Source organism: Vibrio sp. 1401 (assembly GCF_033340295.1).
Window position 1 is genome coordinate 1 of sequence record NZ_JAWOWF010000008.1, and the last position, 57671, is coordinate 57671.

At 44.1% G+C, this 57671-nt stretch carries 53 protein-coding genes (1 of these 53 running past the window's edge); 17 read left to right on the plus strand and 36 right to left on the minus strand.

Annotated elements, in window-relative coordinates; translation table 11 throughout:
• The first annotated feature begins 219 nt into the window (after positions 1-219).
• The gene (locus tag R7Z77_RS06410; protein WP_318136620.1) at positions 220-969 is read left to right on the plus strand and encodes a Bro-N domain-containing protein; all 750 of its coding nucleotides are present in this window, start codon (positions 220-222) and stop codon (positions 967-969) included.
• 176 nt (positions 970-1145) lie between these two features.
• Here R7Z77_RS06410 and R7Z77_RS06415 read toward each other — a convergent pair whose 3' ends face one another.
• Complete coding sequence (locus R7Z77_RS06415; protein WP_213967795.1) at positions 1146-1556, minus strand: hypothetical protein; 411 nt, start codon at positions 1554-1556, stop codon at positions 1146-1148.
• A gap of 292 nt (positions 1557-1848) precedes the next feature.
• Here R7Z77_RS06415 and R7Z77_RS06420 point away from each other — a divergent pair, with 292 nt between their 5' ends.
• The gene (locus R7Z77_RS06420; protein ID WP_017636093.1) at positions 1849-2811 is read left to right on the plus strand and encodes an integron integrase; all 963 of its coding nucleotides are present in this window, start codon (positions 1849-1851) and stop codon (positions 2809-2811) included.
• A 43-nt stretch (positions 2812-2854) separates the two neighbouring features.
• On the opposite strand, the gene R7Z77_RS06425 is transcribed toward R7Z77_RS06420, so the two are convergent.
• The 8 genes from R7Z77_RS06425 to R7Z77_RS06460 form a co-directional block, all read right to left on the minus strand.
• On the minus strand, positions 2855-3328 hold the full coding sequence (locus R7Z77_RS06425) for a DUF2947 domain-containing protein (protein WP_017636094.1): 474 nt from the start codon (positions 3326-3328) through the stop codon (positions 2855-2857).
• A gap of 13 nt (positions 3329-3341) precedes the next feature.
• Positions 3342-3929, minus strand: coding sequence for an HD domain-containing protein (locus R7Z77_RS06430; protein WP_005376917.1), 588 nt, complete (start codon positions 3927-3929; stop codon positions 3342-3344).
• 1 nt (position 3930) lies between these two features.
• A complete protein-coding gene (rimJ, locus tag R7Z77_RS06435) occupies positions 3931-4515 on the minus strand; it encodes a ribosomal protein S5-alanine N-acetyltransferase (RefSeq protein WP_005388271.1) in 585 nt (194 codons plus the stop codon).
• A gap of 36 nt (positions 4516-4551) precedes the next feature.
• Entirely contained in the window at positions 4552-6096 is a 1545-nt protein-coding gene (gene tyrR, locus R7Z77_RS06440; protein ID WP_017820442.1) for a transcriptional regulator TyrR, read from the minus strand.
• Positions 6097-6196: 100 nt separating this feature from the next.
• Positions 6197-7237: a YcjF family protein gene (locus R7Z77_RS06445; protein ID WP_065274660.1), complete on the minus strand. Its 1041-nt coding sequence runs from the start codon at positions 7235-7237 to the stop codon at positions 6197-6199.
• Positions 7234-8610, minus strand: a complete 1377-nt coding sequence (locus tag R7Z77_RS06450; RefSeq protein WP_065274661.1) for a YcjX family protein — start codon at positions 8608-8610, stop codon at positions 7234-7236. Before R7Z77_RS06450 ends, R7Z77_RS06445 begins: the two co-directional genes overlap by 4 nt.
• A gap of 255 nt (positions 8611-8865) precedes the next feature.
• Positions 8866-9051: a hypothetical protein gene (locus R7Z77_RS06455; RefSeq protein ID WP_005376906.1), complete on the minus strand. Its 186-nt coding sequence runs from the start codon at positions 9049-9051 to the stop codon at positions 8866-8868.
• Between the two features lie 174 nt (positions 9052-9225).
• Complete coding sequence (locus R7Z77_RS06460; protein WP_005376905.1) at positions 9226-10743, minus strand: fumarate hydratase; 1518 nt, start codon at positions 10741-10743, stop codon at positions 9226-9228.
• Positions 10744-11013: 270 nt separating this feature from the next.
• On the opposite strand from R7Z77_RS06460, the gene pabB reads away from it, so the two are divergent.
• Positions 11014-12378: an aminodeoxychorismate synthase component I gene (gene pabB, locus R7Z77_RS06465; protein WP_042522775.1), complete on the plus strand. Its 1365-nt coding sequence runs from the start codon at positions 11014-11016 to the stop codon at positions 12376-12378.
• 365 nt (positions 12379-12743) lie between these two features.
• Here pabB and R7Z77_RS06470 read toward each other — a convergent pair whose 3' ends face one another.
• Both R7Z77_RS06470 and R7Z77_RS06475 read right to left on the minus strand, forming a co-directional pair.
• Entirely contained in the window at positions 12744-14444 is a 1701-nt protein-coding gene (locus tag R7Z77_RS06470; RefSeq protein WP_005388280.1) for an ATP-binding protein, read from the minus strand.
• Between the two features lie 7 nt (positions 14445-14451).
• The gene (locus R7Z77_RS06475; RefSeq protein WP_005388282.1) at positions 14452-14991 is read right to left on the minus strand and encodes a heme NO-binding domain-containing protein; all 540 of its coding nucleotides are present in this window, start codon (positions 14989-14991) and stop codon (positions 14452-14454) included.
• 231 nt (positions 14992-15222) lie between these two features.
• Here R7Z77_RS06475 and R7Z77_RS06480 point away from each other — a divergent pair, with 231 nt between their 5' ends.
• The 5 genes from R7Z77_RS06480 to R7Z77_RS06500 all read left to right on the plus strand — a co-directional run bounded on the left by R7Z77_RS06480 (position 15223) and on the right by R7Z77_RS06500 (position 21370).
• Positions 15223-15822, plus strand: coding sequence for a CoA pyrophosphatase (locus tag R7Z77_RS06480; protein ID WP_005376901.1), 600 nt, complete (start codon positions 15223-15225; stop codon positions 15820-15822).
• A 345-nt stretch (positions 15823-16167) separates the two neighbouring features.
• Positions 16168-17421: an aromatic amino acid transport family protein gene (locus R7Z77_RS06485; RefSeq protein WP_005388284.1), complete on the plus strand. Its 1254-nt coding sequence runs from the start codon at positions 16168-16170 to the stop codon at positions 17419-17421.
• Between the two features lie 97 nt (positions 17422-17518).
• Positions 17519-18880, plus strand: coding sequence for an L-serine ammonia-lyase (locus R7Z77_RS06490; protein WP_005376899.1), 1362 nt, complete (start codon positions 17519-17521; stop codon positions 18878-18880).
• A gap of 212 nt (positions 18881-19092) precedes the next feature.
• The gene (locus R7Z77_RS06495; protein WP_138940463.1) at positions 19093-20808 is read left to right on the plus strand and encodes an EAL domain-containing protein; all 1716 of its coding nucleotides are present in this window, start codon (positions 19093-19095) and stop codon (positions 20806-20808) included.
• A gap of 94 nt (positions 20809-20902) precedes the next feature.
• Positions 20903-21370: a GNAT family N-acetyltransferase gene (locus R7Z77_RS06500; protein WP_213967798.1), complete on the plus strand. Its 468-nt coding sequence runs from the start codon at positions 20903-20905 to the stop codon at positions 21368-21370.
• An 89-nt stretch (positions 21371-21459) separates the two neighbouring features.
• On the opposite strand, the gene queD is transcribed toward R7Z77_RS06500, so the two are convergent.
• Positions 21460-21822 carry a 6-carboxytetrahydropterin synthase QueD gene (gene queD / locus R7Z77_RS06505; protein ID WP_005376896.1) on the minus strand — a complete coding sequence of 121 codons (363 nt, stop codon included), beginning with the start codon at positions 21820-21822 and terminating at the stop codon, positions 21460-21462.
• Between the two features lie 293 nt (positions 21823-22115).
• On the opposite strand from queD, the gene R7Z77_RS06510 reads away from it, so the two are divergent.
• Positions 22116-23741, plus strand: a complete 1626-nt coding sequence (locus R7Z77_RS06510; RefSeq protein ID WP_213967799.1) for a methyl-accepting chemotaxis protein — start codon at positions 22116-22118, stop codon at positions 23739-23741.
• A gap of 189 nt (positions 23742-23930) precedes the next feature.
• Positions 23931-25331: an asparagine--tRNA ligase gene (gene asnS / locus R7Z77_RS06515; RefSeq protein WP_017636101.1), complete on the plus strand. Its 1401-nt coding sequence runs from the start codon at positions 23931-23933 to the stop codon at positions 25329-25331.
• Positions 25332-25422: 91 nt separating this feature from the next.
• Here the strand turns inward: asnS and R7Z77_RS06520 are convergent, their stop codons facing one another.
• Both R7Z77_RS06520 and R7Z77_RS06525 read right to left on the minus strand, forming a co-directional pair.
• A complete protein-coding gene (locus tag R7Z77_RS06520) occupies positions 25423-25647 on the minus strand; it encodes a hypothetical protein (RefSeq protein ID WP_017636102.1) in 225 nt (74 codons plus the stop codon).
• Between the two features lie 98 nt (positions 25648-25745).
• A complete protein-coding gene (locus tag R7Z77_RS06525) occupies positions 25746-27137 on the minus strand; it encodes a PLP-dependent aminotransferase family protein (RefSeq protein WP_193838082.1) in 1392 nt (463 codons plus the stop codon).
• Between the two features lie 258 nt (positions 27138-27395).
• On the opposite strand from R7Z77_RS06525, the gene R7Z77_RS06530 reads away from it, so the two are divergent.
• The 3 genes from R7Z77_RS06530 to R7Z77_RS06540 all read left to right on the plus strand — a co-directional run bounded on the left by R7Z77_RS06530 (position 27396) and on the right by R7Z77_RS06540 (position 29694).
• Positions 27396-27626 carry a hypothetical protein gene (locus R7Z77_RS06530; protein WP_017636104.1) on the plus strand — a complete coding sequence of 77 codons (231 nt, stop codon included), beginning with the start codon at positions 27396-27398 and terminating at the stop codon, positions 27624-27626.
• A 245-nt stretch (positions 27627-27871) separates the two neighbouring features.
• Complete coding sequence (locus R7Z77_RS06535; protein ID WP_005376885.1) at positions 27872-28171, plus strand: hypothetical protein; 300 nt, start codon at positions 27872-27874, stop codon at positions 28169-28171.
• 332 nt (positions 28172-28503) lie between these two features.
• Complete coding sequence (locus R7Z77_RS06540; RefSeq protein ID WP_017636105.1) at positions 28504-29694, plus strand: amino acid aminotransferase; 1191 nt, start codon at positions 28504-28506, stop codon at positions 29692-29694.
• Positions 29695-29783: 89 nt separating this feature from the next.
• Here R7Z77_RS06540 and R7Z77_RS06545 read toward each other — a convergent pair whose 3' ends face one another.
• Positions 29784-30425 carry an outer membrane beta-barrel protein gene (locus tag R7Z77_RS06545; RefSeq protein ID WP_054574733.1) on the minus strand — a complete coding sequence of 214 codons (642 nt, stop codon included), beginning with the start codon at positions 30423-30425 and terminating at the stop codon, positions 29784-29786.
• A gap of 314 nt (positions 30426-30739) precedes the next feature.
• Between R7Z77_RS06545 and R7Z77_RS06550 the strand changes: the two genes are divergently transcribed.
• The gene (locus R7Z77_RS06550; RefSeq protein WP_213967801.1) at positions 30740-32629 is read left to right on the plus strand and encodes a DUF294 nucleotidyltransferase-like domain-containing protein; all 1890 of its coding nucleotides are present in this window, start codon (positions 30740-30742) and stop codon (positions 32627-32629) included.
• Positions 32630-32637: 8 nt separating this feature from the next.
• The gene (locus R7Z77_RS06555) at positions 32638-33357 is read left to right on the plus strand and encodes a 3'-5' exonuclease (RefSeq protein ID WP_005376881.1); all 720 of its coding nucleotides are present in this window, start codon (positions 32638-32640) and stop codon (positions 33355-33357) included.
• Positions 33358-33426: 69 nt separating this feature from the next.
• Here R7Z77_RS06555 and R7Z77_RS06560 read toward each other — a convergent pair whose 3' ends face one another.
• Positions 33427-35310, minus strand: a complete 1884-nt coding sequence (locus tag R7Z77_RS06560) for a methyl-accepting chemotaxis protein (RefSeq protein ID WP_005376880.1) — start codon at positions 35308-35310, stop codon at positions 33427-33429.
• A 231-nt stretch (positions 35311-35541) separates the two neighbouring features.
• Positions 35542-37113: a BCCT family transporter gene (locus R7Z77_RS06565; RefSeq protein WP_005376879.1), complete on the minus strand. Its 1572-nt coding sequence runs from the start codon at positions 37111-37113 to the stop codon at positions 35542-35544.
• 387 nt (positions 37114-37500) lie between these two features.
• Here R7Z77_RS06565 and R7Z77_RS06570 point away from each other — a divergent pair, with 387 nt between their 5' ends.
• Positions 37501-37977 carry a MarR family winged helix-turn-helix transcriptional regulator gene (locus R7Z77_RS06570; protein ID WP_005376877.1) on the plus strand — a complete coding sequence of 159 codons (477 nt, stop codon included), beginning with the start codon at positions 37501-37503 and terminating at the stop codon, positions 37975-37977.
• Positions 37978-38017: 40 nt separating this feature from the next.
• Here R7Z77_RS06570 and R7Z77_RS06575 read toward each other — a convergent pair whose 3' ends face one another.
• The 6 genes from R7Z77_RS06575 to R7Z77_RS06600 form a co-directional block, all read right to left on the minus strand.
• Positions 38018-38656, minus strand: a complete 639-nt coding sequence (locus tag R7Z77_RS06575; RefSeq protein ID WP_005376875.1) for a response regulator — start codon at positions 38654-38656, stop codon at positions 38018-38020.
• Positions 38649-40004: a cache domain-containing protein gene (locus R7Z77_RS06580; protein WP_005386831.1), complete on the minus strand. Its 1356-nt coding sequence runs from the start codon at positions 40002-40004 to the stop codon at positions 38649-38651. The genes R7Z77_RS06575 and R7Z77_RS06580 overlap by 8 nt, the downstream gene beginning before the upstream one ends.
• 151 nt (positions 40005-40155) lie before the next feature.
• Positions 40156-41442: a TRAP transporter large permease subunit gene (locus tag R7Z77_RS06585; protein ID WP_005376871.1), complete on the minus strand. Its 1287-nt coding sequence runs from the start codon at positions 41440-41442 to the stop codon at positions 40156-40158.
• A gap of 12 nt (positions 41443-41454) precedes the next feature.
• Positions 41455-41994 carry a TRAP transporter small permease subunit gene (locus R7Z77_RS06590; RefSeq protein ID WP_005376869.1) on the minus strand — a complete coding sequence of 180 codons (540 nt, stop codon included), beginning with the start codon at positions 41992-41994 and terminating at the stop codon, positions 41455-41457.
• A gap of 115 nt (positions 41995-42109) precedes the next feature.
• Positions 42110-43201, minus strand: coding sequence for a TRAP transporter substrate-binding protein (locus tag R7Z77_RS06595; RefSeq protein WP_017636112.1), 1092 nt, complete (start codon positions 43199-43201; stop codon positions 42110-42112).
• A 414-nt stretch (positions 43202-43615) separates the two neighbouring features.
• Positions 43616-44020, minus strand: coding sequence for a hypothetical protein (locus R7Z77_RS06600; RefSeq protein ID WP_005376863.1), 405 nt, complete (start codon positions 44018-44020; stop codon positions 43616-43618).
• Between the two features lie 273 nt (positions 44021-44293).
• Here R7Z77_RS06600 and R7Z77_RS06605 point away from each other — a divergent pair, with 273 nt between their 5' ends.
• On the plus strand, positions 44294-44959 hold the full coding sequence (locus tag R7Z77_RS06605) for a DUF2982 domain-containing protein (RefSeq protein WP_005376857.1): 666 nt from the start codon (positions 44294-44296) through the stop codon (positions 44957-44959).
• Positions 44960-44977: 18 nt separating this feature from the next.
• Here R7Z77_RS06605 and R7Z77_RS06610 read toward each other — a convergent pair whose 3' ends face one another.
• The 13 genes from R7Z77_RS06610 to nrfD form a co-directional block, all read right to left on the minus strand.
• Positions 44978-45634 (minus strand): MBL fold metallo-hydrolase, encoded by a 657-nt coding sequence (locus R7Z77_RS06610; protein ID WP_318136621.1) that lies wholly within the window; start codon positions 45632-45634, stop codon positions 44978-44980.
• A 129-nt stretch (positions 45635-45763) separates the two neighbouring features.
• Entirely contained in the window at positions 45764-46312 is a 549-nt protein-coding gene (locus R7Z77_RS06615; RefSeq protein ID WP_031778936.1) for a DUF882 domain-containing protein, read from the minus strand.
• Positions 46313-46478: 166 nt separating this feature from the next.
• Positions 46479-48020, minus strand: a complete 1542-nt coding sequence (locus R7Z77_RS06620; RefSeq protein WP_053304298.1) for a murein L,D-transpeptidase — start codon at positions 48018-48020, stop codon at positions 46479-46481.
• 153 nt (positions 48021-48173) lie between these two features.
• The gene (locus tag R7Z77_RS06625) at positions 48174-49256 is read right to left on the minus strand and encodes a DUF1513 domain-containing protein (protein WP_191115985.1); all 1083 of its coding nucleotides are present in this window, start codon (positions 49254-49256) and stop codon (positions 48174-48176) included.
• Entirely contained in the window at positions 49237-50274 is a 1038-nt protein-coding gene (locus R7Z77_RS06630; protein WP_213967803.1) for an imelysin family protein, read from the minus strand. Before R7Z77_RS06630 ends, R7Z77_RS06625 begins: the two co-directional genes overlap by 20 nt.
• Positions 50275-50284: 10 nt before the next feature.
• Entirely contained in the window at positions 50285-51667 is a 1383-nt protein-coding gene (locus tag R7Z77_RS06635; protein ID WP_170893458.1) for a di-heme oxidoredictase family protein, read from the minus strand.
• A gap of 92 nt (positions 51668-51759) precedes the next feature.
• Positions 51760-53022, minus strand: a complete 1263-nt coding sequence (locus tag R7Z77_RS06640) for an imelysin family protein (RefSeq protein WP_199266795.1) — start codon at positions 53020-53022, stop codon at positions 51760-51762.
• Between the two features lie 174 nt (positions 53023-53196).
• On the minus strand, positions 53197-53793 hold the full coding sequence (locus tag R7Z77_RS06645) for a GTP cyclohydrolase II (RefSeq protein WP_213967818.1): 597 nt from the start codon (positions 53791-53793) through the stop codon (positions 53197-53199).
• 271 nt (positions 53794-54064) lie between these two features.
• Positions 54065-54241 (minus strand): hypothetical protein, encoded by a 177-nt coding sequence (locus R7Z77_RS06650; protein ID WP_020480909.1) that lies wholly within the window; start codon positions 54239-54241, stop codon positions 54065-54067.
• 146 nt (positions 54242-54387) lie between these two features.
• Positions 54388-54798 (minus strand): heme lyase NrfEFG subunit NrfF, encoded by a 411-nt coding sequence (nrfF, locus tag R7Z77_RS06655; protein WP_025767282.1) that lies wholly within the window; start codon positions 54796-54798, stop codon positions 54388-54390.
• Complete coding sequence (locus R7Z77_RS06660; RefSeq protein WP_318136622.1) at positions 54785-55318, minus strand: DsbE family thiol:disulfide interchange protein; 534 nt, start codon at positions 55316-55318, stop codon at positions 54785-54787. The genes nrfF and R7Z77_RS06660 overlap by 14 nt, the downstream gene beginning before the upstream one ends.
• Positions 55296-57203 carry a heme lyase NrfEFG subunit NrfE gene (locus R7Z77_RS06665; protein ID WP_318136623.1) on the minus strand — a complete coding sequence of 636 codons (1908 nt, stop codon included), beginning with the start codon at positions 57201-57203 and terminating at the stop codon, positions 55296-55298. Before R7Z77_RS06665 ends, R7Z77_RS06660 begins: the two co-directional genes overlap by 23 nt.
• A 9-nt stretch (positions 57204-57212) precedes the next feature.
• Positions 57213-57671, minus strand: the end of a protein-coding gene (gene nrfD / locus R7Z77_RS06670; RefSeq protein WP_213967806.1) for a cytochrome c nitrite reductase subunit NrfD. It continues 513 nt past the right edge of the window; the window shows 459 of its 972 coding nt (coding positions 514-972); the start codon falls outside the window, past its right edge; the stop codon is at positions 57213-57215.

A 57671-nucleotide genomic window follows, 5' to 3' on the forward strand; every position in this document is an offset into this window, starting at 1 on the left:
TTCAATGCTAAGAGATGGTGTTATGTGGGATACAGATAGCCTCAAAAATTAACTATTGACGCCATAGTCTCTTGTTATAAGCGTGGTAAAGTGGGTTACGAACTTACTTTGTACAATTTAAACCTAGTAACAGTTTTATGAAAGAAAATGTAGACACTGTTGCATATTGAAGTAGTATCATAACCACACAAACTTTAGGTTTAAACCTCTGGAATTAACATGCAACTTTCGATTATACCGAATACCCTCGACGACTTTAACTTACACGAGTTAACGACAATCCAACTCGGAGACGAGTTTTACTTTATTGCTGATGAAGTAACTGCTGCCCTTGATTACGCAGATCGAAAAGCGCCGATTGATAAACTCGACGCCGAAGATAAAATGCTTTCCCCGCACCCAATTCATGGGCATATGTATGTCCTTATTACTGAAGCAGCACTCTATGAGTTGGTTTTTGCCAGTAAGAAACCTAATGCTAAGAAATTCCAACGTTGGGTTACTAGAGAAGTTCTACCAGAGATCCGTAAGAAAGGTTACTACGGCAAGGTAAAACTACCCGGCTTTGTAAACCGATTTAACCTAAACTATGGCAGAGTTTCTAGAGGTTACTTTTCTGTGATTAGTGAGCTATTCATTCGTTTATACGGCTCATTAGAAATGTTAGGTTACGAAATTCCAGACCAAGCACAGGATGGTAAAGATATTAGACCTGACGTAAGCGTAGGTAGACTTTTCTCTAGCTATTTATCTGAACATCATCCTGAGCACGCAGAAAGCTACCAAATGTACAGTCATATGTTTGGGAATGGGCACACTCGTGATGCTCGTGAATACCCAAATGATCTACTACCTATTTTTATTAAGTTTGTAGATGAAGTCTGGATTCCTAGTAAAGCGAAAGACTACTTTAAAGGTCGAGATCCTGTTGCATTGGAATACCTACCAAAGCTAATCGAAGTACATTAAGTCTACGATAGCATTGAATGAGAGGTCTACACGACCTCTCATTTATTTAGTAGCTTATAACGCCGCATTAAGGTGTGAGCAACGCCACCACGAAACTGAACCTTACCACCTTAAACACAAAACCCAACGATGACATCAAAAATGCCAAGCGTTGGGAATCACTCTTAAATGCTTTGTTATGCTAATGGTTTCAAGGATTTACCTTGAGTAAGAAATACCCAAGCGAAGAACAACATAAATACCAAGTCATTTAACCCGTAGATGCTGTAAAAGATGCCTGCAAATAGGTCTTGATCATAGACACTACCAAGACTGTTCTCATTGAACCAAAGCAGCCAAGCAACCACATACACCAGTTTTTCGATAGCAAATGCGCCCGCTAACCATTTAACGCCAGATGTAACCGAAGCAGCACCTAGATAGGCCAAGCCCCAAACAACGATCATCAATAAGCCAAAGTTAGACATGACTACAGGGTCAAATTCATTGATCACTGAATTGGTAAATGCGCGAGAAAAAATCAGCACACCGCCAATATTCATCATCGCAGCAGCGATAAAACCTAATTTTACACTGTCATATTTCATACTTTATCCGCCACCCAAGTGCTTTAACTTAGCTTCCAGTTTAGCAGTTCTTGTCGATAAACTGGATAAGTAGCATAACGCTTTCTATACGGCGATTTGCCGTCTTTCTGGCAGGCTACCGCCTTCTTTCTTATCAAAAGCGCTATCAATCGTAGCACTTATCTGTATGAAACAAATAGAAAAACAGTATGAATATGTGTGGTGGCGCGCGCAATTAGGCGGCGCACAGCACGCTAATTTCAAAAGTGGTGATACATTAACGGAACTGTGTAAATAAACAGGTTAATTTATCATGAAAAGTCAGTTTTTACTTAGTGTAAAAGAGCACATGCTTACTCGTCATTATGCGAATAAAACTATCGAAAGTTATCTATTTTGGATAAAACGTTTTATCACTTTTCACCAGCTCGCCCACCCATCAACACTAGCAGAAGATGATGTCATTCAATTTCTGAGTTACTTAGCGGTAGAAGAAAAAGTTGCGGTAAAAACGCAAGCTTTGGCGCTGAACTCAATATCATTTTTATATCGTGATTATTTTAAAACCCCACTATCACTTGATATGAGATTTCAGAAATCCTTGACCGAAAAGAAACTTCCCGTTGTGTTAACCAGGGAGGAGATCCGAAGATTCGTTCAGCATATCGACCCGAGGTATAGACTCCATATTCAGCTACTTTACGGCTCCGGGCTTCGAGTTATGGAATGTTTACGCTTAAGAGTTCAAGACATCGATTATGATTATGGTGCAGTTCGCGTTTGGCAAGGAAAAGGAGGTAAAAATCGTACAGTCACATTAGCCAAAGAACTACATGAACCACTCAAAGCTCAAGTTAATTTAGCAAGAAACTACTACTTTAAAGATAGGCACATGCCTGGTTATGCGGGCGTATACATCTCTGAAGGTTTACGACGTAAATACCCAAAAGCGGAGCTAGATTTTAACTGGCACTTTTTGTTTCCATCAACAAAGTTAAGCGCAGATCGAGACACTGGTGAATTGAGAAGGCATCATATCAATGAAAGCGCAATACAAAGAGCAGTAAAGCGCGCGGCAAGCGACGCAAGCATTGAGAAAACTGTAACTTGCCACACACTAAGACACAGTTTTGCCACGCACTTATTGGAATCTGGCGCAGACATTAGAACTGTTCAGGAACAATTAGGGCATACTGATGTAAAAACCACGCAGATCTATACTCACGTTATCGAGCGCGGGGCTGGTGGTGTGTTGAGTCCATTATCCAGCCTTTAGAAAAACAAAGCCACCTCGAAAGGTGGCTTTGTTTTATAACTCTTTATTGACGAACACCGAGTTTCACATTGCCTTTTGAATCAAACCAAAGTGCTTGCGAACGGCGACGTCCTATTAGTATCGGACCATCGTCATAAAAGAGAAAGTTCTTCCAGTGCTTTTTAAAAATAGACCATTTCGTTTCGATGACATTGTACTTCTCGTAGCAAAAGTAAACGGTTACATCGTCTTGCCAATCGATATGTGCCTCAGCTTCCGCTGGCATGTCAGGATCATCCGACTCCCACGCAGCCATCCAATCCACAGTTTCAGACCAATTCGCCTCATTCATTGGCCAGTCTTGGGAACTAAGTCTATCCATATCAGGGCTTTGAGCACTGATATTTTCTTTCCAAAATTGTGCTGAGCGGGCTTGGCTCATCGGCTTAATAAAAGCCAAATCTTCTTCTGGCACAGGCATCGACTGATGCGTAAAAATCCATTTTCTTTGGTATTCGTCCAAAGGCAAATAAGACATTCAGTCTCCTTTATTACGATTTCAGCCAACCTTTCTCTGTGGCTTCTTCAATCAACTCTTTCGCTTTGTCCCATAAGGTAACAGAGCCAAATTCAATTCGTTTATTAATGGTAAGTGCTTGTTCGCGTGAGACACCATGTTCCTTCCAACTCTGACCATTATTATGGTAGTTCAAGAGCATTGGAATTAACCGATCGAGTGCTTTTGCATACTTAGCATCATCGGTCTGCGCGGCTTCAAATTCATGCCAAAGCGCCAATAGCTCTTGCTCCTGATCGCTGGGTAACATACCAAACAAGCGCTCTGCGGCTCTAATTTCTTTTTCTGCTTGCTCTTGAGACGCAGCAGTATCATAAACAAAGGTATCGCCCGCGTCGATCTCTACTACGTCATGTATCAATAACATTTTCATCACTCGGCAAATATCAACAGGTGCATTCGCATGCTCTTCCATCAATATTGCCATCAGTGCGACATGCCAACTATGCTCACCACTATTTTCGAGGCGCCCTTCAGCACTTTTAACTCGAGTTCGGCGCAAAATGCTTTTGAGTTTATCGAGCTCGATTACAAGTGCTAACTGCTTTTCCAATCGTTCCATACTATCGCCCTTCTGGCTGCCAATTCGGATTAATAAGCGACGTTAGGACGTGGTCTTGCCACTCACCATTAATCAAAAGGTAATCTTTTGCATACCCTTCTCGGTTGAACCCTACATGCTCTAGCACAGATTCACTACGTTTATTGTGAGGCATGTAGCCAGCTTGAATACGATGCAGTTTCTGGACATTAAACATGTAGTCGCAAGCCATGGTTAATCCACGACGCATATAACCATGCCCTTGCGCTTTTTCAGCGAGAGAATATCCGACGTTACAAGAATAAAAAGGGAAACGACTCAAACTACTAAAGGATATCGTACCTAGCATTTCACCCGAAGAGGCTCTGACTAAAAGGCAATAATACCCCAATCCCATTCGATGCAGCTCATTGAGCTTGATAAGCTTTTGCAACCAACCGTTCACTGAGAAAAAAGCCTCTTCACGTTTCGGTTCAAACGGTTTCAGGTATTCTCGGTTCGCTTGAAAATATTCGGCAATCATATCTGCGTCACCGATTTCAGCGGTACGAAGAAGCAAGTCACCGTCCAACTTATGAACGGCGATAGATGAGCTGTTATCTTCCATTACAAATGATTAATTCCGTCTTTTCGTTCAATTCGATTAATTCTTACGTATACCGTAATCACGCAGTTTATTAGCGATTGAGGTATGCGATACATTCAAGCGCTTAGCAAGCTTGCGGCTTGATGGGAATGACTGATACAAACGTTCCAGAACTTGAGATTCATAATCACGCATGATCTCATCCAAAGAACCGTCGATGTTAAGCGTTGCACTACCAGCGCCGACTGACTGAGGCTGAGGTAAATTGAAGTGATCCGCGTTTAGTATATCACCATCCATTTCCGTGAGCGCTCGAAGAACCATGTTATCCAGCTGGCGCATGTTTCCTGGCCACTGATAATTTGCAAGGGCATCAACTAGACCATCATCAAACTCTGGCTTATCAATCCCAAGCTGTTGAGCATGTTTCGCCACAAACAACTCAAGCAATGGTGCAACGTCGTTTGAGCGCTTACGTAACGGAGGAATGCTGAGCGTAAGTACGTTGAGACGATAATACAAATCTTCACGGAACATTCCTGCTTCAGAAAGCTCGGCAAGGTTATGTTTTGTTGAAGCGATGATACGAACATCGACATGCATCTCATCTTCTGCACCGACACGACGGAAATTACCATCCTGTAGAAAACGTAACAGCTTGATTTGAAGGTGCGAACTCATTTCACCGATTTCATCAAGAAATACCGTGCCGCCATTTGCTTGCTCAAAGATGCCTTTGTGGCCTTGTTCATGATTGAATGAACCCGGCGCATGACCAAAAAGTTCGGTTTCTGCTACATCGTCAGGCATCGAAGCACAACTCAAAACTAGGAATGGCTTGCTCGCGCGGCTAGAACGGCTGTGGCAAGCTTTAGCAAGCATTTCTTTACCGGTCCCCGTTTCGCCCTCAATCAACAATGGTTGGTCAAGCACAGACAGCTTCTTAGCTTGGTTCATTAGTGCTTTATGACGGTTCGATATACCAACAAAGTGTTCAAAACCCAGAGGATTATGCAGCGGTAGCGCTTCTTCAATTCTGGCAACTTGCTGACTAGAGCGAATCGTCATTAGAGTACTCGCTAGAGTCGAGTTTTGCGCTTCGTCTCGGATATAAACGGGCATCAACTCTAGAACATAGTCCAAGCCATCAATCACAAGGTTTTCCCGCGTTCGACCATTAACACCTTCAGACCAACGAGAGAAACGAACACTTGGTAACAAAGCACCGATTTGAGTACCAATCACTTCTTGCTTGTGAAGGCCAAGCAATGAAAGTGCAGACATGTTTGCCATGTCTACGGCACCTTTAAGATCAATGGCAAAAACCGGATCGGGCAAGTTATCAACTAACGAGAGCAGCTCCGTATTGTGGCGCTCCATCGGCATAAACTGGATTTTACGTACGTCTTTCACCCCCGGAATACGGCGGATTTCAGCCATCAGCTCACTAAACGTATCAAAATCAATATCCGGGCAATTCAAATAGATAATACCGCTAATATCGATTTCGATACCACGCAAGTCGATGCTTTTAGACGCTAAAATATCGAGCAGTTCTCGGGTCAAGCCGAGTCGATCTTCACATAAGACTTCAAGACGCACTTAAAATATCCCAATTCACAACTGTCAGGAAAAGTTGACAGTAGTTTCTATCATGCTTGGAATGGCGTCAAGCAATCCTATCCATCAAAGTTGATATTCGTTACGGTTTCATCGTAATTGATGCAACTTTCGCCGCCACAGCCTTGCGTATGGTGCCCAACTTAACCTGACGGTCAGGATACCAGGGTAGTGGACGCAATAAGGTCATCGCTTTCAAGCCCAAACGTGCCGTTAGAATACCAACACCTAGTCCCTGCCCCGCACGAGCAGAAACTTTGCCAGCAAGATCCATCGACATCAAATCCATACTGGCATCAATAGCGATCTCACTGGCACCAGCCGCCGCCATATTGACAAATACCGCTCTTAGTAACTTGATGCGAGATGCATAACCTAGCTCTACCCCATATACCTTGGAGAGGTTGTCGATCATTTTGAAATTTCGCCAAGCCACCAGCAACATATCAGCGGCAGCCAGAGGGCTCACGGCGACTAGGGCCGCACACTCGGTTGCGTGCTGTGATACGATTTTCGTTGCCAACTTGTCTTGTTGGCTCACCACCATCGAGTCATACATATCAAGAATTTCAGCGTCACTATGAGCAGGGTTAATACTGTTCTGCCAACGATCAAAGCCCGGATTCTCTGCCATCACACCACTTTGTTCTGCTACGGTTTCGCAAAAGGCTTTCCCTTTCCCAACGCTCTCACTATTAACAAGTGCTTCTGCTTCTTCTTGAACACTAAAATGATTTCGTAGTTTTCGCAGTTTCCAAAGCTCTTTACCCATAGCTCCTAAACCAAGCGAAGCGATCGCAGCAATAAACCCCGTCCAGCTTAAGGCTAGCCAATCAGAAGCCTGAATTGCGGTTATAACCGAGTCCACCGCTTGCCAGCCAACCAGACCAGCAAAAGTTGCAAATGCGCCAGTCGCGAGCCATTTTCTGCCCGATTTTGGACGAATGACATGCTCGAGTTGCAATTCCTGTTCGGTCTCCTGGTGCGCTTCTTTAACTTCAACAGGTACAAATGTTTCTTTTTCGCCGAATGTTTGCTGCGCCGTCAATTCCGGTTGATTCGATTGCTGCTCTTTTTCCATTACCTTTTCAGAGAAAACTTGTTTTTGCTTCAACTCACTCATTTCAATTTATCTCCAATCAGGTAATCCAATGCTTTGTCTAAGCGTATGTGCTTCACTGGCTCATCATTCGGTGAGGGCATCGGACGAAACGACGTAAAATCAAACCCGTTGTTTTGCCAATACGCTGCATTTGGTAGCTTTTTCGGCACCTCTCCGGGAAACATAGTCATCGGCTCACCACCCAATGTTGTTCCTTGTAACGCCGGGATGGTCTTATCTCCAGAGGAAATAAACCCCGTCGTGGTTGCTTGGATGGAAGCGATACTCATGCAGCTCATCTCAATATTCTCGTAGGCTGCCGTTTGCCATGCTGGATGCACCATTTGTTGGAGCAGAGACACCAAATTTGGGTGCTGATCGGGCGTGATATGATCCGCTTTTGTAGCAGCAAACAACACTTTGTCGATTTTTGGTGAGAACAAACGACGCAAAAAGCTACTACGACCATAGCGGAAGCTATGCATGATCTGTTCTAGCGCTTGGCGCATGTCGTAAAACGCTTCATCACCGGCATTGAGAGGCTGCAAACAATCCACCAGTACAATCTGGCGATCGAAGGTCGCAAAATGATGCTTATAAAACGCTTTCACGACTTTCTGTTGGTATTCCTGAAAACGGGCTTCTAACATCGCTAAGTTACTGCCCTTGGACGCTTTGCTTTCCGAATCAACACGACACGGAAAAAACTGTAGCACCGGCGCGCCTGCTAGCTCACCAGGTAATACAAAGCGGCCAGGCTGAACCCAATGAAGGCCAGCGTCTTTACAGGCATGAAGGTACTCGGTGTATGTGTGTGCAACTTTCTCAAGTAGTTTCTCATTCACTTCTGCAAAGAGATCCACTTTCTCCAGTTCAGAAAGCCAAGCTTTGGCTAAATCGCCACGCTGGCCTTTAAGTGCATCAAACTGAGTTTGCGACCACGTTGCAAAGTCCATGTCCAATAAAGGCAGGTCGAGCAACCACTCTCCTGGATAGTCGATAATATCAACATTTAAAATTGCGGTTTTACTCAACAGCTTTTTCGTAGTTTTATTTGGTTTGTACTTGAGCGCTAAGCGAATCTCACTCACATCACGTGTCGGTACTGGCCACTGAGGTGGAGTGGCATGAATTTGGCTCATCGCCTCATCGTAAGCAAAGCGTGGCACCATCATATTCGATTGAGGCTCACGCTTCGCCCCAATAAGGCGCTTATCTCTAGCCGCAGTCAAAAGAGGCAAATTGTCATGGGTTGCAGTATGAAGAAGCTGATTCACTAATGACGTGATGAATGCCGTCTTACCGGCACGAGAAAGTCCGGTGACAGCAATTCGAACATTAGAGTCCATACCTCTGTTGATAAAGTCATTAACTTCTTTCTTTATTCTCTTCATTACGCTTCTTTATCTTACTCCACTTTAAAACAACGTTGTCAGCGACTTCGAATTTCGATCTATGAATACTGTTCTATCCCGAATTCTATGAGTTTAACTTTATATACCTTAATAAAAGATGAACAAAACATCCGGCTTAATGCTGTGTTAAAAAAGAAAAGCCCCTGAGTGGTTCAGAGGCTTACTTAATCTACAGCATTAGTAACTCTATATGCGCTGATTACTATGTTAAACAGGAACCCGCTTTCTTTAAGCCTAGTCGTCTTCGATTAACTTATAGATAACAAATAGAGCGATTTCCAAAATCAACCACAACACACATGTGATGGTCACGTACTTTTCATCAAAGATGCTGATACCGTGAAGAATCAAGTCATAGCCAACAAAGCCACCTATCACTACAGCAAGAATAATTTGTAGAATCTGAATAAAACGAGGCATGCCGTCTCCTAATTATTGTTCGCATAACGTTTGATTGCTATGCCTAAAGGTTTATATCCTTAATTATATAGACAAAAAGTGCAGGTTTCGCTGCACTTTTGTCAATTGTTTGCTAGGTAAATCAGCACCTTGTCACATTCTCTCTACTGAGACGCAGCAAGATTGCCCTTTGCCTTATGCTTCCATCTCTTGAATTTTCACTTTCCAAGTGTCTGGACCAATTTGGTGCGCGTTAACACCATTTGAGTCGACGGCCACTGTTACTGGCATATCTTCAACTTCAAATTCGTAAATCGCTTCCATACCTAAATCTTCAAATGCGACAACGCGAGCTTTCTTGATCGCTTTCGCCACCAAGTACGCAGCGCCACCTACAGCCATTAGGTAAACCGCTTTGTGATTCTTGATAGATTCAACCGTTGCAGGGCCACGCTCAGCTTTACCGATCATGCCCATGATGCCGGTCTTTTCTAGCATCATGTCGGTGAATTTATCCATACGCGTTGATGTTGTTGGGCCAGCAGGACCAACGACTTCATCACCAACTGCATCGACAGGGCCTACGTAGTAAATGAACTTACCGTTGAGATCTACGCCTTCAGGTAGACCTTCACCGTTATCTAGCATGCCTTGAATACGTTTATGCGCAGCATCACGACCAGTCAGAATTTTACCTGATAGAAGAACCGTTTCGCCTGTCTTCCACTCTTGTACTTCTTCTTTAGTAATTGTGTCTAAGTTTACGCGACGCGTATTTTCGCCCGCTTCCCAAGTGATATCTGGCCAATCTTCTAGTTTAGGTGGTGTTAGCTCTGCTGGGCCGCTACCATCAAGCGTGAAGTGTACGTGACGAGTCGCCGCACAGTTCGGGATCAAACAAACAGGCTTAGAAGCCGCGTGCGTTGGCGCAGTTTTGATTTTAACGTCGACAACAGTCGTCAAACCGCCAAGACCTTGCGCACCGATACCAAGTTTGTTCACGCGATTGAAGATATCCAAACGAAGCTCTTCTTCTGCGTTTTGTGGGCCACGGTCAATAAGTTCTTGAATATCGATGTGTTCCATTAGAGATTCTTTTGCCAATACCGCTGCTTTTTCAGCCGTACCGCCGATACCAATGCCAAGCATGCCAGGAGGACACCAGCCCGCCCCCATTGTTGGTAGCGTTTTTTCTACCCACTCAGCAATATCGTCAGATGGGTTTAGCATCACCATCTTAGTTTTGTTTTCGCTACCGCCGCCCTTCGCAGCGATCTGAATTTCAACTTTATCGCCCGGAACCATGTTGATATGTACGACGGCAGGCGTGTTGTCTTTGGTATTAATACGTTTACCAGCAGGGTCCATTAGTACTGACGCACGCAACGGGTTATCAGGGTTCGTGTACGCTTGTCGAACACCTTCATCTACCATCTGCTGAACCGTCATGTCGGTCGAATCCCATTGCACGCCCATACCGATGTTGACGAAACACGTCACAATACCAGTATCCTGACAAATTGGACGGTGACCTTCTGCGGACATTCGGGAGTTAATAAGGATCTGAGCAATAGCGTCTTTCGCGGCTTGACTCTCTTCGCGGTGATAGGCTTTTTCAAGAGCTTGAACAAAGTCTAGCGGGTGGTAGTAAGAAATATACTGTAGCGCATCAGCGACACTGCTGATCACATCCTGCTTGCGTATTACCGTCATTACATGCCTCGTTATAGTTATGCTTCCATTATTGGCTTGGCTTCAATCGTGTTTGTTAAGCTTATTGCTCTTTTGAGCTTCGTTTTTTATAAACAATTGTCGAACGGCTGATATCGACACACGAAATGCTGAAGTTGCCTACTTGTAAACCATCTCAAAACCCTATGAATAGAGGGAGTTTGGCTACACAGAGGAATATGATACTCTTGCTGCCCATGACATGCCATGCAGTGAACGATCTCTTTGTCACAAATTACACAAATGAACAACATGGACAATCAATTCATTGATTTTAAAGCGTTGGAATACGCACCAGAGTTTGCTCTTCACCTTTTTTCTCGCATTCAACACCAGCCTTGGGCGATGTTGCTGCGTTCTGCATCAAAAACGCATATCGATAGCCGCTTCGATGTATTGGTTGCCAACCCAATTGCAACGTTAGAAACCACTGCCGACAACACACAAGTTGAAACGCCATCGAATGCCTATTCAACTCAAGATGACCCATTTGCGCTGCTTCATCAGATGCAAGAACAGTGGCTTCCTCACGTAGAGTTAAATAAAGAATTGGATTTGCCTTTTGTCGGCGGTGCGCTAGGTTACTTCAGTTACGATTTAGGTCGCCGCGTAGAAACGATGCCAGAAGTGGCAGAAAAAGATCTCAACACGCCGGATATGGCGGTAGGTCTGTATGAATGGGCCGTCGTTGTTGACCACAAGCTTAAAAAAGCATGCTTAGTCGGTCAGAACATCGAGCAAGCTTGGCAATGGTTAAACGAGCAAAAAGCAGAACAAACCGTTGACTTCGCTTTGTCTGGTGCTTGGCAGTCAAACATGACAAAAGAGAGCTACGCCACTCGCTTTGACAAGGTGCAAGAATACTTGTTGAGCGGTGACTGTTATCAGATCAATTTGGCGCAACGCTTTAACGCACCGTATCAAGGCAGTGAGTGGCAAGCGTATCTAAAATTAGAGTCCGCCAACCAAGCGCCATTTTCCGCTTTTATCCGTATGCCTGAGTCTTCGATTTTGAGTATCTCTCCAGAGCGCTTTTTAGAGCTCAAAGATCGCGTCATTGAAACAAAACCAATCAAAGGTACTCGCCCACGCAGCGAAGATCCAAAGAAAGATAACGCTAATGCCCATGACTTGCAGACAGCGGAAAAAGATCAGGCAGAAAACCTGATGATTGTCGATTTGCTGCGTAATGATATTGGTCGGGTTGCATCACCGGGTAGCGTTCACGTGCCAAAGTTGTTCGATATTGAAAGCTTCCCTGCCGTGCATCATTTGGTGAGCACCATTCGTGCAAATTTGGATGAACAATACGCTCCTGCGGATTTGCTGCGAGCGTGTTTTCCAGGCGGTTCAATTACGGGAGCACCTAAAGTTCGCGCAATGCAGATTATTGAAGAACTGGAGCCGCATCGACGCAGCGCGTATTGCGGCAGTATTGGCTACATTTCACGCCATGGTCGTATGGACACCAGCATTACTATCCGAACTCTTGTAGCGGAAAAAAACAAACTTTACGCTTGGGCTGGCGGCGGCGTCGTGGCAGATAGCGATTGCGCCTCTGAGTATCAAGAAACGTTGGATAAGCTTTCAAAGATTTTGCCAGCGCTACAATCGTAGGTTTCAACAGCACACAACGCCGCTTTAATGCTATTGACGAAAACAATCTAAAACGCCTCCAGAACGGATAAAGCCGCTCATTTAACAGCGAGTGGCATATTTCTGTATCTCATCACCCTGCACAGCGACGAAAGAGCGTGATACAGGTTCTTCTATTCAAGCACTTTGTGGTCAAATTTGTTTCATTATCCGCTCGGCGTGCTGCTACTAGATTCTTAGTCTCGCCAAGGCTCGCTAGAATGACCCAAAAAACATCGTTAAATGATCGGCATTATCCGGTGTGGTGCGCTTTTTTGTGTGTTTTATTTGCATGTACTTTAGCTTTTAGCCGTTGGCCAACAAACATACTTTTTAAGAGGCAGCGTCTACTGCTCAAGCCACTTACACATAATCTGTTCGATATCGGTTGCGGTGTACGGCTTAGTGAGGATGTCGTCCATGCCTGAATCAATACACTTTTGACGCTCTTCGATGGTAGTGCCAGCGGTTAATGCAATAATAGGATGAGTAAAGCCACGCTCTCTCAGATACATCGTCGCCTCATAACCATCCATTTCTGGCATTCGGCAGTCCATGAATATCAGTTCGTAGTCTTTACTTTTCACCGCTTCTAATGCTTCTTTGCCGTTGGCTTTTAAATCAGGTGTAATGTCGAGTTTTTTCAGCATTTGAGTAACAATGACTTGATTCATTCTGATGTCATCAACCACTAATATTGAGCGTCCTGCTAAATCGCTTCGCTCTATGGTGACCAATTCCCCCTCTGCTGTGCCTTGTGCTTGCCCTTCCTCAAGAGGAATAGCAACTTTAAAAGTTGTCCCTTTGCGCTCTTCACTCTCAAAGCTAATTTGACCTTGCATCAAATCCACGAGGTTTTTACAAATCGCGAGACCTAAACCTGAGCCTTCAAAGCTGCGTTTCGCCGAGCGATCAACTTGGACAAATGGGTCAAAGAGTGACGGCTGTGCTTTTATTGGGATGCCAATACCAGTGTCTTCAACCTCAAAATAAGCCGTGCCGTTAAGCCATTCCACCCGTAACACGACGCCACCCAAGTGAGTAAACTTAATCGCGTTTCCCACCAAGTTAACCAAAATTTGTGTAATGCGCTCTAAGTCACCGACTAAAAATTCCGGGATCCCCAGCTTTTTGTCGATAGAGAAATGGATACGTTTTTCCGCAGCCTTAGCTGCAAATACACCCATGATGGCTTTTTCAAGTTCCTCCCAGGCAAAGACTTTATGTATGATTTCCATCATACCGGCATTCATCTTACTGAAATCAAGAAGATCATTAATGATAACTCTCAATAAGTCCCCTGATTGAGTCAGATTGCTCAAGTATTGACGCTGCTCTTCTTCTAATTGGGTTCGACTCAATAACTCCGCACTACCCAATACGCCATTGAGAGGAGTTCGCAGCTCATGGTTAATCATGGCGACAAACTCCTTCGTCGCTTTTTCTGATTCCTCAGCCCGCTTTCTCAGCTCGACCTCTCGCTCTAAACTTAAGTGTCGACCAATAACACCATGAACTAAGTCAGACACGAGCTCCATCTGTTTGGAAATAAAAGACTGATCGATTTGATCTTGCAACACAGAGAAAATCAACTCCCCAACCGTTTCCCCATCAATGATAACTGGCAAATGCAAATTCTCTCCCTGCCAATTAGGAGAGGTTAAAATCTCGTTGTTATGACGAAGCTGTAAGTGACCAAAGTGATGACGACGCAATGAGCTCAGCTTTGTAGCGTCAAGAAACAAGTAAGCCGCAGAAATGATCGAGTTAGAAGTGAGCTGCTCAATAAAGCTCGCTATCATTGCTTCATCGAACGTGCTCGATAAAAAAGTACGACCGAACTTAATCAACGTGGCATCAATTTGCTCTTCAAACTCAAACTTACGAAGATCCTTTTTAGATTTCAGCTCCAGCTTTTTCAATGCAACACTGAGTTGCTGGTTGGATTCATATAACTCTAAGCTTTTCTGTTCCAACAGCTGCTCAGCTGCTTTTCTTGATGCAACTTCTCGTTTGAGTTTCCTTTCTAATGAGGAACTTCCCGTCATATCGTTCTTATTGAGCCTCTAACCAAAAACGTACTTTGCTGCCATCTTCTGACTGGTTTTGATGTTTGATATGAACTACCTCACCAAAATGTGCAGCACAACCTTTTATCAATCCTAAGCATACGTGAGACATACATCTTGCGCTGTGGTAGTCAAATACCAATTGGGATTGGTTTTCACTAATGAAATCAAATTGCGGAGGGTTAGCATCAGGATAGAGCTTCTTAACTTCGACATGAATAAAGTCTTCAACATGGCGAACAAATTGAAACGTCGTTTCACACTGTTGCAAACTGGCGTGACTAGGAATAGAGCGAAGTAAATTCAAAAAGACGCACTCTCCAAACACCTCTTGCAGTTGCTCGGGGGGAACACCAGATACTTTACTGAGATTCACGATCAACTTAACCAAGTCTTTGTGATCGTAACTACCAACAGCAGTGTAAACACCTTCATCGTTAGAAAGATCGAGAACTTGGTCTAACACATCAAGACCGAATTTCTCTTCCACTAACTCCATGAACTCGGTGAAAATAATCCCTTTCATTGGCCAATACTTGCCCTATAGTGACGTCCTAAAATAAAGAATGGTGTATAACCTTATAAGTTTCAAATTAATATGTTCAAGTAGAGTGAGACACACAACACAAAGAGGGAAAGTGCTGGCGAGTGCTTTAATGCGAATGTTTTATTTGGTAACCAGTAACGATAACGCCATACGCTTTGCCGTCTTTGAGTATAATAAATAATGGTTAGGCACGATAAATAAGGACTCAGTTTGGTTATCGACAAAACTCATTTACTACAGAACTTTCAATTTCGGCTTCCAACGGGCTACCACAAAGAGTCCCTTGCACGACTGAAATGGATGAAAGAAAAGTCCCTGAGAGATGCGGCAGTCTTAATCGGTTTTGTGGAACGCGATGACGGGTTACAAGTCATTCTGACTAAGCGTGCAGCCCACTTACGCCATCATCCGGGACAAATCAGCTTTCCCGGTGGCAAATATGAGCAGGAAGATATTCAGCTCGTGAATACCGCTTTAAGGGAAACCAAAGAAGAAGTTGGGATAGAAGATGAGCATATTCATGTGTTTGGTCAACTGCCTACACTACCAACGATTAGTCAATTTAATGTGACACCTTTTTTGGCTTTTGTTTCTCCGGAATATAAAACGCATATTGACCCAAATGAAGTAGAGTCAGTTTTTGAGGTTCCTGCCAACCATATTCTGAACCCCAAAAAATTGTATAGCACCAAATTTGACCTAAAAAGAAGCAGTCATCGTGTATTTGCTATCCCATATAGACAGCATTTCATCTGGGGCATGACGGCACAAATTATCGAATCAATGCAAAAACATATTATTTCACATTAAATAGTTGTTGATATCGGTGCTTTTATAGGCGCGATCATTATGCGCATCAATATTAATAAAACGTTGCTTCATAAACATTCATTCACATTAGATTAATTTTCCATTTTCACCGCAAACGCTTGCGGTGAAATAAATTTATACAAACAGCCCTATTGATAAGTTTTTCTAATTTTACTCATTAGCAGAAATCACGAGTAGCACATCATTTTCGTGATAAAAAGCAGGTTTTTGACATATCATTCAATAAGCGTAAGCAATAAATGATTTAGATCTAATTTTCCTAGTGTAAAATCTTGCAAAATTACTCCCGACTTATTTCCTGTTCCCAAAATGAGTAACTAAAAAATGAATACAACTACTTCTGCGGTTTCTACCGCACAATCGTCTAGTAAGTTTTCTTACAAAGACTTTACCTGGTGTCTGTCCCTTTTTGGTACGGCAGTAGGTGCAGGTGTACTGTTCCTTCCTATTAAAGCAGGTGCAGGTGGCTTTTGGCCATTAGTAATCCTAGCCCTAATCGCAGCACCAATGACTTGGTTCGCACACAAATCTTTAGCTCGTTTCGTTCTTTCTGCGAAAAACCCTGAAGCGGACATCACCGACACAGTAGAAGAGCACTTTGGTAAGACTGGCGCAAACCTTATTACGTTCGCTTACTTCTTCGCTATCTACCCAATCGTACTTATCTACGGTGTTGGTATCACAAACACAGTTGACTCTTTCCTAGTTAACCAAATGGGCATGGAATCTATTCCTCGCTGGCTACTTTCTGGTGCACTTATTGCTGCAATGACAGCAGGCGTAGTATTCGGTAAAGAGCTTATGCTGAAAGCAACTTCAGCAATGGTTTACCCTCTCGTGTTCATCCTACTAGCACTGTCTGTATACCTAATTCCTGGTTGGAACACTTCAATGATGGAAGTGTCACCTGACTGGGGTGCAATGCCAGCTATCGTTTGGCTAGCAATCCCTGTTATTGTGTTCTCTTTCAACCACAGCCCAATCATTTCTCAGTTCTCTAAAGAGCAACGTCGTGTATACGGTGATGACGCAGTTAAGAAAACTGACGCTATCACCGGTGGCGCAGCAATGATGCTGATGGGCTTTGTTATGTTCTTCGTTTTCTCTGTTGTACTTTCTCTGTCTCCAGAGCAACTAGCAACGGCGCAAGAGCAAAACATCTCTGTTCTCTCTTACCTAGCAAACGTGCATGAATCTCCACTGATCTCTTACATGGGTCCATTGGTTGCTTTCGCAGCGATCACCTCTAGCTACTTTGGCCACTTCTTAGGTGCGCACGAAGGTCTAGTTGGTCTAGTGAAATCTCGTTCAAAATCACCAGTAAGCAAGATCGAGAAGATGTCTCTAATCTTCATTGTAATCACAACTTGGATCGTTGCTATCGTTAACCCAAGCATCCTAGGTATGATTGAAACAATGGGTGCACCGATGATTGCCGCAATCCTATTCTTGATGCCAATCTTCGCAATGCAAAAAGTTCCTGCGATGGCTAAGTACAAAACTTCAGCACCTGTGCAAATTTTCACAGCAATCTGTGGTCTTGCTGCAATTAGTTCTGTAATCTACGGCGCTCTTTAATCATCTCTGCCCAGTGCAGTATGATTAATCCAAAAATATAACGATAAAATTAAGCCTCCCAACTCCCCTTGGGAGGCTTTCTTCTGAGGTAATCGATATGATTAGTGTTTTTGATATCTATAAAATCGGTGTTGGACCTTCAAGCTCACACACTGTAGGCCCAATGAAAGCGGGTAAAGAGTTTATTGATGATCTTCGTGCAATGGGAAAACTGCGCGACATCACTAAAATCACCGTTGACGTTTATGGATCACTATCACTGACAGGGAAAGGTCACCACACAGATATTGCTATCATCATGGGTCTTGCAGGCAACACTCCTGAGAAAGTTGATATCGATTCTATCCCGGGCTTTATCGCTCGTGTAGAAGAAACTGAACGCCTTCCTGTTGGCATGCACTGTCACACAGTATCGTTCCCACGTGAAGGTGGAATGAACTTCCACAAAACAAACCTAGAGCTACACGAAAACGGCATGCAGATCCACGCTTGGATTGATGACGAAAAAGCGTACTCAAAAACTTACTACTCTATCGGCGGTGGTTTCATCGTTGATGAAGAAAATTTCGGTAAAGAAGCTGAGAACCCAGTAAAAGTACCTTACCCGTTTACAACGGCAGAGGAACTGGTTAACCAATGCCATGAAAGTGGATTGTCCATCAGCGCACTAACCATGAAGAATGAGCATGCGCTTCATTCAGATGAAGAAACTCGTACTTATTTCGCAAACATCTGGCGCACAATGCGCGAGTGTATGGATCGCGGTATGAATGAAGAAGGTATTTTGCCAGGTCCATTGCGTGTGCCTCGCCGTGCAGCAGCACTTCGCCAGCAGCTACTTACTTCAGAAAAGACAACAAACGACCCAATGTCTGTTGTTGATTGGGTAAACATGTTTGCTTTCGCAGTAAACGAAGAGAACGCAGCAGGTGGCCGCGTTGTTACAGCACCAACTAACGGTGCGTGTGGCATCATCCCTGCGGTACTGGCTTACTACGATAAGTTCATCCAAACTGTGACTGAAAAAGATTACATCCGTTACTTTGCAGCTTCTGGCGCAATCGGTGGTCTTTACAAGCGTAACGCGTCGATCTCTGGTGCAGAGGTTGGCTGTCAGGGTGAAGTTGGCGTGGCATGTTCTATGGCAGCAGCAGGCCTTGCTGAGCTTATGGGTGGTAGCCCAGAGCAAGTATGTATGGCAGCAGAAATCGCAATGGAGCACAACTTAGGTCTAACGTGTGACCCAGTTGCAGGTCAGGTTCAGGTTCCATGTATCGAGCGTAACGGTATTGCGGCAGTAAAAGCAATCAACTCTACTCGTATGGCACTACGTCGCTCTTCAGCTCCAACTGTTTCTCTAGATAAGGTTATCGAAACCATGCTAGAAACAGGTAAAGACATGAACGCGAAATACCGCGAAACATCTCAAGGTGGTCTAGCAATCAAAGTGATTTGCTAACACGCCTTTCTGAATACCAATCAAAACCCGAGTTTATGCTCGGGTTTTTTTATACCCCAAAAACCCAGGAGAATGCGTTATCAGGACAAGTAAAAAAAAACCTAAAACGTTGAATATATCCAAATATTATGGATATCTCAGTAAAAAATCACATCTCTTCCCTAGCTTTATTGATAACGTAGCCAAAAATTAAACTTGGAGCACATCAACACATGATTAGGTTTGAAATTGGAAACCAAATCTGCGTTTGCTTGTCCGAAAACGAAATATCTCTAGAGCTCAATCAGTCACTCCACCACTCCATTCCTGTCAACCCAAATGAGTACGCCATTCTGTCAACTATCGCCACATACGGCAGTTTAAATACGCCGATTAGTCAGCGGTTAATAGAAAGCAAAATCACTCAACAATACAAAATGACACTGCCTGAAAATGGCTTTAAAAACGCGGTGGCCGCTCTAAGAAAGAAATTTCGCAAGCTCACGGAAGAACATTTAACCACTAACAAAAACATTATCGAAAACATTCACCGGACCGGATACTTCATCCCTTTTACTATGCAAAACAACCATCAGAATGGCATCGAACATCAACAGAAGATCAATCAATACACAACCAATAGTCTTCGCAAAGCGCTTCGTATTTGCCTGCGTAATAAAAAGATCTATTCAGAAGCAATGTGGGTTGTGTTGATCACTGCGATCATTTTCTTTGCTATCTGTTACTACGCGATAAACAGCATCGTTAAACATAATTATCTGGATAACGCCTTCGAAATTGCAGAGAACCTTTCCCGCAGGAGTTGCTTTGCTAATGAAAGCGAACTGAAGTCACTATTTGATAATGTGAAGTTGGTGGAATCGAGCATGATGCTAGATCGTTTCAATATTCGATGCTTAGTCACTCCAGAAACCGTTGTCCCTGTCAGCAAAAAAGCCTTTGAAGAGTGGAGTAACAATAGCAATTACACTACCCAATCATTTGACTTAAATAACGCAACTGTTTTGGTTCGTGTTAAAAACATTAACTTATCCGACAATGTTGAAAATCATATTTCACGTTTTTTTCTTTCCGGTATGAAGCTATCAACGAATACCGGAACATCGTTAGAGATTGGTAACACCAATGAACGCTTCTTCAATTATCACGTAAAGAATAGTGGCTATAAAGAGGTGTATTACATCTCTGGACCGTTTCAAAGTATCATTCTACTGAGCTTACTTTTTCTCATTATACTGCGTCACCGCTCCCTACAAGCCTTTATGGCTTACTTGTGCGCAATTCGACAATTCAAAATAAAACTGGAACCGATTTATAACACTTCGGCACAAAAGATTGTGCACTACGAAGCCCTCTCCCGGTTTAAGGTAAAAAATACGCAACGGTTTATTGAAACACTGATCCGCAATGGATTGCTGCTAACTCATACCTTACTGGTGATTGATTCCATCTACACCAAACAAAAAGCGTTGCCCATCCCTATCAGCATTAACGTTTGTCCTTCTTTGCTGCGAGGGCGTAACTTTTCAATCCTATATAGAGAGCTATCTAATCGGGATTGCCGTTTGCTGACAATCGAAATCACAGAAAATGCATCGATGTATTATACCTCTGAGATTTATGGCAATGTCGCGAAACTAAAAGCACTGGATTGTAAAATCAGTATTGATGACTTTGGCACCGGCAATAATAATGTGGCGCTTATCAGCAAGCTGAATCCGGACTACCTCAAAATCGACCGAGAATTTGTTATTGGCCTAAAATCTGATGATAAAAAGATAGAAACCTTGCGTCAGTTAATTGCTATGGGCAATACGTATCGCTGCACGGTCATTGTTGAAGGCGTAGAAACGGCAGACAGTGCTCACTTACTCACAACATTGGGCGCCTATATTCACCAAGGTTATTATTACCCTCTTCATTGCTAGCTTTTCTTCACTCGGTTAGTTACTTAAAATAGATTTAATACTCTATAAAAACTCGTGGTGGCATAACGGTATGCCGCCAATTTGTGATTGAGCGATGATTGCGATTAAACCCACCAAACTGAAAGATTTTTCAAGTTTGATGCAATTGGATGTGCAAGAAGAGCAAAAAGGATTTTTTACACCGTTTGAAATGGCTTACCAAAAACGTAGTAAGTCAGAGGCGTTGTTTACGATTTATTCTGATGACCTATTAGTAGGCTATCTTGTTATCGATAAAGGTTTCTCCCAACATGCGCCGTTTGCTAAACGATACGAACTGGAGCTTAAATACTTGATGATTGATCAACATTTCCAACGTCAAGGGGTTGGGAGTGAGGCATTGCGTAAACTCTTCCTTTATGCGTATACCATTAACCCTAAAAGCACCTCTCTTTGCGCCACTGTTCCACAAAGTCAGCAATACGCTATCAGTTTTTTTGATGCGTGCGGATTCATTAATACAGAGGAAACAACATTGGGTGATAATGAAAAAGAATGGATTCTACGACATCCATTAAGCTAGCAGGCGAAGCATAATCAAAATTGGGGCATTCAGATACAACAAAGGCAAGCTTCTCGCTTGCCTTTGTTTAATGCTCAATAGAAAGTGACTTATTCGCCTTTGTAAATACAACCAGCTGTGCACGTTTCTTTGATTTCTACTTTACTTAGCAGTGGTAAGCTTGGCTTAAGCTGCTGCCAAATCCATTTTGCTAACACTTCGCTAGTCGGGTTCTCTAACCCTTCAATGTCGTTTAGGTAGTAATGGTCTAAGCGATTGTAAATTGGTTTAAATGCAGCTTTGATCTCTGCAAAATCCACTACCCAACCTGTATGTGGATCAACTTCACCTTCTACATAAAGACGAACAAGGAAAGAGTGTCCGTGCAAACGACCACACTTGTGACCTTCTGGTACGTGTGGCAAATGGTGTGCTGCTTCGAACATAAACTCTTTGTATAATTCTGTTTTCATCTTGATTCTCAGGCTTTAAAAAGACAGGCAATACTAAGGAATTCGCTGCCAAGAGACAAGCGTTACCCCATACAAGCGTAGCAAAAACTTCCGCTGGTTCCCGGCCTCTTTGCTATCACTCACACCAAAGCGCCGTATTTCTGTCACGCGCCAAACATTTGATTACACAGCACTCACATCACAATTACATATCCCCAACATGTGTGGGGTCACAATCATTCATTTCGTTGTTCGCAGTGCGCATTTGTGCACATTAATATTGTGCAGTTCGTTCCAATTACACTTATAAATTTATGCGCTCAACTATCACTTTTAAGCTCTTACTGGCGTTAATTGCTGTCTTCAGCTGCGTTCTAGCTGCCTCTACGGCTTACCAATACCATCAACAAAAAACCTTAATCAATGATGTTCTTAGTGAACAACTCCATGATAAGGCTAGTAATTATTTCGATAGCCTAAATATGATGATGCTTACGGGCACCATGTCGCAAAAAGAAACCTTACGTCAAAAGGCCCTGGCCCAAGAAGGCATTGAAGCAGTTCGCGTGTTGCGAGCTGACGCTGTGACCAAACTTTACGGACCTGGGCAACAAAACCAGCAGCCTGTCGATGATATTGATCAACGAGCGTTGAATGGTGAACTGGTGATTGAACCAATCTCAGCCGATTGGGGCAAAGGGTTAGTAGTCGCGCTACCAATGAAATCGAGCGAAAATTACCGTGGCACCAACTGCGTTTCTTGCCACGTTGCACCAGCAGGAGAAGTGTTGGGCGCGATTCGCTTGGAATACAACATGAATCATGTCAATTCAATGATCAGTAAACAGGCAATGTTTGCGATGGGAATAATGGCCGTAATCGCATTTGTGGGCTTCATCATAACGATGAGTTTGATTCAGAAAATCATTGTACGACCAATTCAAAGAACGTCGAAATTCATGTCGAATGTGAGCCATAGCAAAGATCTATCTCAACGACTTATGCATCACCAACAGGATGAAGTGGGCCAACTTTCTACTGCCATCAATTCATTCATGGATACGGTCTCCGAAAGCTTAGAACGTGTGCAAGACACCTCTCACTCACTTGCCGACTCCGCGAGTAAACTAACTGCTGTCGCGCAGTCCACAGATAAAGCTGCCAATAACCAACAGCTAGAGACCAGCGAAGTACAAAGCAATATCACCGATATGCTGCAGCAACAAACTGCGGTTGAGGACTCGACTAACAACGCTACTGTTTTGGTCAATCACACCGTTGATGTCGCCACTCATAGTGCAAGCCAAGCACACAATGTAAGTGAAGACATCAAACAACTAGTAAGTAACATTGATACCGTACGGGAAAAAATCAGCTCTCTAAATCAAAGAACCGAAGAAGTGTCGTCCATTCTTGTGGTTATTAAGGGTATTGCAGAACAAACCAATCTGCTCGCGTTGAATGCTGCTATTGAAGCCGCCCGAGCCGGAGAGCAAGGGCGCGGTTTTGCGGTCGTCGCGGAAGAAGTGCGTAACCTGGCTTCTAGGACGGCTGAGGCCACTGGTAATATTGAACATATCATTTCTCAATTCCAGCAAGGAAGTGAAGAGTCATTAACTTCTGTTGATACCGTCTGCCAGTTTGCTCATCAACGCTCTGTCGATGTCGAGGCACTATCAGCCACAATGCATAACGTTGTTGACGAAATGCGCCAAGTGCTCAGACATGCAGAAGATATCCAAAACCAGACGCAAACCACATCTGATGTAAGTCAGCATATTCAATCTAAAATAGATGTGATCACACTGCATGCTAACGACACATCGCAATCAGCATCGCACACGCGTGATATTAGTGTTGATTTAGAGCATCTACCCGAACGTTTAGAGCAATTACTAAACCAATTCACACTTTCAGAGCACAAAAGAGTGAATAAATAGAGAGATTCTCCCCATCAAAACGAATATAAAGGTTGATGCGAGCGAATTGACAGGTAATATGTCTCGTTGAATCTGTAAAATGCTACCCAACTCAGCGCTTAGCTTGTTTTTTGAACAAAAATGTTATTAGACAAGTACTTTAAGTAAGCGTTGAGTTGAATTTTTACCTCAATGGAGAATATTGAAAACATGACTTACGCGCCTGTATCAGACGTATTGAAAGGTCAGCTAGCAGTAGACAGCGAAGTGACTGTTCGTGGCTGGATCCGTTCACGTCGTGATTCCAAAGCTGGAATCTCTTTCCTTGCCATATATGACGGCTCTTGTTTCGACCCGATTCAGGCCGTGGTCCCAAATAATCTTAATAATTACGAAGACGAAGTATTAAAGCTAACGACTGGCTGCTCTGTTGAAGTAACTGGTAAGATTGTTGAATCTCCTGCAAAGGGTCAAGACTTCGAACTTGCTGCCACTGACGTTAAAGTGGTTGGTTGGGTTGAAGATGCTGAAACTTACCCAATGGCAAAAACTCGTCACTCAATCGAGTACCTACGTGAAGTTGCGCACCTACGTCCGCGCACAAACGTAATCGGTGCAGTAGCACGTGTACGTAACTGCCTATCTCAAGCAATCCACCGCTTCTACCACGAGCAAGGTTACTTCTGGGTATCTGCGCCGTTGATCACGGCTTCAGATGCTGAAGGCGCTGGTGAAATGTTCCGCGTATCTACGCTAGACATGGAAAACCTTCCTCGCACTGACGCTGGTAAAGTGGACTACAACGAAGACTTCTTCGGTAAAGAGACGTTCCTAACCGTATCTGGTCAGCTAAACGCAGAAGCTTACGCTTGTGCGCTAAGCAAAGTTTACACTTTCGGCCCTACTTTCCGAGCTGAAAACTCAAACACAAGCCGCCACCTAGCAGAATTCTGGATGGTTGAGCCTGAAGTTGCGTTCGCAGAACTGGATGATGTAGCGAAACTGGCTGAAGACATGCTCAAGTACGTGTTTAAAGCAGTCCTTGCAGAGTGTCGCGATGACCTTGAGTTCTTCGCTCAACGCATCGACAAAGAAGCAATCACTCGTCTAGAGCAGTTCGTTTCTTCTGACTTCGCGCAAGTTGACTACACTGACGCAATCCAGATCCTTCTTGATTCAGGTCGTGAGTTCGAATTCCCAGTTGAATGGGGTATCGATATGTCTTCTGAGCACGAGCGTTTCCTTGCTGAAGAACACTTCAAAGCACCTGTAATCGTTAAGAACTACCCGAAAGACATTAAAGCATTCTACATGCGTGCTAACGATGACGGTAAAACAGTTGCAGCGATGGACGTTCTAGCACCGGGCATCGGCGAAATCATCGGTGGTTCTCAGCGTGAAGAGCGCCTAGACATTCTAGATGCGCGTATGCGTGAAGTGGGTATCGATCCTGAACATATGAGCTGGTACCGCGATCTACGTAAATACGGTACAGTGCCACACGCAGGCTTCGGTCTAGGCTTCGAGCGCCTAGTATCTTACGTAACTGGTATGGGCAACGTTCGTGACGTGATCCCATTCCCACGTACTCCTCGCTCTGCGAACTTCTAATCACTTTTTAGTGATATTGAATTAAAAAGACCTCCCATGTGGAGGTCTTTTATTTTGTACGAATGATTTTCTAGCAACCGATGTATACACTCTAGTTGTTATTTTCGTCGTCATCCTCATCTGCTCGCGCTGCGTATTTTACTCCAACCACACACAAGCCAAACATCACAAATGGGATAACGGCAGCAGTGTATTCCGTCCAAACCATATGAGAGAAAGATTTCGCCAATATCAAGTGTGCAAACACCAACAAAAATGCGCTAAAAATAGCAACACCCATCAACCTAAGTTCATGCTTTACCAACTGCTTTTTCATTACGGCTCCTAACCTAAATGGTTGTCTGCCCATGATTGAAACACAGCTTCGGTATCGTCCACTGATACAGTTTGAGCAAAAAACAGGTAAACAGTTGGCTAATGAAGTAATTCTCCGACCGTCTTCACGGCTTGTTCTAATTCATCATTTACAAGTAACGATGTATTAAGCCTCAGGTAGTTCTCATAATTTGGAGCGATAGAAAACAACTGACCAAATGCTACAGTGATGTTCGCTTCCAATAACTTCTGATAAATCGCTTTTCCGCACTTTGTTTTCGGCAGTTCTATCCAAAGAAAATAGCCGCCTTCCGGTTCCGTGTAACGAATCGATTGGGGAAAGTACTTATCAACCAGTTCAATAAACGCCAATTGCCGCTGCTCAAGATTCTTTCGCAGTTTTCTAAGATGGCTATCATAACTATCGTTTTGCAAGTAATGCGCGATACCCTGCTGGATTGGTGCACTGCCTGACAACGTCGAGATAAGTTGCAGCTTTTGAAGTTGCTCATTGAAGCGTTTGTTTACCACCCAGCCCAGCCTATAGCCAGGGCAAAGGCTTTTTGAAAATGATCCACAATGCAACACGCGCTCTTGTGTATCAAAAGCTTTAAGTGAGCTTGGCTTTTTTTCAGAAAAATAAAGCTCTGAATACACATCATCTTCGATCAAGTACACATCGTATTTGTCAGCCAGTTCGACGATACGTTGCTTCTGCCCGTCACTTAATAAGGTTCCTGTTGGATTGTGAAAGTTAGTCATTAACCAACATGCGCGAACATCATTGCCGGCAAAAGTCGCTTCAATTTGATCCACTGAATGTCCAGTTAACGGATCCACCGTTATTTCTATCGCCTTTAGACCTAAACGTTCAATCGCTTGAAGTGCGCCATAAAACGTCGGTGATTCAACTACAACAGTATCTCCAGGCTGGGTCACGGCCTGAAGGCTCAAATTCAATGCTTCTAATGCGCCAGAAGTAACGACAATATCATCATGGGTAAACACCATACCTTGTTGGATGTACCGTTGAGCAATCAAACGGCGTAGAGACTCACAGCCCGGCGGCAAGTTATCCAATAACGTCTCTGCCCCCATCTTCCTGCCTGAGCTGGCTAGGTTGCGGTTTAGCGCTTCTAATGGGAACAATGCAGGGTCTGGAAACGCGGAGCCAAACTTCACCGCATTCGGTGAGGCCTGATTTTTGAGGTAGTCGTAAAGTTCATCGTTGATGCTAGAGCGATAAACGGAAGTGGCTGGAGAACTCGGTTCGAAGCGGTCCAACTCCGCAGTCACAAAGTATCCAGACTGAGGTTTCGCTGCGACCCAACCTTGTGCTTCGAGCAGCTGATAAGCTTGTAATACCGTACCTGCGCTGACAGAATGGTTTCGGCTTGTTACACGCACTGATGGCAGCTTTTCCCCTGCTCTCCATGTATTTTGCTGAATCTGCGTTTTGAACAGCTCAGCCAGTTGACGGTATCGGTTCATGTTTCCCTCATTTCACTTACAGCCGCACCATAGCATACTTCGCGCCAGCATTCTGATATGGGAGTATTCAATTTAGCAACGTAATTTATCAAGCTTATAATAGATATTTCAGCCACGAAGTGAGCGTTTATATCCCATACTTTGACTGTTACACACATATTGCCTTACATCTTTGCAATACCTAAAAGCCAAGGTTTTACGTTGGACTGAGTGCGTTAAACTCACTTCGAACTACTGTCTTTAAATCAGGAGGAAGCGATGAAAGTTTTTACAATGGACGATCTCTCGTATCGCGGAAAACATAAAGGTGTACATAGTTGGGACCATCCTGGCAGTACCACCCCTTATTATTGGCATCCTGATTGGCTGCATATCGCTGAAGATGCTTTGGGTGAACACAAAAAGGCTGACCTTGAAGTCCCTGATGGAGAAACAGCGACAGAAGAGCATGCAAAAGCGGCGATTCTCAAACACTTGAATGACGAGTAGTTTAGGCTCTATCACCGTTCAAGAATAGCATTAGGTAGGCGAATCCATCGTTGTATGCTTTAAACACAAATAAAGCTAAAACCTGCCAAATAGTAAATTCTTCTGAATGAGAAGTACGCATCTTCTATAGCGTTCAAAGGGCAAAATAAGTCGATTGTTATCACATTAATTTTCATTACATCTGTTACATTTAAATAGTAATGGTGATGCACACCTCAACTCATGGATTATGAGAGAAAACAATAATGGCGAAATACAACGAAGAAGATATTAAATACAAAGGTGAATCCAACGGCGTACATTCTTGGAGCTCTCCTTCCGGCCAACCTTATTACTGGCACCCAGATTGGCTACACGTTGCGGAAGATGCGACGGGTACGCATCCGAAGCAAAAACTTGAAGTTGAAAAGACAGAAGTACCAACCGAAAAGCACGCATTAAAAGCGATCTTAAAGCATATGAACGACTGGGCGACTGAAAAACTTTCTTCTAACCCTGACATCGAAACCAATGCGGTTGAGTCGGAAATCAATCTGAAGAAATAACCCCAACCGATATCCATACTTCTAACAGTAAACGCTCCACCTTTGGTGGGGCGTTTTTGTCTCAACAAATCCTCACTAGACAATTATAAACGCGTTAACGCAAAGCACTGAATTGAAACGATTGGGATGTGTGCAAAACTTCTCCAACCATGGCATAAATGCCCTTCAAACTCTGTGTCTACCAAACGTTTTCATGGCAAAAACTTTAGTTATGTTAGAATTCTGTTTCAAATCGCAACTTTTTTAGGTTTTCTTTTCAGTAACGGTTGTAACCAATATTGCTGAAAGGTATAAATGTTAGCACACCCCTTCGATTAACATGGATGAAGATTATGTTTGAAAAAGTAGTTGCCGCTCCGGCTGACCCTATTCTTGGCCTTACTGAAGAGTTTAAAAAAGATGCTCGCGCAGACAAAATTAACCTTGGCGTAGGTATTTACAAAAACGAGCAAGGCGAAACTCCCGTTCTTGCGACAGTAAAGAAAGCTGAAGCAGCACTTGTTGAAACTGAAAAAACCAAATCTTACCTAACCATCGAAGGCACAGCAGAGTACGGTATTGCAGTGCAAAAACTGCTTTTCGGCTCTGATGCAGAAATTGTAAACGAAAAACGCGCTAAAACAGCGCAAGCTCCGGGTGGTACTGGTGCACTACGTGTTGCCGGCGAGTTCATTAAACGTCAACTAGGCGATGTAAAGATCTGGATCAGCAATCCTACATGGGCGAACCACAACGGCGTATTTACTGCTGCTGGTATCGAAACGGCACAATACAGCTACTACAATGCTGAAACAAAAGACAAAGACTTCGACGCGATGCTAAATGATCTGCAATCTGCGTCTGAAGGCGACATCGTGCTTCTACACGGCTGCTGTCACAACCCTACAGGGATCGATCCTACAGCTGAAGAATGGGAAACATTGGCGAAACTTGTCGCAGAGAAGAAGTTGCTTCCTCTGTTCGACTTCGCCTACCAAGGCTTTGCTAAAGGTGTGGAAGAAGATGCTGCAGGTCTTCGTACTTTTGCTAAATACAACAAAGAAATCCTAGTCGCGAGCTCTTTCTCGAAAAACTTTGGCCTATACAATGAACGCGTAGGTGCCTTCACGTTAGTAGCTGAGTCAGAAGAAGTCGCAACAACCGCTTTTTCTCAAGTTAAAGCCATTATTCGCTCTATCTACTCTAACCCACCTGCACACGGCAGCGCTGTCGTGACTCACATTCTTGGCAACGCCGAAATGCGTGCGGAATGGGAAGCTGAAGTAGCAGAAATGCGTGACCGCATTCAAGAAATGCGTGAACTATTTGTAGCGACACTAAAAGCAGAGGGTGTGGACGCAGACTTTAGTTTCATCGAACGTCAAAATGGTATGTTCTCTTTCTCTGGTCTTTCTAAAGAGCAAGTTAACCGCCTTAAAGAAGAGTTCGGTATTTACATTGTCGGTTCTGGCCGAATCAGTGTTGCTGGTATGACGAAGTCAAATATGGGCCCTCTGTGTAAAGGCATTGCAGCGGTTTTATAATCGACTGTCGCATACTTTATTAAAAGGAAAGGTCAGCATAAGCTGACCTTTTTTGTTTTAACTTAACGCCAAAAACGAACCCGTCCGATCTAGTAGACAAACTTCAAACTCAGCCCTACTTCATTGACGTAATCTGAGCTTTCACCGCTGTAATCAGTATCTCTAAACTGATAAAAAAGACCAGTGCCGATGACTTTATGCCATTGGTAGTTAAAACCGATCTTAAAATTGTTCTCATCAACGATATCACTACGGTTAAACTCCACTTCAGCTGTCGCAATAAGCTTTTCACTGAGCAAGTAATTCACCCCAACAGTTACAGCTTGAATCAATTCGCTATCGGAAGACAACGTATTATCCGTTTTGTCGTCCGTCGCTTTCGCTTTGATTGCGCCTATTCCATATATCCCGTAGATATCGAATTGCTCTGTAACTCCATAACGGTAACCACCACCAAACAAAAGGCGGTCAATGCGAAGAGTAAAATCATCCGGATGGAAAAACTGCGCTGAGTAATCAACATTAAACAACCAGTTCTCAGTAAACAAATAGTTACCACCGAGTCCAACTGTGGTCGCATTAGAGTTATCTAACCATTCTTCGTTTGTCGTTCCGGCACCAACATCCAAATGAATGTGTTCGTACCCAAATTTTTCTGCTTGGTCCATGACCGCTGCGCTTGATATCGCCGGCAAAGCAGCTAAAGAAACAAGCAATAAATTTCTCACCATTCGACTTCCTTTCATGAGAATTATCTAAACACTGTATTCCATCGCCTGAGCTACTTGGCTCAAAAAGAATAGCGTAATCTAAAGACGTGATAACGATCTGAAACAGCCAAAGAGCTAATCATTCATCACGAAGAAAACATATCGACGACGTCTTTTTCAATTGAGGTGATCATATAGTAGTAAAAATGAAGCTCCCTTATCGTGCGATATGTCAGAATCTTATGACTGAGCACGAAAATTGCGGTTCAGATAAGACTCTGTTTTAAAACTAAGTTAAGATTACTTTATTATTTGCGAACTAAAAGGCGCCTTCGATGGATGCAGAACTTCTCGAGATTTACAACTTTCTCGCCAAGTATCCCCCGTTCAATGAACTCCCTGAAGAAACACTAAACAAGGTGACAGAGAGTGTCGAAATCTCGTACTACCGAGAAGATACCCCCATCATCCATTTTGGAGACTATATCCAAGATTTATACGTGGTGCGAAGCGGTGTTGTTGAAGTTTATCGACGCAAAGGTGAGCTGTATAACCGCCTTGACGAAGGTGACCTATTTGGCCAGATGGGCATGCTCACCAATAACAAAGTCCGCTTTCCGGTAAAAGCCATTGAGGATACCCTGCTCTACTGTATTCCTGGTGACATTTTCCAAGAAATTTACGATAACTTTGATTCCTTTGCGGATTTTGTTGAAGTTGAAAATAGCGCTCGTTTACGCCAAGCCATTTCAGAAAACAAAGACGCCAATGACCTGACGACGTCGAAAGTGAAAACCTTGCTAACTGGCGATGCTCATACGATTGATCGTGGTCAGACAATCCAGCAAGCCGCGCAGCAAATGGCGAATGACAACGTATCGGCTTTACTTATCGTCGACCCAGATTTCCTTCGTGACGAAGACGATCCACAGTCCCCAGTACTTGGTATCATTACTGACCGTGACTTGTGTACCCGTGTGTTAGCTGAAGGTTTGTCCCCACAGGACGATGTGTCTAGTGTGATGACCACGGAGGTCATGTCTCTTGACCACAACGCTTACATCTATGAAGCAATGTTAACGATGCTGCGTTACAACGTACATCACCTACCAGTGGTAAAAAACCAATTACCAATCGGTATTATCGAAACAACCGACATTGTTCGTTATGAATCTCAGAATTCGTTGTTGTTGGTGAGTAGTATTTTCCAACAACAGACTATCGAAGATTTAGCCGTTGTTGCCGAAGAAGTGAAAAGCAGCTTCGTGCGTCTGGTCAATGAAGATGCCAACTCTCACATGGTGGGTAGCGCGATGTCGGTCATTGGCCGAAGCTTCAAACAGCGTCTGCTAGAAATGGCAGAAGAAGAGCTTGGCCCACCGCCAATTCCTTATTGTTTCCTTGCACTTGGCTCAATGGGGCGAGATGAGCAACTGTTGGTGACTGACCAAGATAACGCCATCATTCTAGATGAGACCTATCAAGAAGAGAAACATGGTAAATACTTCGAAGCCCTAGCAAAATACGTCAGCGATGGGTTAGATGCCTGTGGCTACAAATATTGCACAGGTGATATTATGGCAACCAACCCACTATGGCGCATGACTCGTTCAGAGTGGGAAGAGTGTTTTGCTGACTGGATTGATAACCCGAACCCGAAAGCACTACTCAACGCCTCCATCTTTTTCGACTTGGATGGTGTCTATGGCCGCTTAAAATGGGCAGAACAGTTAACTAGCTTTATTGTTCGTCGCGCTCGAAAGAACAACCGCTTCTTAGCGTGTTTGGCTCGTAACGCACTAAACAGAACACCACCTCTAGGCTTCTTTAAAGACTTCGTGATGGAAAAAGATGGCAGACACAACAACTCCATCAACCTCAAACGTCGCGGTACTGCTCCTCTGGTCGACTTAATTCGTGTTCACTCTCTGGCAGTTGGCTCACGTGCACAGAACTCGTTTGAGCGTCTCGACGACATCATTGACGCTGGCATTTTGCCAAAAGGTCGAGCACAAGACTTAAAAGACGCGTTAGAGTTTATTTCCATGGTGCGTATTCGTCACCAAGCGACGGATGTGGAACTAGGCATTGATCCTGATAACAATATCGAACCAGAAAACCTCTCTGAGTTTGAACGTCGCAACCTAAAGGATGCATTCCAGATCCTAAGCAATGGTCAAAATTTCCTTAAGTTCCGCTACCAAGCGAACAAGAGCTTTAAGTGAGGTTTAGCATGATTAAAAAGCTCTTTCAGAAGCCAACCATTCAGTGGCCAACGAAGTTTGAACAAAAGCTGGAGATGGCGAAGGATGAGAATTTAATTGCGTTTTATAGCAACAAGCCGCCTGCTCCAGAAACACCGTTATCTGAGGTGGAGTTCGTGGCGTTAGATTTCGAAACGACGGGTTTGAATCCTGAAAAACATGACATCATTACTATTGGTTTGGTGCCGTTTAACCTGAAGCGAATTTTCCTACGTAACTCGCGTCATTGGAAGGTACGTCCACAGCGTGCACTCGATGAAGATTCAGTCATTATACACGGTATTACTCACAGCGAATTGATCGATGCACCTGACTTAGGCGATATCTTAAGCGAGCTGCTACCATGCTTAAGCGGGAAAATCATTGTTGTTCATTACCGTCGTATCGAGAGAGAGTTTCTGGATAAAGCGCTCAAAAGCCGTTTAGGGGAAGGTATTGAGTTTCCTGTTTTAGATACGCTGCACCTTGAAGAAACGATTCAACAGAAACGTTCAGGCTCTCTCTGGGAGCGTTTAAAAGGGAAAAAACCAGAATCGGTTCGGCTAGCGCAATCTCGACGCCGTTATGGGCTGCCAGACTATACGCCTCACCATGCATTAACCGATGCAATTGCTACCGCAGAGCTACTGCAAGCGCAAATCGCCCATCATTACAGTGAAGAGCAACCCATCAGTGAGTTCTGGCTGTAGTATACTTCACGCTTAATAGCGATCAAAAAAGGAGCCAGATGGCTCCTTTTTACTTAGGTTGAGACAAGATTACAGCTTAAAGCGTTGAATCTCTTGTTCAAGTTCGTGTGATAGCTCAGACAGGTGAGCAGCTTGTTCTGCTGCTTGATGAGCTTCGACTGACAACTCGTTAGACACGTCACGAATACCTTCAGTGTTACGAGTGATCTCAGTGGTTACCGATGCTTGCTCTTCTGCTGCTGAAGCAATCTGCGTTGCCATATCACTGATACGCTCAACAGCAGTGTGGATTTGCGTCAAGCTCGCTGCAGCCGCATTGGCATCATCAACACTGGTATCAGCTAGACGACGACTGTCACCCATAATACCGACCGCTTTGGCTGTTGTGCCTTGTAGCATCTCGATAGTTTCTTGAATCTCTTGCGTTGAAGCATGAGTACGTTGGCTCAATACGCGGACTTCATCTGCAACCACAGCAAAACCACGGCCTTGCTCACCTGCACGTGCCGCTTCGATCGCCGCGTTAAGTGCAAGTAGGTTCGTTTGCTCTGCAATGCCTTGAATCGTTGATAGAATCGTATTGATGCTATTTCCGTGTGCTTCTAGCTCTTGAATCACATCAGTAGCAACTTGAACTTCTTGCGCTAAGTTCTGAATAGAGCCTTGCGTTTGAGTTACTTGGCTAGAACCATGTGAACAAGCTTGAACCGCTTCTTCTGAGTTACTTGCCGTGCTATCAGCATTACCTGCAATTTCTTGTGTCGCTGCTGCCATTTCGTTCACAGCCGTCGCCACCATGTTGATTTCATCTTGCTGGTAAGAGATACGCTGACTACGCTCCTCAGCTTGCTGTGCTGTCGTGCGTGCTTGCTCTGAAAGCGCAGAAGATACGTGGCTAAGCTTAGTAACCATTGTGTGCATGTTGCCAACAAAACGGTTGAAGTTTTCCGCCAGTTTACCTACTTCATCATCACTGCGTGGCTCTAGGCGTTGCGTTAAGTCACCTTCGCCAGATGCAATTTCTTCCAGTGCATTTGATACGCGGTTCAAGTCACGGAACAAGAAACCAACTAGCCAAGAAACTGCAAGAATAACCACAATCGTGATCGCCACAGCAGTGAACAATAGATCTCGTAGCAATACCGCATGACCTGCTTCTTCTGTTGCGCGATCCATTTCAATCGCAAACATCCAATGCGTACCAGGAACTTTATTGAAGTAGTAAAGCTTCTCTTTTCCTTTGATTACCGTATCTTCGATACGACCTTCATCGGCGGCGCGCTCAATTGCCTCTTCTGAAAAATCTTTTAGAACACTGGTGATAGGCTTAAGCGTCAAGCTTTTATCTGGATGCGCTAAGAAGGTGCCTTCATTCATGTCGATTAGCATCGCATGCGCGTTTTCACCTGCATCTAAGTTAATCACATCGCTGATAAGCTGATCGATCAGTACGTCTGCACCAACAACACCAACAAACTGACCATTTTTCATTACTGGCTCAGCAATGGTCACAAGTAGTGCATTCGTGATTGCGTCTTGATATGCGGCTGTGATGATTTGCTTACCCGCGGCATCAGCATCCTTGTACCAAGGACGTGTGCGAGGGTCATAATCAGCACGGTTACGCTCCGGATGAGAGCGGTACATATCACCGTTTGGTGTACCAAGGAAGATGTCATCGAAGCCACCAGCCTTGCGAGCTTGTTGTAGGAAAGGAACAACGTCTTGCTCGGTCGAGTAGTCGTTGAACGCAGTGGCAATATCTTTACGGATATTGACCCAATCAGAAATTCCCTCTGACGCAGTAGTACTAAGACTTTGCGCACGTGAATAGACACCTGAACGAGTCTGATCAAATAATTGACCAGCCGACAACCAAGTAAGTGCTGTTGCCATCACAACAACAGCAGAAAGGCTTGCGCCTATAAGCTTTTGTTTTAATGATAATTTCATATTTATAGTTTTTTGAGTTGGGAGAACAGTTAAGGTGCATGAATATTACACACTTTTTTACGACTATTCACTAATTTTTAAAAAACAAAATAGCACATTAACTCTTTGTAAAATATGAACTTTCATGTGTCATTTTTTTGTCTCGAGCGTCATAAAAACCGCACAAAAAAAGCCAGCAAATTGCTGGCCTTTTGATTAATTGTTAGTCAAACGGTTTTATAAAATGCCGAATTACTGACGCTCTGTTCTCATACCCATCAATAAGCTCACACACATTGCAAGCAGAATGAAGGTAAATGGCAGTGCTGTAGAAATGGCACCAGCCTGAAGAGCTTGAACCGCCTCGGAGCCACCAATCCATAGCAGAGCAACCGCAATTGCACCTTCCATGAATGCCCAGAAAACACGTTGAAGTACAGGTGCATCAACTTTACCACCTGCCGTGATACTGTCGATAACAAGTGAACCAGAGTCAGAAGACGTAATGAAGAACACAAGTACCAACACAACAGCGATGATAGAAAGCATGCTACCAAATGGAAGAACATCAAACATTTGGAACATAGCGAGAGATACGTCAGTCAAGCCATTTGTGCCCAGCTCACCTACTTTATCAACAACTTGCTCGATCGCCAGGCCACCAAATACAGACATCCAAACAACGGTAACCGCAGTTGGAACCAGCAGAACTGCTGTGATGAACTCGCGAACGGTACGGCCACGAGAAACACGCGCGATGAACATGCCTACGAATGGCGACCATGAAATCCACCAAGCCCAGTAGAACACTGTCCAGCCTTGGAACCAAGCTTCGTCCGTACGACCAAACGGGTTACTTAGTGGGATGATATTCTCTACATATGCCATAAGTGTGGTTGGAATCGAACCTAGGCTCGCCGCCCAACCGATAAGACCAACAAGGAGAAGTAGCAAGAACGCCACAACCATGTTGATGTTACTAATGACTTTAACACCACCATCGATGCCGCGTACGACTGAAACAACAGCAAGTAAAGTCACCACGGTAATAACGACGATTTGCAGACCTAGGCCTGGCTCAACACCAAATACGTGATGAATACCACTTGCTGCTTGCTGCGCACCTAGACCTAGGGATGTAGCAAGACCAAATAAAGTCGCAAGCACAGCCAGAATGTCCACAATGTGGCCAGCCCAACCCCATGCACGATCACCCAGAAGTGGGTAGAAGATCGAACGCATAGATAGCGGTAAACCTTTGTTGTAGGCAAAGAATGCTAAAGAAAGTGCTACAACACCGTAAATTGCCCATGGGTGAAGGCCCCAGTGGAACATCGTTGCACCCAGTGCCAATCTCGCGGCTTCTGGTGTATTTGCCTCAACACCAAGTGGCGTTTCATACCAACCGGTGAAGTAAGCGACAGGTTCTGCAACGCTCCAGAACATTAAACCGATACCCATACCAGCTGCAAATAGCATTGCAAGCCATGACATAAACGAGTAATCGGCAACAGCGTCTTTACCACCTAGTCGAATCTTACCCATTGGTGAGACGATAAGTGCCAAACAGAAAATAACGAAAATGTTACCTGCAATAATGAACAACCAATCGAATGAACCAATAATTTTCCACTTCAGCCCATCAAGTGCCGTCTTTGCGGTATGTGCATCTAGAACTAATGCAGCGACAAGAAACAGCGCAATTAAACCTGCACTAATACCAAAAACTGGGTTATGAACATCAAAACCCCATTTTTGAACGTTGTCCTGACCTACCGTATAGTCGGTACTATCGATACTGTACTTATCTATACCCTTTGTCATCGTTCCTCTCTATTTTTGTAGTGTTTTTACGTACCAAACAAAAAAATCTTTCGAACACGATACGTTTTGCATTCCGTGAAGGCGCAAGATCCTATCATTTGACACGTTTTTGTCTATCTTTTTGCTATTAAAAAATCCAATAACTTACTTTTCACTGTGTGATTACGGCCTTTGATAGAACAAATCACTACTACAATAGTTAGACCACAAACATTTATTGCTATAATAATTTTAGCTCTTCTTATTTTGTCGAAAAGGCGCGACAAAATGGTATTGAGGACACGGCGTAAAATTGTAGAGGTAATTTTTGATTTCCCCCCTTTAAATAAGGGCGCATTTAAGTTAGTGTCGCCTCGATAAATGTTCCCTACAGACTGGATGAATAAATTGGAAAAGTACGAAGAAGTATTGGTCTCGATTCGTCAGATCATCCGCGCTATTGATTTACATTCTAAAAAGCTGAGCAAAGAGTCTGGATTGACTGCTCCACAGTTGATTTTGATGCGCGCTATCAATGACTTAGATAACGTGACGATTAAACAGTTGTCTAGCCACACTAACATGAGCCAAGCGACCGCAACGACCATTCTAGATAGACTAGAACGAGGCCAGTTTGTTGAGCGTCAGCGCAGTGTTCAAGACAAGCGTAAAGTGCATGCTGTACTTACGAGCAAGGGCCAAGAAGCCTTAAAACAAGCACCAACGCCGCTGCAAGAGCACTTCATTAATCGATTCCAAAAATTGGAAGAATGGGAGCAATCCCTTCTACTATCTTCCGTTCAACGCATCTCGACGATGATGAATGCAGAGGACATCGATGTTGCTCCAATGCTAGAGCTTGGTAGCATTACCAAAGCCGATTAGTTTTGCTCCCACGTGCTCGCTTTTTGCGGGCACTACTCTCCTACTCAGTCAACCCAGTTTCAAACGCATATTTTGCTAACTCTGCCGTCGAATGTAAGTCCAACTTGTGCTTAATGTTATGGCGATGCGTCTCTACCGTTCGATAACTAATATTGAGTAAAGTGGCGATTTTCTTGCTGCTGTTTCCTTGAGCAACTAATTTAAGTACCGCTTCTTCCCTGCGGCTGAGAGGATTCGTTTTTTGCGTGGCAGGCACCACTTCTTGGGTAAAGAGTGTTTGTGTGACGGATTCACAGAAATACGTCGAGCCTTGGTTCACCGTTTTTATTGCTTGCACCATTTTCTCGGCCGAGATTTCCTTGAGCATATATCCTACGGCACCAGCTTGCATGACCTTCATGATGTACTCGCGATTATCGTGCATGGTCAACATAAGTATTTTGCTCTCTGGGCGAGCTTCTTTAATCACACCAGTCGCTTCAATACCGTTCATTATTGGCATGCTGATATCCATCAATATGACGTCCGGTTGCAAGTGCTTTGCGACCTCTATCGCTTCCAAGCCATTGCTTGCTGTACCCACCACTTCGATGTCAGGCTCTAACTCCAAACGAGCCATGAAGCCATCCAATACCACTTGATGATCATCGACAATCACTACACTAATCGGTTTATCCATAAACTATTTCATCCAAATTAAGCAGCACAGTAATCTCTGTTCCCAAGCCAAGCTCACTCATTAGCTCAAATTCACCACCGATGAACTCTACACGCTCTTGCATGTTCCTTAACCCAATCCCTTGTTGGTGCACTGCTTGGTTAACCACAAATCCAACGCCATCATCACGTATGAGTAATTGCAGCATATTGCCCATTTTTTGCAAAGTAACCGTTACTTTTTTCGCTCGCGCATGTTTTTCAATGTTATTCAAAGACTCCTGAGCGACGCGATATAGCGTCGTTGCGACTTCCGAAGTCAGTTTGTGCTGCTGAGTATCGAAATTGCTCTCGATATCAATCCCGGAATGGGAATGAAAATCCTGTAGCAAGGTCGTCAGTGCTGCTTCTAAACCGATATCATCGAGGGCGCTTGGACGGAGCTGATGAGAAATATGCCGCACCTCATTTATCGCGGTGACGAGCGATCGTTGTGATTTATCTAAGTGGGATTTGAGTTTTTCGTCTTCAAGTCTATGACTCATTAAGTCTAAATGACATTTACTGGAGACTAACAACTGATTGATTCCATCGTGCAGTTCTCGCGCTAAATGCTTTTTCTCATCTTCTTGGAACATCACGGTTTTATGTGCCAATTCTTTCAGGTTCTTATCAGCGAGGCGATGCTCGTGCAGATTGATCGCCAAAGTGAGAACAATGATTACAGCAACGGTCACCGCTAAGATCACGACGACTGAGAAAAATGTCGTTTCGATATTTTTGTTCACTGCCGCGCGCATATTGGCGACTTCTCGGCTGACATCCTCAATATACAGCCCAGTCCCTATCATCCATTCCCACTTATCGAGCCATGCAGCGTAACTAAGCTTAGGGACGACTTCACCTGTAGATGGCTTTTGCCATAGGTACTGATGAAATCCACCACCTGATTGCGCTTGATACAATAAAGCTTCGATTAAGCGATCGCCATTTTCGTCTTCAAGATAGAGTAAGTTTTCCCCGACAAGCTCCGGAAGAACTGGGTGTACAAGGTTGGTACCATATTTATCATAAGCAAAAAAATAGCCGTCCGACCCATAACTCAAACGATTTAAAATCGCTTTCACACGCGTTTTGGCAACACTCTCTTCTAAAGTCGGATCGTTGTAGATGTAAGAAATGGAGTCAAAAGCGACGTCGACCGTATCTTTCAGCGCCGCTTCTTTTGATTGGATCAGGTTTTGATGAAAGATCTCTACCTCCCTTTTGCCAAGGGTCTTGGTTTGATAGATAGAGATCCAGCTGATACTCGCTGACACCAATACCACGGGTATCAGTGTCAGCAGAATTAACTTTGCTTTGAGAGGCATCCCTTCCCTCCATGAAACGCTGCCTTTACAGCTTACTATCTTAGCAGTACAAACGAATCGATTGTGTCTGCATAGACATAATTAACAGCTTAACAACTTGTCTCAAAAGGTAAAAACTCTCAGTTCACAAAATCTCTTTATTATCGAGTGATTAACTCATACCGTAAAAACCTGGGAAAAACAGCAAAGACGCCAACACAACAATCTGAATCGCGATGAACGGCATCACACCTTTGTAGATATCACGCGTAGTAACCCCTGCTGGAGCGACACCTTTTAGATAGAACAAACTAAAGCCAAATGGCGGTGTGAGGAACGACGTCTGCAAGTTCATCGCAATAAGAATCGCAAACCACGTCATATTAATGCCCATCAATTCAGCGACTGGCGCAATAATTGGCACGATGATAAAACAGATTTCAACGAAGTCGATAAAGAAACCTAAAATCAGAATCACCACCATGGTAATAATAAGGAATCCCCACTTTTCACCCGGCAGTTCTAACATCCACTCTTCAACTAAATAATCACCACCGGTGTAGGTAAATGCCATTGAGAAGGCGGTCGCACCAAGTAAGATCGCGAAGACCATTGCGGTTACCTTAACTGTCTCTTTTGATGCATCATAAATCATCGACCAACTAAACTGTTTATACAATAGCGATAAAATAATCGCACCTGCACCGCCCAGTGCCGCTGACTCTGTTGGTGTTGCAATCCCTGCAAAGATGGAGCCCAATACCACGATGATCAATGCTAAAGGTGGCAATACAGCTTTCAGTGCGGTGAGCACTTCTTGTTTACGACTGATCGACTCATCACGCTCTATCGCCTGTGCGGCTTGAGGGTTCAACTTCGCGTAGATGAGAATGTAGATCACATAGGCGCCAACAAGTGTAATACCGGGCCAGATCGCAGCTTGAAATAGGTCCCCTACCGGTACGCCAAGTACATCACCCAACAAGATCAACACGATAGAAGGTGGGATAATTTGGCCCAACGTGCCAGACGCACAAATAGTCCCACACGCTAAACCTTTGTCGTAATTGTACTTGAGCATCACAGGAAGAGATATTAAGCCCATCGCAACAACTGATGCGCCTACCACACCCGTTGAAGCTGCAAGCAATGCGCCAACTAACACGGTAGAAATAGCGATACCACCGCGAACGCCACCGAACAAACGCCCCATTGATTCTAGTAGCTGTTCAGCAAGCTTCGTTTTCTGTAGCACTAGCCCCATAAAAACGAACAGCGGTACGGCCATTAGCACCGTATTTTCCATAATGGACTGAATTCGATATGGCATAAAAGCAAACATCTCGATGCCTTCAGCCCAAACACCAAAAATCAGCGCGATACCACCAAAAGTAAAGGCAACGGGAAATCCCAATAGAAGCGCAAAGAGCGCAACAAAAAACATCACTATACCGATCATAATGACTTCCTTTTACGACTTACCGTTATTACCGGCATAGATGAGATGAGGGTTGACAATTTTGTTGATTGAATGAAGTAACAATCCAATACCACTCACCGCCATAAAGAAAAATGACAGCGGAATCATCGCTTTGATAATCCAACGATATGGTAAGCCACCTGGGTCACCAGACGTCTCGCCTAACGCGTAACTTTCCTTGGCGAAATCAATACCAAACCAAGCTACCAGTAGGCAAAAAGGGAATAAGAAAAATAGTGTGCCTATGATGTCGATGATGGATTGTGCTTTGTAAGATAAGCGTTCATAAAAAATGTCGACGCGAACATGGCCACCGGACTTAATTGCGTAAGGCACACCAAGCAAGAACACGGCAGAGAATAGATGCCATTCCATTTCTTGGAATGCGATAGACACATCATTAAACACGTAACGCATGACAACGTCGTACACAACGTTTGCTAACAACAAAATAAACAGGATGCTGGATAACCATCCGAGAAAATCGCTAAAGCGGTTAAATAATCGCTCAATATAAATAAGACTTCTCATTCCGAACTCCGTGGAACGTTTAGATGCGCTCCGCTATGGTGCGGAGCATTCATTATGAAGTTTTCTTGGGCTTCGATAGCAGGCTAAACCTCTCAGCGTCGCCTGCTTCATAACGTTATTGTTGAGCTTGACTGTTTAAGTACGCTCGGTGCGAAATATCTGACCATGGTCGAACTTGATTCATATAGTTCGCTTGCGACTCTTGAATCTCTTTCGCCAAAGCATCTTTTTCTGCATGTTCTTTCAACAAACGATCGTTTGCTTCTCGCAACGCAGCTACGACTTCAGGTGGGAAATCTTTTACTTCAACATTTGGGTATTCAGACTTAATAGATGCCCAGTTTTTGCCGCTTTCGTGTTTCGATTGCGTGTACATATCGTAAGCGGCCGTTTTCATGGCTACTTGCAAAATCGCTTTTAGATCATCAGGTAGACGGTTCCAGGTGCGCTTGTTAACGAGGAACTGAAGCTCAGTCGCTGGCTCATGCCAACCTGTGTAGTAGTAAGGCGCGATTTTGTGGAAGCCCATACGTAGATCCAGCGATGGACCAACCCATTCCAAGGCATCAATTGTGCGACGCTCTAGAGAAGTATATAGCTCACCAGGGGCGATATTCGTTGGCTTGGCACCTAATTCAGCCAAAATCTCACCAGCAAACCCTGGGATCCGCATTTTCAAACCCTGTAAGTCCTCGACGGACTTGATCTCTTTTTGGAACCACCCGCCCATCTGAGTATCGGTATTACCGCCAGGGAAAGACATCAAGTTATGTGGAGAGTACACTTTTTCCATCAGCTCCATACCACCGCCGTAGTAAAACCATGCATACTGCTCAGTTGGCAACATACCGAAGGGCATAGAAGTGAAGTAAAGTGTGTTTGGAACCTTACCCTTCCAGTAATAAGACGCTGAGTGACCCATGTCATACTGACCTGACTTAACCATATCAAACACCCCAAAAGGCGCTTTATGCTTGTTTGCGGAATCAATGCGGATTTGCAAACGTCCGTTGGACATCTCTTCCGCCATTTTGGCCATGTTTTTTGTGGTATCACCAAAAATTGGGAAATTAGGCCCCCAAGTTTCAGCAAGCTTTAAACGATAGACTTTTTCAGCAGCGTTTACAGAAGTCGCTGCGAGTGCCATCGCGGCAGCGACAGCGGTTGTTTTGAGCACTCGTTTTAAAGATTTTTGGATTAGACTCATCGTTCACGTCCTTTATCACCAAGGTTATTGTTGTCATCCATTTCATTAGGATTGGCTGTATTCGGTATAAAAGATGTAACAATGTTGTCTAATGCGAAATGGGCATGAACACGGAAGCGAGTAATTCATCAATAAGGCATTAGCCTAAGGTATTACGTACAAGTACGTAGGATAATCGTCATGACAAAAGACTGTTAATAGCAAAATCAATAAATTATATTTTTATCTATGAATAAAAATAAAAAACAATACGTACGTATTTTTCTGCCAAAAAATTTACATAGTATTTAAGAAAATGTGACAAACCACTTATTGGCAGTGTTAAAGTCAGTACTTAATGCATTATTTCCAATACCAAGATAAAAAAATACCTCGGCATCGGCCGAGGTATTCAATCCAGAACGGTAGCGGTAATTAAACTGCTTTGTAGATAACTTTGTTACCTGCTAACTGCTCTTTTTGAACTAGGTTTTCTTCAAGAAGCTTCTTTAGTGCGCCAGTAGCCCATGATGCCGCTTTAGTATCTTCTTGACCTGCAGCTAGACCGATGCCTTTAGGGTTAATACCTTCAGCATTCGCCATAACGATGTCTAATACTTGTTGTTGCTTAGGAGTAAGGGCAACATCAACTGTTTTCACTGCAGCTACTTTTTTATCAGCTACTACTTTCTCCGCAACAGCTTTTTCAGCAACAGAAGGTGCTACTGCTTTTTCCGCAACAGGCTTCACTGCTTTAGGTGCTGCAGCTAAGTTTGCTACTGTCGCTTTAATGCGTTTTTGCAGTTTCATCTGCACTTTACGCTTATGAGCAAGTCTCATTGAATATTTCTCCAGTTCACTGCATCTCAGCAGGGATGAAAATTTGAAGCGCGTTTTATACCAAAATTCACAAGCAATTTGTAGGTTTTAGCGGCGAAACGCGATGAAAAATGCGCTCAAAGCATAGAACGTCTACTATTTAATCAGATATTTTATGAACGGATTTATTGAATACTGGGTATAAAAACAGAGGTTTGTTTTATTTTAAATGCAAATCAATGCACATAAAGCTACCCACTTATTTTTGGACAAGTATTCGATGAGGTTATAAGCATGGAAACGCTGCACCTAACAAATTCACATTTCAAACCCGACTCCCCTATCAACAGAATACTTTTGTTGCTCGTTGCACTCATCACTTTGTTTTTGGTTGCCATTTCTCCGGGATGGAAGCAAGCCATGTTGTCGGTCATTTTGATGTCTGCAATCGTTGGTTTCGCCATCTTGATGATTAAGAAAAGCCAAGTCACTTTTACGCTGACAGCTTCTCACTTTCAGCAACACCTTTTTAAAGGAGGTTGGGTCGTCCGATGGCGAAATATTGAGTCAATCGGTATTTGTAGCTACCAACAGGAAGGGTGGCACCAACCGCTACCTTGGATCGGTATTCGTCTAAAACACTACTCACCCTACTTAAATTCAATCTGCCCTCGTATAGCGACAGAAATTCTCCTCAGCCAGCGAGCACTGCTTTACTTAGGCGCGAAACAAAATCAGTGTGAAGATAAGTTTGAGGATATGGTGCTTGACCCTAAACCGTATATAAACAGAGATGGGATTGAGTACAAAGGTTTGTTAGCGATGCTCGCCAACCGGATGAAGTATCAGAGAGGCTTTTATGGCTACGATCTATTTATATCAGCAAGTGATCTAGATCGTGAGGCTGAGGATTTTGTGGGACTGACTCGGCGATACTTAGCTGCCGCCGAGCCAGAATAATGCTTAGTACACGCACTTTTAGTAAAGCGGCATCTCGTCAGCAACGAACGGGTTAGTTTTACGCTCATGACCGAAAGTCGATTGAGGGCCGTGACCAGGGACAAACGTGACATCATTGCCTAAAGGCCACAATTTCTCTTTGATAGAACTAATCAACGTATTGAAATCACCTTGTGGGAAGTCAGTTCGACCAATGCTACCGTTAAACAAAACGTCACCCACAAACGCTAAACGCGCTTCTTCGCTGTAAAGCACAACGTGACCAGGTGTATGACCAGGTGTATGGAATACGTTCAGCACTTGATTACCGAAAGTGACAGCGTCACCCTCATTTAGCCATTGGTGCGGTTCAAACGCTTCTGTCAGCGGGAAACCAAACATTTGGCTCTGACCTTCCAAACCTTGCAACCAGAAGTTATCTGCCTTGTGAGGACCAACAATCTCTGTACCGCCAAGCAGTGCAGACAGCGGCTCCGTGCCACCTACGTGGTCCAAGTGACCGTGTGTTAGCACGAGGTTTACCACGTCAACACCCAGCTCTTTGATAAGCATAGCGAGCTGCTTTTCATCGCCGCCAGGGTCAACCACAATGCCTTTCATGGTTTCGTCACACCAGACAATAGAACAGTTTTGAGAGAAAGATGTTACTGGAACAACTTGGTATTTCAGAGCCATAGATAACCTATACCGAATAAATTTGCGTGAAAACTGCCGCAACTATGACACTAAGGCCTAGCGACTTCAAGCTTTGAACTGTGGGTAATCGACGACGTTCTGAGACTAGAAACCTTGTCTCAACTGGCACTACCAAGAACGAACAGCACCCGTATCGATATGAACAAAGTTACTGCCTGGATAATAACCCACGCCACCGGCTTTTAGGCTTAATGCAGCATCACGAACTGTTGAAAGCTTCACACCGTCTAAACGGAAATCAATGGCCTTTCCTTCCATGTGCATGCTCTTTTTCGCTACACGAGAAGACCCGTTGCGCAGCGAGGCATTAGTGGCAGGAGAACGGTAACCTGAAATGACGATCACCTCTGCTTCTGTACCAATTAACTTTTGAATTTGGCTTATTTGATCGAACAAGCGTCGATCCATGGGATGAACCTCATTTCGTCGATGGTCTCGACAAAACTCATTCAGCCTTTGAAGTTCATCATTAATGTATCGTTTTCCATCGAAATAGCATGTTTCGAGGATCTCTCCAGTATTAAGGTTGTTCATCGCCAGCGCACGTGGCTCGTCAGGGAGTGAAGCCCAAGAAAATGATGGCAGGGCAGACGCCAACACCACACCACCAGCGGTCATTTTAAGGAAATCTCGGCGGGAAAAGTTACGACTTACCATTTCAAAATACAGTGCTCAACAACTAGACAAGTCGTGGACATTAACCAAACACATTTGTCACGTCAAACGCATAAAACACTCCATCTTGATTTTCAGACGCAGTAATTATTGATTAATTATTGAACGAAAAGAGAATTCTTCGTTTTGTAAATTTTCCTTAAAGATTTCAACTGCGGTGATCGTACTTATAGATATCATCACGGTAGTAAAGCGTTCCCTCTTCCAACCATGCTGTTTGATAAATGATGTGTACTTGAATGCGCTCTCCCAAAGGAACTGACGTGTTAGACCGACGAGAACTTTCTCGCTTTTTCGCTAAACGTTCTTCCAACCCCTGAGTTTTGAACAGAAGTTCTGCTAACCGGTCTGCATGTTCTACACGAACACATCCTGAGCTGAATGCGCGTCTGTCCTGTTCAAACAAGTTCTTACTTGGCGTGTCATGCAAATAAATAGCTTGTGGGTTAGGCATATTGAACTTGTACAATCCCAGTGCATTTTGTAAGCCTGACGCCTGTCGCATACGATAAGGAAATGTTCTCGGATTCACCGTTGCCCAATTGATGGTTGTAGGGTCAATAATTTCGTTCGAAGTCCAAGACCGAATGATTTGAATGTTATGGTTAATCAAATACATCGGATTACGTTTTACTTTAGGAATAATGTCTTTAACCATGATAGTCCAAGGCACGTTCCAAGTTGGGTTGAGAATAACTGAATCCAGTGCTACCGACATGATGGGCGTTTTTCTTGATGCTCTCCCTACCACAACTTTAGACTCAAACAAGGGTTGACCGTCATGCCAATACGTGACTTCGTATCCAGGCACGTTAACAAAGACAACATTATCCCTTTCTTTCGACCAAATTCTTGAACGCTCAGAATTCAACGCCAACAGATGCAATCGCTCTTGAGGAGAAAAGTTGATCCATCGAATGGTATTCGGGCCGATAACGCCATCTTCTTTCAAACCATGAATACGCTGGAACTCTTTTATCGCAAGCTCTAATTGTTCGTCATATTCTTCAGTGACTAAATCCAAGTAAGAAACATCTACGCCTACGATCTCCATTCGCTCAATCAATAGGGGTCTGTTTTCTAATATATCGCCAACACGTGCTAGCCCAGTTTGTTGATAGGCAGGATATTGGTACTGAGAATGTTCCGATAGCGAAGAATAGGCGGAGTAGAAAGCATCATCTGTTTGTAATGGAGACCGGAGACTTGCCAAAAACTGACCAAGTTTGCCAACCGTAATCTCATTACTCAGAACCGATAAAGTATCGATGCTAGGAGCGGGTAACGTAACATGGGCTTTGTCTGTAAATAGCCAATTAATCCCTTCTTCGGGGAGTTGCTCAAGATAACTAAGGTACATCAAGAGTGAATCTGTCATCACTAAATCGAAGTCGAGATTATCTCCCTGCCACCTTACTTGGTTTATCCGGTGAAGTTGATTTTCGAATTCATCGGTGACATCCGCAAGTGCAACCAGGTTTACTTGAAAAAGAAACTGCTCAATATCACTTTCATTTTCCCAGTTCAAACGGTAATTGGTGCTTTGATACAGTTGATCAATCACCTCTGGATAATGGATCATTTTTTCTACAGACAGCTTTTGTACCGCTCCCTCTTGCTCGACTTGCGCTGAAGCTTCGAGAGAAACGACGGTGGAAAAGCTGCAAAACGGCACCAGAAGTGCCGTCATGATTAAAACCCTAGCAAACACTGAAATGATCCTTGCGCTACTTGCCATAATAAAAAGTATGGCAAATATCTCACAGCTTGCAGGTTTAAAATTAAGAATCTGATGCCGAAAACGACAACAAAACTCTCTATAAGTAATTACTCAATGATCTTTCTAGATAATTCTCGACCAATGGTTGTCCCATTGCACTCCGCTTGCGAAGGTACTTTTTGACTCCTCTGGTCTTTGCTCCACCACTTTTCCCGCCCCAGAGCTGACTCGGAACTCATCGCCATAGACCACAACACCAGAGGCGTCTGGTAACGCACTTAACTCGACCAATTTGCCCATAGATTTAGACCATATACCATAGCAACTGCCCGGAGGCGAAGTGGCTAAGATCCATTCATCGGTTGCTGCAATACTCGCAACGTAGTGATTGAAACGCGCCCATTCTTCAGGCTCAGCTTGAAGATCTTGCATTTCACCACCACGCGTGTGCATGGCGATCAAGGCTGGATACTCGTCCGGCTCACCACGATATTGCTGACCACAAAGCACGGTTTCCGCACCATCATGAGCTAAGTGGCGAATACTCAACTTATGATCCGGTAAAGACACTTGATCCAACAGCTCACCTTCTTGTGAAAGGTAACTCAGGCTGGGTCTCATGCTATCAAGATTGAGAGGTTCACGGCCGTTGGTGTGTACGCCACCGACGCCAATCGCTAATGCGCCATCAGGCATCATGATCACTTCATGAGGGCCAAGGCCAAAACCCGTTAACTCATCAATCTTTTGATATTGCTTCTGCACATCATAAACACCAATGATCCCGCGGCTTGTCCCCCTCTCCCCTTCTGTGGCAAATAGCAACGTGCCATCATGGGAGTAAACACCATGTCCATAAAAATGACGATTTGGCGTTGCTAGTTGCAGTTTGATCATCTGCTCTGAGCGATAATCAAACACCATGAAGAAAGTACCAGGTCGACGACCAAAAACTACGGCGTGGCCTTGTTGGTTTGTTGCCACACCGTGACCACGCTCAGGAATCGGCAATGAAGATAGCGGCATACCATGCTCATCCGCCACCACCGCTGCATATTTATCTCGGCCAATGATAGAGCAGCCGATCAACGCAGGCTCACGTGAGCTTGTTGAAGAACAACCAAATGGCATCATAGGTATAGCCGCCCCGAATAGAGCGGCTTTCAGCAAAGTTCGGCGGGTTTGATCAGTCACCATCGGTTGCATTAAATCCTATAACTACGCCAAGCTCGATCGCCACTTCTTCGTGAATCAGGTACTTCAATTGCTCTAGCTTATTGTATTGAGAGAGCACCATGCGATAGCCTTCTTTTGTTTGTAGTGCAGCAAACAAGCTCTTATCTTCTGGCCAAGTTTCTAACGCCATTTCAAACTGATGAACAACACGGTCTGCGAGATCTGCATGGCCTTGCTCTCTTAATAACGCATCTAAACCATTTCCGTTAGCAAAGTACAACGCTTCCATCCCTTGAAGGTTGGCTTTTAGGTTTGAAAGCGAAGTTTCTGAACGCCATGACTCTGAGAAATACGGGCGAGGCTTACCAATCTTCGCTAGCGGTCGGCTCAACTTCTTCATGCTGTACTCAAGCTGATTCGAGAGTAGTGAAATGTACTCAGATTCCCATTCTGTCATCTCTAGCGATTTCCAAGGGTTCTCTGCCCAAGAATCCGCGATGATCTGCGCTTTGTCATCAAGGTTTTCAGCAATCGAAACGCCTGTCGCACAGGTACTGCTGTTGCTAGATAAGGTCGACGCTTTATCGTAAAGCAGCCATTCCAGAGCCCCTAAACCTTGCACGGTGACACTTTGGGTGGAGATATCTTCTGCACTCCAAGCTTGATCAGATTTCGTCAGTACAGACATTTTACGACCAGTGGTGTTCTTTTTATCTGGCCAAAACTGAACATTCCAGCTTTGCTCCAATGCCGTAGCAGGGCCACGTTCTTGACCTTGTAATGCCATCCACGCAAGCATAGTTTGATGCCACTGCTGTTTTACTTGTGCATCATCTTTCGACTCTGATGCGCAGTAATCCGCGAAGCGCTGTTCAAGTTCTGTGGTTTGCGCTAAAAACGTCTGAGCTGATTGAAACTCGACCTCGTACACGCTTTGAGAAATATGGCTTGTACTCTCAGGCTTGGCAGAGCTCGAACCGATGGTCGATTGGCAACCAACCAAACTTAACGTTGCGGCAATCGCACTCACTAACAGTGTCTTTTTCATGGTTAGGTCCTTATAGAGAGTTCAGAAACGCAATGAGAGCATCACGTTCTTTTTTGTTCAGAGCTAAAACATTTTGTTTCGCCGTTTCAGCTTCGCCGCCGTGCCACAACACCGCTTCCATCAGGTTACGAGCGCGGCCATCATGTAGAAAGTAAGTGTGTCCGTTTACTTCTTCGGTATAACCAATGCCCCATAGCGGTGCCGTTCGCCATTCACGGCCGTTTGCTAAGTATTCCGGACGGTTATCGGCTAAGCCTTTACCCATGTCATGCAAAAGCATGTCTGTGTATGGGTGGATAAGCTGCTCAGAAAGCGCTGGTAACTCTGGTCGTTTCGCCGTTTTAACACTGGTCTTGTGGCAGCTTTCACAGCCAGACGCAGCAAAGATTTGCTGACCAAGTTTCACGTTAGGGTCATTGACATTACGGCGAATAGGTACAGCTAAGTGCTGGCTGTAAAACTCTACGAAATCGAGAATATTTTCACTCACTTCTGGTTTGCCGCCATTTGGCATGTCGTCACAAATGCTTTGTTTCGAGGTACAGTTTTCATTTGGGAATAAATGGCTCGTAAGACCCACATCACCATTAAATGCTGCTGCATTTTGCTGCATTAGCGTCGGTTGTCCTGCTTTCCAGCCAAAACGACCAATCGAGAAATTGTCCCTCTCAATATCCCACACTTTATTTACTTTGCCTGAGATACCGTCTTTGTCGGCATCTTGTTCATCAGCCCAAGCAAGTAGCGTTTCGTCGGGAATACTCTCTAACAAACCAAGGCCGATCATTGGCGGTGCCACGCGTGCTGAGAACTCGGTATCAGGGTGCATATCGCCGTAACCCAGATCGGTAATGTTCAAATGAGGTTTTCTTAGCGTCACCGTCGTACCGTCTTTAAATTTCACTGGGACATCGGTGTAAGTGATTTCGATTTTGCCTTCTGGCGTTTGATCTTGCAGAGCGAAATCTTGAAGCTGACCACCATAAGTCGGCTCAGGTATGCCACCGTCTTTGATGTAGGCTTTCTTTTGTTCTGGCGTCATCGCAGGAATGCTTAAGCGCACTAACATAGACACGGCATGTAAATCATCTTTCTCTGGCGGATGACCACGACCGTCTTTGATGTGACAGTTCTGACAACCATTGGTGTTAAAAAGCGGACCTAGGCCATCACGAGCGTCTGTTGACGCTGGCGCTTGTACCCAAGGGTTGCGGAAAAAGCTGTTACCCACACTAAAATCTAGGCGTTTGCTCATCGGCAGGTTGGCAGCAGGAAGAGAATAGGCATTCGCGCCATCTTTTTTAACACTGGTTTTGCCACCAGACTTAACATCGTAAGCCATGGCAGAAGAAGAAAGGATCGCGGCTAGCGCAGAAATTAGGTATGGCTTCATATCATTGCTCTACATAGACAACAAGGGTGATAACAACGAGCTCAAACGGCAAAAGGGCTCACAAAGAGCCCTTATTTATTATGGTTTTCTTATTAAAACTCGTGGTCAGCAGTATCAGGGCTTAGGCTGTCGATGCCGACAATGTTTGCCGCTCGCTCAATCGCACCAGTTTGCGCTACCAACGACATGATGGTGTCGTTTACCAGCGCGTTGCCTTGTGCGTTACCCGCCGCAATAAGTTGGTCAAAATGCTGGTTATTCTTCTCTGCAGAAGTCACTAGCTCACCAACTTGGCTAAGTGTTGTATCAAACTGCTTTTGAATGTCGGTCGCGGCTTTCTTATCTTTTTGAGCAACAAGATCAGCAATACTTGGACCAGATAGCTCTTTGCCGTTTACACCTTTGTATGTACCTGTGTAAACGTTGTAGATGCCTTGCTCGTTGTAGTAGTGAGAATTATGCGTGTTGTCTGAGAAACAATCGTGCTCGTCTTCAGTTGAGTTCGCTTCTAGTGCCACTTTCATACGCTCACCCGCTAGCTCACCTAGAGAAAGAGAACCCATGCCGAATAGCATCTTACGTAGACCATTGTCCGCTGAGTCGTTCAGTAGCTCTTCACGGTAGTTACCTTTTACTTCAGCAGACCACTGCTTTTCCATCCACTCAAGGTCTTGAACCAGTAGATCAGCGGCTGCTTTTAGGTACTCTCCACGACGCTCACAATGGCCATTCGTACACTCAGAACCGACAACGAAATCAGTGTAAGCACGTTGACCTGCACCCGCGTTAGTGCCGTTTAGGTCTTGACCCCAAAGCAAGAATTCAATCGCGTGGTAACCTGATGCAACGTTTGCCTCAGAACCGCCTACTTCGTTTAGATCCGCTAGCAATTCTGGAGTGATTTTTGAAACGTCCAGTTTAGAAGCACCGATCTGTAGGCTAGTGTTCGCGATGATGTTGGCAGCCGCGCCCTCGTTACCCAATTCGTATTGGTAATCAGCTGCTACGTAGTCAATCAGACCTTCATCAAGTGGCCATGCGTTCAGCTGACCTTCCCAATCGTCAACAATCGCGTTACCAAAACGGAAAACTTCAGACTGTTGGTAAGGCACGCGAGAATCTAGCCAAGCTTGTTTTACTTCTTCAAGCTTTTTCGCTGATGGTGATTTTAGAAATTCGTCGATTTTTACATCAAGCGCTTTCGCTGTTGTTACTGAATCAGCAAACACAGCATGGGCAACGTCCGCGTAATGTTCGACTACTTGTTGTTTAGTTACTGTGGCAGCAACGGTAGAACCACTGGCAATGAGGAGTGATGCAGCAATAGATTGGACTAAAACTTTTTTTGCATTCATCTGAAGCATCCTTGTTGAGCTTTTCAATTATCGTATTGGTAGTGCTAATTATTCTTATTTGCACTTTAGTCTCGAGATAATACAAATTTACAATTTATTTGCAACTCCAGATACAAAAAAACCTCATAAAAATGAGGTTTTTCACAGACTTTATTATCAGTTTTATCTTTAGGATTAAACCTTTAGGTCATGTTTTCCGTGAGAGACTTTTGCCTTCAGATAATTTTCGTTGCCATCTTTGATATGTGCAGAGGTATTGACAACCTCGCCAATTTCAATTCCGTACTCAGATAACTCACGAATTTTCTTAGGATTGTTCGTCACGAGGCGGATCTTAGTCACGCCTAAAGCTTCTAGCATTTGTGCTGCTTCTGTGAAATCACGCAGGTCATCATCAAAGCCCAAATGGTTGTTAGCTTCGTACGTGTTCATGCCCTGGCTTTGTAAGCGGTATGCATCGATCTTATTGTACAAACCAATACCACGACCTTCCTGACGGAGATACAAGATGATACCACCGGACTCGCCCATGCGATTGATCGTCTCTTCTAGTTGCTCACCACAGTCACAGCGTGAAGAGTGGAACACATCGCCTGTCAAACACTCAGAGTGCATACGAACTAAAGGCATGTCCTGAGTTTGGTCCGCTTGTTTAAAGATAATAGCAACATGCTCTTTGTCTGTCTTCAGACCATGGAAAGACAGAATTTCGGCATCAATGTTACTTTTTGCCCCGACTTTAAAATCTACTCTGGCACGTACTTCCGCCATATCTATACTCACTCGATTTATTGCTTGATGCGCTTGATGCGTTTTCGTTATTGCATTCATGGGATTTACTCGTTGCTCTTCAACTATGGGGACTGATACCGCATTTTGCAATATAGAGATCACAATTGAGGGCAGTTATCCACTCAAGATAGCAAAAGAGAAACACTCTCCAACTGAACAATTGTTATATTATAACAATTTAAAAAAACTACAATAAAAAACCCCAGACAAATTTTGTCTGGGGTTTCAAGAAGGTCGTTTGGTCTATCTTTTAATGGGTCTGACTGCGCTTCCAAACGGCGAGTTCAATCCAAACTGCTTCGAGTTCTTGGATTTCCTCGTCGGTCAACACGGCGAGCGTTGAAGTAACTTGAGGCAGGTTCGGTGATTGCAATGCACGAATCTGCGAATAGAAGTCTTTTTTAAGTTGTAATATAACTGAATCCACTGCGTGCACCTATTTCGTTCTTTTATTACTTATCCAGCTCAAAATTTTTATTTTCTTTATACTGGAAACTTCATAAATTCGGAAAAATGATAACATTCTGCTTGTTAAGTGCACAATTTATTTTTAATAGTGGAATAACGGTCACATTAATTACGCTTCACCATTCGGATCGAATATAAGACAAAAAAGATCAAAAATAGCACAGGAAAGATCCACAACAGCGCCGTGGAATAATTTAATGGTGGTTGATACAGAACAATATTCCCATAACGAGCAACTAGATAGTCCTTTATTTCTTGATCTGAGCTGCCTTCATTGGCCATCGTATACACTTTCAACCTCAGGTCTTTAGCCGCTTGTGCATTAGACTCGACAAGGTTTTGGTTTTGACACTGCGGGCAGCGTAAGGTCTTGGCTAACGAGGTTGCACGCTGTTGCACTTCAACAGAATGAAATTCAAACAGATCAACATTCTGTTCTATATCCGCACTTCTCGTGAAAGGAGAAAATAGTATAAATAGGATTAAAGTGAGGAGAAGATTATTAAATCGAAACATTCAAGTATCCTGAAAATATATCGTTCCATTTATCTGCCGTTAGCTCCCCACGACATTTGATCAATATACGACCATTTTGATCAATCAAGTAAGTTTCCGGCGTTCCTATAACACCTAGCTCCACAGCGAGCTTTCCATTAGGGTCACTAATTACTTCAATATATGGGTTTCGTTTAGAGCTCAAATATTCACGGGCAGCTTGTTTTTGATCTCTATAATTCAGCCCAATAATAGGCACACCGAGTTCTGCTAACTGCAATAACTCTTCATGCTCTCGCTTGCATACCCCGCACCAAGATGCCCAAACATTCAATAATTTATATCCGTCGCTTTTGAACAATTGCTCAGAAACTATGTCATCAGAGATCAGAGAAGTAGAGCGAAAATTAGGTGTCTCTAAATTTCGTTGTGGGGACAATTCGACATGTGGTCGCTCAGACAAGGCCACCGCAGTAACTACAGAAAACACGGCAACAGCCACAACGAGACCTGCGAGTTTAAGCGTATTTCTCGATCGCATTGATAGCCTCTCTCCTTTTCTTTAGGCCTGTTAATAGCGCACCAAACACAGCTAATAGCCCGCCAGACCATATCCACCAAATACCTGCGCGGTACTGAACTTTAATCGCATAAGCATGAGTGTCGACTTTGTCACCCAATGTCACGTAATAATCGCCATGCCATAGTGAACGAATCGCAGGCTCGGTCATGTTCATTACTCGCACAGGGTAATGGCGCTTCTGCGGGTTGAAATTGAGTATGCGGCCATCTTTCAAATGCAAGGTGATCTGTCCTTGTTCCGCGGTATAGTTCGGCCCCACCAGCCATTCGATACCATGATAATCGATAGTGATACCCGCCCTTTGTTGAGAACTGCTGGGTTCGACACGTAAATTGTATTCATAAGAGTAGTGACTATTGAAAACAGCCCCACTCACCGCCAGTGCAAAACCGATATGTGCCATCACGATTGGCATGAGTTTACGCTTATTGGAGCAGCGAAACAGCATAACGAGATGCGCCACAATCACCCAAGTAGCCAACGTTATGGTTAACAATACTTCGAAATGCAGTGCATTCACTGAGAACATAAACCCGATCCCAGAGACTAGAGATAACGCGATACTGATCGCGATATCACCGCTTACACTCGGAACTGTGCCTTTTGTCCATTTCAGCACTGGCATGAATGCTAAGGCAATCAGAGCCAGTATGCTTAATGGGAAGATCAGACTATTAAAGTAAGGTGCGCCAACTGAAATGTTCCCTAAACCGAGCAGTTGATAAACCATCGGATAAAAAGTGCCAAGAAAAACGATGGCAGTCGCAATAACCAACAGCCCTTTGGCGATATAAGCAGTGTAAGCTCGGCTCGTTAGAGATTGAAGTTTGAAGCTAGGGAGTTGTTCTCCTCGCAAAATCAATACGCCAAAAGTGATGATGACAAGCAAGCTCAATACACCAAGTAGCACCAAACCTTTAGTTGGGTCCACCGCAAAAGCATGCACTGAAGTCAGCACGCCAGAGCGCACCACGAATGTCCCTAAAATGCTTAGGCTGAACGTAGCAAACGCCAGTGCGTAGGTGCTCCAAATTGCGCCTCTGTTCCGTGTTGCGACAACACCGCTGTGCAACAAAGCAGTACCAGTAAGCCAAGGAAGCAAAGAAGCGTTCTCCACGGGGTCCCAAAACCACCACCCGCCCCACCCTAGCTCATTGTACGCCCACCATGATCCCACCAAGATACCCAACGTGAGCGTTCCCCATGCAAAAAACGCTGCGCTACGAGCAACCACATACCAATCGCTCATCGGTTGTTTACCCAATAGCGCTGCTAATGCAAAAGCTAATATTGCTGCGTAACCGACATAACCGAGATAAAGCAATGGTGGATGAATGATAAGCCCAACATCTTGCAACATTGGGTTTAGATCTCGTCCTTCCGACGCCAATACTTGGGCATACTCGAACGGGTTAGAGGTCATTAACGTGAACCAAGCAAATGTCGCAATAAGAAGGTTCATGATTCCTAAACAGTCACAAGTATATTGGGCGTTGAGCGGTGACTTAAATGCAATAAACGACGCCCATAAACTCAAGGTGACGACCCAAAACAACATGGAGCCTTGATGCCCGCCCCAAGCGGCAGCAATCTTGAATGCTACGGGAAGTTGACTGTTGGAATGCGTAACAACATATTCCAACGCGAAGTTGTCTTGCACGAAGCAGACGATCAGAAGTGCTAAACAAATGAAGGAAGCTAAGCTAATGATGTGGGACATCGCGACTTGATGCGGCAATGTCGCCTTCTTACTCATAGCACGACGTAGCCAATGCAGCAACGATGCACAAGTCGATGTTACAGCCACCAATATCAGTAAGAAGAACCCTAGCTCAGCTTCCATTTATCCCCCTTACACTATGGTCATTTGACCGGCATATAGAATGAAAGTACGCAGCATAAGTACGCCAACCAAGCTCAACGTCGTGACCACAAAAACGTAACTGCCTCTGTGGCGCACTTCTGAAGGCGTTAACCAATTGAGAGTCAAAGGCGTTATCATGCCGATGAACACTACGCCAACCCAGAACCATTGAGCCCAGAATCCACTCGAAATAGCATTCCAAGCCGCGACTTCGTTCTGACCACCGCTGAAGATCAGTCCAGTAAAGAATGTCACTAAGACAAACAACTCAAACAACACTACAGGGCGTTCAAATCCGTGCACCCAAGACACACTTGGGCTGCTGGTCGACTCTTTAAACACCAAGATGCCGAACATCAAGCATGCCGCTGCACCCGAGGACAAACTAGAGAACAGGAACAAGATTGGCAGTACTGGATTGTTTAGCATTGGGTAAGTCTTCAATGC

Bases quoted from the DNA above. Each gene is read 5' to 3' on its own strand.
- R7Z77_RS06410 (WP_318136620.1), top strand. From the start codon at position 220: ATGCAACTTTCGATTATACCGAATACCCTCGACGACTTTAACTTACAC.
- R7Z77_RS06415 (WP_213967795.1), bottom strand. From the start codon at position 1,556: ATGAAATATGACAGTGTAAAATTAGGTTTTATCGCTGCTGCGATGATG.
- R7Z77_RS06420 (WP_017636093.1), top strand. From the start codon at position 1,849: ATGAAAAGTCAGTTTTTACTTAGTGTAAAAGAGCACATGCTTACTCGT.
- R7Z77_RS06425 (WP_017636094.1), bottom strand. From the start codon at position 3,328: ATGTCTTATTTGCCTTTGGACGAATACCAAAGAAAATGGATTTTTACG.
- R7Z77_RS06430 (WP_005376917.1), bottom strand. From the start codon at position 3,929: ATGGAACGATTGGAAAAGCAGTTAGCACTTGTAATCGAGCTCGATAAA.
- rimJ (WP_005388271.1), bottom strand. From the start codon at position 4,515: ATGGAAGATAACAGCTCATCTATCGCCGTTCATAAGTTGGACGGTGAC.
- R7Z77_RS06445 (WP_065274660.1), bottom strand. From the start codon at position 7,237: ATGAGTGAGTTGAAGCAAAAACAAGTTTTCTCTGAAAAGGTAATGGAA.
- R7Z77_RS06450 (WP_065274661.1), bottom strand. From the start codon at position 8,610: ATGAAGAGAATAAAGAAAGAAGTTAATGACTTTATCAACAGAGGTATG.
- R7Z77_RS06455 (WP_005376906.1), bottom strand. From the start codon at position 9,051: ATGCCTCGTTTTATTCAGATTCTACAAATTATTCTTGCTGTAGTGATA.
- R7Z77_RS06460 (WP_005376905.1), bottom strand. From the start codon at position 10,743: ATGACGGTAATACGCAAGCAGGATGTGATCAGCAGTGTCGCTGATGCG.
- pabB (WP_042522775.1), top strand. From the start codon at position 11,014: ATGGACAATCAATTCATTGATTTTAAAGCGTTGGAATACGCACCAGAG.
- R7Z77_RS06470 (WP_005388280.1), bottom strand. From the start codon at position 14,444: ATGACGGGAAGTTCCTCATTAGAAAGGAAACTCAAACGAGAAGTTGCA.
- R7Z77_RS06475 (WP_005388282.1), bottom strand. From the start codon at position 14,991: ATGAAAGGGATTATTTTCACCGAGTTCATGGAGTTAGTGGAAGAGAAA.
- R7Z77_RS06485 (WP_005388284.1), top strand. From the start codon at position 16,168: ATGAATACAACTACTTCTGCGGTTTCTACCGCACAATCGTCTAGTAAG.
- R7Z77_RS06490 (WP_005376899.1), top strand. From the start codon at position 17,519: ATGATTAGTGTTTTTGATATCTATAAAATCGGTGTTGGACCTTCAAGC.
- R7Z77_RS06495 (WP_138940463.1), top strand. From the start codon at position 19,093: ATGATTAGGTTTGAAATTGGAAACCAAATCTGCGTTTGCTTGTCCGAA.
- R7Z77_RS06500 (WP_213967798.1), top strand. From the start codon at position 20,903: ATGATTGCGATTAAACCCACCAAACTGAAAGATTTTTCAAGTTTGATG.
- queD (WP_005376896.1), bottom strand. From the start codon at position 21,822: ATGAAAACAGAATTATACAAAGAGTTTATGTTCGAAGCAGCACACCAT.
- R7Z77_RS06510 (WP_213967799.1), top strand. From the start codon at position 22,116: ATGCGCTCAACTATCACTTTTAAGCTCTTACTGGCGTTAATTGCTGTC.
- asnS (WP_017636101.1), top strand. From the start codon at position 23,931: ATGACTTACGCGCCTGTATCAGACGTATTGAAAGGTCAGCTAGCAGTA.
- R7Z77_RS06520 (WP_017636102.1), bottom strand. From the start codon at position 25,647: ATGAAAAAGCAGTTGGTAAAGCATGAACTTAGGTTGATGGGTGTTGCT.
- R7Z77_RS06525 (WP_193838082.1), bottom strand. From the start codon at position 27,137: ATGAACCGATACCGTCAACTGGCTGAGCTGTTCAAAACGCAGATTCAG.
- R7Z77_RS06530 (WP_017636104.1), top strand. From the start codon at position 27,396: ATGAAAGTTTTTACAATGGACGATCTCTCGTATCGCGGAAAACATAAA.
- R7Z77_RS06535 (WP_005376885.1), top strand. From the start codon at position 27,872: ATGGCGAAATACAACGAAGAAGATATTAAATACAAAGGTGAATCCAAC.
- R7Z77_RS06540 (WP_017636105.1), top strand. From the start codon at position 28,504: ATGTTTGAAAAAGTAGTTGCCGCTCCGGCTGACCCTATTCTTGGCCTT.
- R7Z77_RS06545 (WP_054574733.1), bottom strand. From the start codon at position 30,425: ATGGTGAGAAATTTATTGCTTGTTTCTTTAGCTGCTTTGCCGGCGATA.
- R7Z77_RS06550 (WP_213967801.1), top strand. From the start codon at position 30,740: ATGGATGCAGAACTTCTCGAGATTTACAACTTTCTCGCCAAGTATCCC.
- R7Z77_RS06555 (WP_005376881.1), top strand. From the start codon at position 32,638: ATGATTAAAAAGCTCTTTCAGAAGCCAACCATTCAGTGGCCAACGAAG.
- R7Z77_RS06560 (WP_005376880.1), bottom strand. From the start codon at position 35,310: ATGAAATTATCATTAAAACAAAAGCTTATAGGCGCAAGCCTTTCTGCT.
- R7Z77_RS06565 (WP_005376879.1), bottom strand. From the start codon at position 37,113: ATGACAAAGGGTATAGATAAGTACAGTATCGATAGTACCGACTATACG.
- R7Z77_RS06575 (WP_005376875.1), bottom strand. From the start codon at position 38,656: ATGGATAAACCGATTAGTGTAGTGATTGTCGATGATCATCAAGTGGTA.
- R7Z77_RS06580 (WP_005386831.1), bottom strand. From the start codon at position 40,004: ATGCCTCTCAAAGCAAAGTTAATTCTGCTGACACTGATACCCGTGGTA.
- R7Z77_RS06585 (WP_005376871.1), bottom strand. From the start codon at position 41,442: ATGATCGGTATAGTGATGTTTTTTGTTGCGCTCTTTGCGCTTCTATTG.
- R7Z77_RS06590 (WP_005376869.1), bottom strand. From the start codon at position 41,994: ATGAGAAGTCTTATTTATATTGAGCGATTATTTAACCGCTTTAGCGAT.
- R7Z77_RS06595 (WP_017636112.1), bottom strand. From the start codon at position 43,201: ATGAGTCTAATCCAAAAATCTTTAAAACGAGTGCTCAAAACAACCGCT.
- R7Z77_RS06600 (WP_005376863.1), bottom strand. From the start codon at position 44,020: ATGAGACTTGCTCATAAGCGTAAAGTGCAGATGAAACTGCAAAAACGC.
- R7Z77_RS06605 (WP_005376857.1), top strand. From the start codon at position 44,294: ATGGAAACGCTGCACCTAACAAATTCACATTTCAAACCCGACTCCCCT.
- R7Z77_RS06610 (WP_318136621.1), bottom strand. From the start codon at position 45,634: ATGGCTCTGAAATACCAAGTTGTTCCAGTAACATCTTTCTCTCAAAAC.
- R7Z77_RS06615 (WP_031778936.1), bottom strand. From the start codon at position 46,312: ATGGTAAGTCGTAACTTTTCCCGCCGAGATTTCCTTAAAATGACCGCT.
- R7Z77_RS06620 (WP_053304298.1), bottom strand. From the start codon at position 48,020: ATGACGGCACTTCTGGTGCCGTTTTGCAGCTTTTCCACCGTCGTTTCT.
- R7Z77_RS06625 (WP_191115985.1), bottom strand. From the start codon at position 49,256: ATGCAACCGATGGTGACTGATCAAACCCGCCGAACTTTGCTGAAAGCC.
- R7Z77_RS06630 (WP_213967803.1), bottom strand. From the start codon at position 50,274: ATGAAAAAGACACTGTTAGTGAGTGCGATTGCCGCAACGTTAAGTTTG.
- R7Z77_RS06635 (WP_170893458.1), bottom strand. From the start codon at position 51,667: ATGAAGCCATACCTAATTTCTGCGCTAGCCGCGATCCTTTCTTCTTCT.
- R7Z77_RS06640 (WP_199266795.1), bottom strand. From the start codon at position 53,022: ATGAATGCAAAAAAAGTTTTAGTCCAATCTATTGCTGCATCACTCCTC.
- R7Z77_RS06645 (WP_213967818.1), bottom strand. From the start codon at position 53,793: ATGGCGGAAGTACGTGCCAGAGTAGATTTTAAAGTCGGGGCAAAAAGT.
- nrfF (WP_025767282.1), bottom strand. From the start codon at position 54,798: ATGTTTCGATTTAATAATCTTCTCCTCACTTTAATCCTATTTATACTA.
- R7Z77_RS06660 (WP_318136622.1), bottom strand. From the start codon at position 55,318: ATGCGATCGAGAAATACGCTTAAACTCGCAGGTCTCGTTGTGGCTGTT.
- R7Z77_RS06665 (WP_318136623.1), bottom strand. From the start codon at position 57,203: ATGGAAGCTGAGCTAGGGTTCTTCTTACTGATATTGGTGGCTGTAACA.